Genomic DNA, 56,737 nt, shown 5'->3' with positions numbered 1-56,737 from the left:
GCACGACATCGACGTGATCCACTGGCTGGCCGGCGGATACACGCGGCGCGTCAACGCCCTGGGAGACCTGATGGTCTACGGCGACCTGCCGCGCCGCGAGGCCGGCACGCCGCGGCCGGAGGGCTGGCTGCGCGCCTTCGAGTGGCCGCCGGGCGCGCGCACGGACCTGCACCACATCGTGGACGTCGAGGACGTCTCGGTGATGAACATGCGGCTGGACAACGGCGTCGTCGCGGCGTACCAGCAGTGCCACTTCAGCCCCGACTACTGGCGCAACTACACGGTCATCGGCACCGAGGGCAGGCTGGAGAACTTCGGCGACCGGCCGGGCGACGAGGTCCGCGTCTGGAACACCGGGCCGAGCGACTACCGGACCGACGCCGACGCGATCCACAAGGTGCCCGACGCGGAGGGCGGCCACGGCGGTGCCGACGCACGGATCGTCGAGGAGTTCTGCCGCTTCGCCCGCGAAGGCGGCGCCACGGACACCTCGCCGGTGGCCGCCCGGATGAGCGTGGCCGCGGGGGTCATGGCGACGCGCTCGCTGCGTGAGGACGGCGCGGCGTACGAGGTGCCGCCGCTGGACCCGAAGCTGATCGCGTACTTCGGGAACGGGCAACTGCGGACGGAGGCCCCCCGGCAGGAAGCCCGGCGATGAGCTCGAAAGCCCGGCGATGAGCTCGACCCGCTCCGGGCCCCGCCGACATATGGCGGGGGCCCGGAGCGCGGCCTAGGAACCCCCGGGTTCCGGCTCGTGGAGGGTGATCGCCCCGGAGGGGCAGACACCGGCGGCCATCCGCGCGGCCGCGCGGTCGGCGGTGGGCGGTCCGGCGTCCAGCAGGATCACGAGGCCGTCGTCCGGATCCTGGTCGAAGACGTCGGGGGCGGTCATGGCGCACATGCCGGCGCCGATGCAGCGCTCACGGTCGACGCTCAGCCGCGGGGCGCTCATTTCTCGTCCCAGGCGACCGGGAGGCTCTTCACGCCGAAGATGTCCGCGGCCTCCGGGCGCAAGGCGACCTCCTCGGCCGGTACGGCGAGGCGCAGGGTGGGGAAACGGTCGAGCAGCGCACGGAACGCGACCCGCATCTCGACCCGGGCCAGCTGCTGCCCCAGACACTGGTGGATGCCGTGGCTGAAGGCCAGATGTCCGGCGGCCTGCCGGCGGATGTCGAGCGTGTGGGGCTCGGTGAACCGCTCGGGGTCGCGGTTGGCCGTGTGGTACGAGAGGACGACCGTCGTTCCGGCCGTGATGGTCCGGCCGCCCAGCTCGACGTCCTCCAGCGCCGTCCTGTGGAAGGTCTTGGCCACGCTCAGATACCGCAGCAGTTCCTCCACGGCGCCGTCGGTGAGCGTGGGATCGGCGCGCAGCGCGGCGAGCTGATCAGGGTTCCGCAGCAGCGCGAAGGTGCCGAGGGACAGCATGTTCGCGGTGGTGTCGAAGCCGGCCGCCAGGAGGATGAGGCTGATTCCCTTCAGCTCCTCGTCCGACAGGTCGCTGTCGGTGAGTTCGCTGAGAACGTCGTCGGTGGGGGCGGCGCGCTTGGCGGCCACCAGTCGTGCGAGGTACTCCTGGGTCGCGGTGTAGGCCGCGATCAGCTCCTCGTCGCCGACCTCCCCGCCCATGAACGTGTCGATCTGCTCCTGGAAGGACGCCCGGTCCTCGTAGGGCACGCCCAGGATCTCGCAGATGACGATGGTGGGGATGGGCTTGGCGAACGCGGTCACCAGGTCCGTCGGCGGTCCGGCCTCCTCCATGGCGTCCAGGCAGTCGGCGGTGATCTGCTCGATCCGCTCGGTGAGCATCCGCATCCGCCGGACGGTGAACTTGCCCACCAGGGGCTTCCGGTAGCGGCCGTGCTCCGGTTCGTCCATGAGCAGGAACTCGCCGGGCGGCGCCGGAGGGAGCGCGAAGTCGACCACGTTCATGAGGTCCTTGCGGGAGCTGAACCGCGGGTCCGCCAGGACGGACCGCACCATGTCGTATCCGGTGATCATCCAGCCCGGTTTGCCGCCGGGATGGGTGTAGAGGCTGATCGGGCCGTGTCGGCGGGCGTCGAGCAGCTCGGCCGGCGGGTCGAAGGGGCAACCGGCCTGACGCTCCGTCGGCAGCGTCGTGACGGTGTGGAGGGAGTCGCTCATGGTCCGTCCTCGTCTCGCGATATGACGTGTTTGAAGTCGATCGAAAGCTACGTTGCATTCATGAGAGCGTCAATCGTGTGTGCGCGTAATTCCAGCTCAGAGCAGGGGAATTGATGCAATGGGCTGCGGCCGAACGCAATGAGCGTTGCAATGGCGGAAGGCGAAGGCAATGCCGGGGCAGCCGCAAGGACGCGTGACCGTCAGGAACGCGTGAAGAGAGGGCGCTCCGGCGCAAGGATTCCGCCAGGGGAGGCCGAAAGCGCTCCGCGCGGGGCCACGCTGAGCGGACATCAGTCCGAAGGAGCGGCCCGCATGACCACCCCGACCACGGAGAAGGACGCCGTACCCGGCGCCGAAGAACCTCCCGATACCGGCGCACGGCACAAGCTGACCGCCGTCACCGGGCTCGCCGCGCTGTCCCTGGACGCGATGGCGTCGGTGGCGTACGGGCCCGAGGCCATCGTCCTGGTGCTGGCGACGGCCGGTGGACACGGGCTCGGGTTCACCCTGCCGGTCACCCTCGCCATCGCCGGACTGCTCGCGGTGCTGGTGGCCTCGTACCGGCAGGTGATCAAGGCGTTCCCGGACGGTGGCGGCTCGTACGCCGTGGCCAAGGCCCACCTCGGCCGCCGCACCGGCCTGGTCGCGGCCGCCTCCCTGGTCCTCGACTACGTCCTGAACGTGGCCGTCGCCGTGACCGCCGGTGTGGCCGCCCTGACCTCCGCCTTCCCCGGGCTGTACGGGGACCGGCTGGTGATCTGCCTGGCCGTCCTCGCGCTCGTCACGGCCGTGAACCTCCGCGGGATCGTGGACTCGGCCCGCGCGTTCATCGTGCCCACCGCCGTGTTCGTCGGTGCGATCCTGGTGCTGATCGTCGTCGGCCTGTTCCGTGACGCCCCCGTCTCCACGACCACGTCCGCCGGCCACGCCTCGGTCCTCGCCGACGACGCCACCACCGTGGGAGCACTGCTGCTCCTGAAGGCGTTCGCCTCCGGCTGCTCGGCGCTCACCGGCGTGGAGGCGATAGCGAACGCCGTACCGTCCTTCCGCGCTCCCGCCGCCCGCCGGGCCATGCGCGCCGAGGTGGCGCTCGGCGCGCTGCTCGGCGTGATGCTGATCGGGCTGTCGGTGCTGATCTCGCGCTTCGGGCTCCAGCCGGTCGAGGGCGTCACCGTCCTCGCCCAGCTCGCCGATGCCTCGCTGGGGCACAACTGGGCCTTCTACGTGGTGCAGTTCGCCACCGTCGTGCTCCTCGCGCTCTCCGCGAACACCTCCTTCGGCGGACTGCCGGTGCTGCTGAAGCTGCTCGCCCGCGACGACTACGTGCCGCACGTCTTCGGGCTGAAGGCGGACCGGCAGGTGCACCGGCACGGAGTCGTGTGGCTGGCCGTGGTCTCGGCGGCGCTCCTGGTGTTCTCCGGCGGCGACACCAACACCCTCGTCCCGCTCTTCGCCATCGGCGTGTTCGTCGGCTTCACCATCGCCCAGACGGGCATGGTGCTGCACTGGCGACGGGAGCGCGGAGCCGGATGGGCTGCCAAGGCCCTGCTCAACGGCCTCGGTGCCGTGCTCACCGGCGTCTCCGCGATCGTGGTCACCCTCACGAAGTTCCACGACGGGGCCTGGCTGATCGTGATCGCGCTGCCGCTGCTCGTCCTCGCTTTCGAGGCGGTCCACCGCGCCTACGTCCGGATCGGGGAGCGCCTGGGCGTCGGCCGGGTGCCCGAGCCGCCGCGTCGAGAACGCTCCCTGGTGCTCGTACCCGTCTCCTCGCTGACCAGGCTCACCAGCGAGGCCCTGACCGCGGCCGTCTCGCTCGGCGACGAGGTGCGGGCGGTGACGGTGTGCCATCCCGACCGGGAGGACCGGGAGGCGACCGAGGCGTTGCGGCGCGACTGGGCCCTGTGGAACTCCGGTGTGGAGCTCGTCCGCCTGCGCGACGAACGCCGTGCGCTCGGCCGCCCGATCGCCGCGTACGTCCGGGACCTGACACGGACCAGCCCGGACACCAGGGTCACCGTGCTGATCGCCGAGACCGAGCCGGAGCGCCTCTGGCAGCGACTGCTGCAGAACCAGCGCGGCGCCGTCGTCGCCCACGCCGTCCGCCGCGACACGGACGCGGTGATCTGCCGCCTCCGCTTCCGCCTCGGCGACCGCTAGCCCACCGCGTCGATCCGCCGGGTACCTGACGTCCGCGCGGCCCGACACCGGATCCGCGTGCGGCGCGCGACGACGCCCTGAGCAGGGGATCCGTGGCTTTCGGGGCGCCGCGTAGGGGATGCGTCAAGAGGGGCGTCACGAGCGTCAAGGCGGCGTCAACGGCGACGGCGATGGCTGGAAAAGGCGGTTTCCTCATCTCGTCAGAGAATCCGCTCTTCCTTCTTCACCGGGAGTTCACGATGGCCGACGTGGCCTTCGTCGTCACCACGATCGCGGTCTTCGCGCTGGTGGCCTTCATCGCCAAGGGGGTGGCGAAGCTGTGAGTGCCGAGAACATCGTCGGTCTGCTCGTCGCCGTCGCCCTGCTGGGATACCTCGTCCTCGCGTTGGTCAAGCCGGAGAGGTTCTGAGCCGGATATGAGTCCTGTTCTGGCTGGGGCCCTCCAGCTTCTGGCGCTCGTCGTCGCCCTCGGCCTGTCGTACCGGCCGCTGGGTGACCACATGGCGCGCGTCTACTCCTCCGACAAGCACCTGCGGGTCGAGAAGTGGATCTACAAGGGCATCGGTGCCGACCCGAACGCCGAGATGCGCTGGCCCGCCTATCTGCGCGGCGTCCTCGCCTTCTCGGCGGTGGGCGTCCTCTTCCTCTACCTGCTCCAGCGGGTGCAGGGGTCGCTGCCCGGTTCGCTCGGCTTCTCGTCGATCGACCCCGACCAGGCGTTCAACACGGCCGCCTCCTTCGTGGCCAACACCAACTGGCAGTCGTACTACGGCGAGCAGGCCATGGGCCACGTCGTGCAGACCGGCGGCCTCGCGGTGCAGAACTTCGTCTCGGCCGCGGTGGGTATCGCGGTGGCGGTGGCGCTCGTGCGCGGTTTCGCCCGGTCTCGCACCGGTGAGCTGGGCAATTTCTGGTCCGACATGGTCCGCGGAGTCGTCCGTGTCCTGCTGCCGATCTCGGTCGTCGGCGCGCTCGTCCTGGTCGCCTGCGGGGCGATCCAGAACTTCGCCGGGATCCACGAGGTCGGCCAGTTCATGGGCGGCACCCAGCAGTGGAACGGCGGTGCGGTCGCCTCCCAGGAGGTCATCAAGGAACTGGGCACGAACGGCGGCGGCTACTTCAACGCCAACAGCGCCCACCCCTTCGAGAACCCCAACGGGCTGTCGAACCTCTTCGAGATCTTCCTGATCCTCGTCATCCCGTTCGCGCTGACCCGCACCTTCGGCCGGATGGTCGGCTCGCTCAAGCAGGGCTACGCGATCCTGGCGACGATGGCCACCATCTGGCTCGTCTTCACCGGTCTGATGCTGTGGACCGAGTTCGCGGGCAGGGGTCCGGCCTTCGACCTCGCCGGCGGCGCCATGGAGGGCAAGGAGACCCGGTTCGGCATCGGCGCCTCGGCGATCTTCTCGGTCGCCACGACACTGACGTCGACCGGTGCGGTCAACTCGTTCCACTCGTCGAACACCGGCTTCGGCGGCGGCATCAACCTCCTGGGCATGCAGCTCGGCGAGATCGCTCCCGGCGGTGTCGGGTCCGGCCTGTACGGGATGCTGATCATGGCGATCATCGCGGTGTTCCTCGCCGGTCTGATGGTCGGCCGCACTCCCGAGTACCTGGGCAAGAAGATCGGCACGCGAGAGATCACGTTCGCGGCCTGCTACATCCTCGTCACACCCGCGCTGGTGCTCGGATTCACGGCGGCGTCGTTCGTCCTGGACACCCCGGCGAACTCGATGACCAACTCCGGCGCGCACGGCTTCTCCGAGATCCTCTACGCCTACACCTCCGGCGCCAACAACAACGGCTCCGCCTTCGCCGGCCTGAACGCCGACACGCAGTGGTTCAACTCGACGATCGGCATCGCGATGCTGCTCGGCCGGTTCCTCCCGATGGTGTTCGTGCTCGCGCTGGCCGGGTCGCTGGCGGAGCAGAAGCCCGTCCCCGAGACCGCGGGCACCCTGCGGACCGAGAAGCCGCTGTTCACGGGCCTCCTGGTCGGCACGATCATGATCATCACCGGTCTCACCTACTTCCCGGCGCTCGCGCTCGGACCGCTCGCCGAGGGGCTCGCGGCATGAACATCGACGTAAAGAAGCAGCAGGACACCATGTCCCCCACGACCTCTCCCGCAACGGCTCCGCACACCGACGTCCCCGTGGGCCGAAAGCCCACGTCGGGACGGGTCGGCGGCGGGCTCTTCGACCCCAAGCAGCTGATCGCCTCCTTCCCGGACGCCCTCAGGAAGCTTGACCCACGCGTGATGATCAAGTCGCCCGTGATGTTCGTGGTGCTGGTGGGTTCGGTGGTCACCACCGTCCTGGCCGTCAAGGACGCCGGCGACTGGTTCGGCTGGGCGATCGCGGCCTGGCTCTGGCTCACCACGATCTTCGCCAACCTGGCCGAGGCGGTCGCCGAGGGCCGCGGCAAGGCGCAGGCCGACACCCTGCGCAAGGCGAAGACCGACACGGTCGCGCGCCGCGTGATCGGGAAGAACGAGGAGCGCGTCCCGGGCACGGAGCTGCGCATCGGGGACCTGGTGGTCTGCGAGGCCGGCGACATCATCCCCGGCGACGGGGACGTCGTCGAGGGTGTCGCGTCCGTCGACGAGTCCGCCATCACCGGTGAGTCGGCCCCGGTCATCCGCGAGTCCGGCGGCGACCGCTCGGCCGTGACCGGCGGCACGAAGGTGCTGTCGGACCGGATCGTCATCAAGATCACGACCAAGCCCGGCGAGACCTTCATCGACCGGATGATCAACCTGGTCGAGGGCGCGGCCCGGCAGAAGACCCCGAACGAGATCGCCCTCAACATCCTGCTGGCGTCCCTCACCATCGTCTTCCTGCTCGCCGTCGTCACGCTCAAGCCGTTCGCGATCTACGCCGGGGCCGACGAGCAGACGTCCCTCATCGTGCTCACCGCCCTGCTGGTCTGCCTCATCCCGACGACCATCGGCGCGCTGCTCTCGGCGATCGGCATCGCCGGCATGGACCGGCTCGTGCAGCGCAACGTGCTCGCGATGTCCGGCCGCGCGGTCGAGGCGGCGGGCGACGTCTCCACCCTGCTCCTGGACAAGACGGGCACCATCACGCTCGGCAACCGCCAGGCGGCGGAGTTCGTCCCGGTCAAGGGCGCCACGGAGGCCGAACTGGCCGACGCCGCCCAGCTGTCGTCGCTGGCCGACGAGACCCCCGAGGGCCGCTCCATCGTCGTCCTCGCCAAGGAGAGGTACGGTCTGCGCGAGCGCCACCAGGGCGAGCTGTCCCACGCCGACTGGATCGCCTTCACCGCCCAGACACGGATGTCGGGCGTGGACGTGGACGGCCGCAAGGTCCGCAAGGGCGCGACCGGTTCGGTCGTCGCCTGGGTGGAGGAGCGGGGCGGCACCGTCTCCGACGACGCCCAGGCGCTCAACGACCGGATCTCCCAGGCCGGCGGCACCCCGCTGCTCGTCGCCGTCGAGGACGCCGAGGGCGCCCGCGTCCTGGGCGTCATCCACCTGAAGGACGTCGTCAAGGAGGGCATGCGCGAGCGGTTCGACGAGCTGCGCCGCATGGGCATCAAGACCGTCATGATCACGGGTGACAACCCGCTGACCGCGAAGGCCATCGCCGAGGAGGCGGGTGTCGACGACTTCCTCGCCGAGGCCACCCCCGAGGACAAGATGGCCCTCATCAAGCGCGAGCAGGCGGGCGGCAAGCTCGTCGCGATGACCGGCGACGGCACGAACGACGCGCCCGCGCTCGCCCAGGCGGACGTCGGTGTGGCCATGAACACCGGCACCTCGGCCGCCAAGGAGGCCGGGAACATGGTGGACCTGGACTCCAACCCGACCAAGCTCATCGAGATCGTCGAGATCGGCAAGCAGCTCCTGATCACCCGGGGCGCCCTGACGACCTTCTCCATCGCCAACGACGTCGCGAAGTACTTCGCGATCATCCCCGCGATGTTCGCGGTGGCCCACCCGTCGCTGGACAAGCTCAACATCATGGGCCTGGCCTCGCCGGAGTCCGCGATCCTCTCCGCCGTCGTCTTCAACGCGCTGATCATCGTCGCGCTGGTCCCGCTCGCCCTCAAGGGCGTCCGCTACCGGCCCGGTAGCGCCGACTCGATGCTGCGCAGGAACCTCGGGGTCTACGGCCTCGGCGGCCTGATCGCCCCGTTCATCGGCATCAAGATCATCGACATGCTCATCTCCCTCATCCCCGGAATCGGCTGACGATCATGAACAACTCGGTAGGAAACACCAGCCGCGTCCTGTGGGCCGGGCTCCGGGCACTCCTCGTTCTCACCGTCGTCTGCGGCGTGCTCTACCCGCTCGCCGTCACCGGCATCGCGCAGCTGGCCTTCCCCGGCAAGGCCGACGGCTCGGAGGTCGAGGACGCGAGCGGGAAGGTCGTCGGCTCGGAACTCATCGGCCAGCGCTACGACCTGCCGCTCAAGGACGGCGAGGAGACCCCCGCGCCGGACCTGAAGTGGTTCCAGCCCCGCCCCTCCAACGGTCTCGGCACCAACTCCGTCAACACCCAGTACTCGATCATCCTGTCCGGTGCGACCAACCGGTCCGGTGACAACGAGGACCTGATCCAGTGGGTCAAGGACGCCAAGGCCGCGGTGGTGAAGGACAACTCGACGGCCGGCCACCAGGTCGGGCCCGAGGACGTCCCGGCGGACGCCGTCACCTCCTCCGGCTCCGGCCTGGACCCGCACATCTCCCCGGAGTACGCGAAGCTCCAGGTCCACCGGATCGCGGAGCGGAACACGCTGGACGTCGCGGCCGTCGAGAAGCTCGTCGCCGACCACACCGACGACCGGATCCTCGGCTTCATCGGCGAGCCCCGGGTCAACGTCCTCCAGCTCAACATCGCCCTCAAGGAACTGGCGGCCAAGGGCTGATGGCCTTGCCCGAACGACAGCGGAGCCGGCGCGGCCATGGACGGTCCATGGCCGCGCCGGCTTCGGCCGGCGGGACGCCACCCAGTCCTACGCGGCACTCGGCCAGACCGTCGGCCTGTCCGTGGGCGCCGCGCACGAGCGGGTGCGGAAGCTGCGCGAGCGAGGCGTCGTCCGGCGGACCACCGTCGACGTGGACCCGGCCGCCGTCGGCGGCGCCGTCCTCGCCTACGTGATGGTCGACTCGACGTCCTGGATGGGGGATTCGGCGCAGGACTTCGCCGCGCTCCCCGAGATTCTGGAGGCGCACGTCATCGCGGGCAGCGCCTCGGTGCTGGTGAAGGTCAGGACGGCGACGACCGAGCAACTGCAGGACGTGCTGCGCCGGATCTACGCCATCGACGGGGTCAGCGGCACGCAGGCCACCGTGGTCCTGGAGACCTTCTTCGAGCGGCCGCTCTCACCCCTCACCGGCGACCTCGGGTGACGCGGCGATCTCCTCGCGCCACGGCGTCCGCACGGCTCGAAGCCCCGGGCACCGTCGTCTTCGACGACATGCGCCGGCCGCCGGAGCTGCTCGCCGGGTGCGTGAGGTGACTCCGGGGGAGTCGCGGTGGCTTTCGCCGCCCTCGTCCTCACCATCAGCCGGCACCACCCGAGCGGGGACGTCGGCGGCCCGGGTGTGAGTCCTCCAACACCCGGCGGCGGCTGACCGGACATGCTGATCCCTGTAGTCTCCCGGCAACGCCCTTGACCCGCAGAAGCCGGCAGGGAGCAGACGAACCGGGAGTGCCTCATGCTTCGCACGATGTTCAAGTCCAAGATCTGACTATTTGGCGTTGCCGCAGGTCAGGGGCATCATGTGCCCCCCTCAGGTCAGCAAACGGTCAGCATGCGTCCGCATGGTTTCCGTGCTTGCTGACCTTCGACCTACAGTGCGGCGCCTGAGCATGATTCTTGGGCTGGATCGGATGGTTCGCGACATGGCCCGACAGCTCGCCCGCGGCATGGGGTCCTTCTTCAAGGACTGCGGCTGCCCGAAGCCCACCCGCTGCCCTCACCCGTACTCGATCCGTTTCCGCGACGCGCTCGGCAAGCAGCGCGAGGAATCCGGCTACGCCACGCAGGACGACGCGATCGAACGCCTCACGCAGCTGTACGCGGAGAAGAAGACCACGGCGCCCTCGGTGGCGGCGGCCCGCCGTGAACTGGGCCAGCAGACGGTCGAGGAGTACGCGAAGCAGTGGCGGCCCCGGCAGCGCAGGATGACGGACTACTCCACGGGTGAGCATGTCGACAGCTCGATCAACGTGCACATCGTCCCGCGCCTGGGATCGCGGAAGCTGAACTCGGTCACGTCGATGGTGATTGAGCGGTTCCTGGACGAGATGGAGAACGACGGGGTCGGCCGAGGCAACCAGGTGAACATATTCCGGGTCCTCAAGACCATCCTTCGGGACGCGTATGCCAAGGGGGCCATGGCGGACGACCCGGTGAAGGGGGTTCAGGAACCCGAATACGTGCGCGGAACGGTTGCCATTCCCTCCCTCGCCTACGTGACGAAAGCGCTGGCCGTCGCCGACGAGGACCTGGCGCTGGAGATTGTCATGATGGCGGGGTGCGGCCTGCGGAATGGGGAGGCGCGAGCGGTGAACGTCCACAACGTCGTGGCCCAGGACGTCTACCGGGTGCGGGAGCAGATCCATTCCAACACGCTGAGGCCGGCGAAGCTGAAGCACCGCAAGGTGGGGGACTTCCGGGAGGTGCCTTTGCCACGGTCGGTCCGGGAGGCGATCGAGCGGTACGAGGAGAAGCACGGCACCACGAAGGACGGCTACCTCCTGTGCGGCCCGGGTGGCTACTTCACCGAAGGCATGGAGCGGCGGCGGGTGAGGAAGCTCTTCGCGGACCTCCCGCCGGAGGAGGGGGTCGGGATGTACGGCTTCCGGCACTACTTCGCCTCGAACGCTCTCGGCAGCGGCATCCCCATCACTGACGTGGCGGAGTGGATGGGTCACAAGTCCATCGAGGAGACGTACCGGACCTACCGGCACCTGATGCCGGGCAGCATCACCAAGGCCGCCCGGATCCTGGACGCCGGCCTCTGGGCAGCAGCCTGATTTTCGGCTTTGAGCTAACAGCAGGTTCTTCGTGTGCTGGTGGTACACGCCTCACATGGCCCCTGACCTGCGGAAACGGTCACGATTCGGCCAAGCTGCAGGCGGCTGGTCCGCGTATGGCCCGGATCTTGGTCGGCCTCGTCCCTGGCCCCGAAGAGCGACCGCCATGCGGGAGCAGGTCGCACCGAAGGACGACAACCGCTCAGCCCCGCCCCCTTATGGCCACGATGAACCGAGAGTTGTGATCCCTACACCCCCGCTCGGGCGGGGACCACTGGTCCCTGAGGGGCTGGCCACTCGCCGCCATCGGAACACCCCCGCCCTGATGTGCGTTCTGGACCGGCCCCTGGCAAGTTCAGCCGACGCCCGGCTTACGGGATGACCCACAGCTGGGCGTGGCTCCTGAAAGAGCGTCTGCGCCTGCGGCGGGATGAGTCGGCTGCGTCGTGGCTCCGGCGGGGACGGGGCTGGGGTGCGGAGCGGCGTTCCTTATCTCCAGTATCCGTTTGGCGAACGCGGGATATGTGCTGGCCCAGACCGGCGGCGGCCCCTTTCCGGGCTCCGCGACAGGGCACCGATGTTCCCCTCGCTTGCGGGGTGTGGAGGTCGGGAGAGCCCTGCGGCCTGGGAGGCTGAGCCCTCGGCCTCGGCGTCGCCATTCTCCCCAGATTCTCCCCAGGGGGCCTTTGGGGGTGCCGCTCATGCTTTGCTCGCGCTAAGTTGATCAAGGGTCTGGGGTGGGTGGCTACAGCCAGTCCTTCTTCTTGAAGACCACGTACAGGCTCACGCACACCACCGCCATCAGCAGCACCGCGAACGGGTACCCGCCCGCCCAGTGGAGCTCCGGCATGTTGTCGAAGTTCATGCCGTAGATCGTGCCCACCAGCGTGGGGGCGAAGAGGATGGCGGCCCAGGCCGAGATCTTCTTGAAGGCCTCGTCCTCAACGCGCTGACCTGCGCAGATGGCCGTACGGGGGCTCTGACCTGCGGCTTTGCTCGTTTCTGGGGATCTCATGATGACGCTGTTTCACGCGGTCGGTTCTCCCCAGCGGCTCCCCAACGGACCGACGTTCTCCCCAGATTCTTTCCAGTGGGCACCGCTTACAGAGAGGTAACACCGCTGGTGAGGGACCTGATCCGAACCAGACAAGGGGCTGCAGACCGTAGCGGAAGACGGGCAGGGTCGCAGATGCCTCGCGCCCGCCTCCTGTTGGAAGGGTTGCGGGAGCGCGTGAGGCTTTCGGTTCCGGCGAGCGCTTCCCTGCCTACGCCGAGTAGCCTGACGTGGGGGGCCGTCCGTCGGGAGGCCGTCATGACAGGACCCGGGGCAGGAGAGCAGCAGGTCGGCACTCCGTTCAGCCCGGGGGCCATGGCCACAGCAGTGCTGGACCAGCGGGGCGACGTCATCGGTTGGGACGCCGCGGCCCAGGAACTCTACGGATATCTGGCGGACGATGTCCTCGGAAAGCCGGCCCGCAGGTTCTTCGTCCCCGTGGACGGACGCCCTCTCCTCGACCCGGACGTCCCCGTCGAGTCCTGGGGCGAGAAGCGGGCCTTGCGTAAACGCGGTGGGGGCGTCGTCGAGGTGGTGCTGTACGTCCTGCGGCTGGGGTCCGGCGAGGCTCGCCCGGCGACTGCGGCCTGGGGCATCCTGTCCGTCGCGGCCGAGCGGATGGATCGCTGGGTGACCGACCAGGCCATGCTGGCCGGGCTGTCCACTCAGTCGCCGATCTCGCTGACCGTGATCGGCTCGGACGGTCGCGTGAAGTGGGTCAACCCCGCCATGCAAGACCGGTTCGGCCTCTATCGCGATGACTGGTTCGGCGCACGGGCGCGGGACATCCTCCCCGAGGGCGAGATCATCTCCCCGGACTTCCGAGGACGGTCGTTCGAATCGGTGATCGATCAGGTCTATCGCACCGGCGAACCCGTCATCGACCTCCACTTCCGAAGCCCCCTGCCGGGTGACGCCGTCCATCTGCACGTCTGGTCCTGCTCCTACTTCCGCCTGCAGGACGCCGCCGGTCACCACCTGGGCGTATGCGAATCGGCCTTCGACATCACCGAGCGCTACGAGGCCCAACAACGCCTTGAGCTGCTGAGCCGCTCCAGCAGCATCGGGACGACACTGGACGGGATCCGGACGTGCGAGGAATTCGTCGCCGTGGCCGTCCCCGATCTCACGGACGCGGCATGGGTCGACCTGGCGGAGCCCGTGCTCACCGGAGAGGAACCTGGTCCCTGGGGCGTCTCGAAACCGTTGCGGCGGGTCACCCGCAGAGATACCACGGGTGACAAAGGCGCACCGACGGAGGACCTTCCCCCCGACGACAGGCAGTTGGTCCTTCCTCTGGCGGCCGGAGAGATGAGGCTCGGGGTTGTCACCCTTCTGCGCACCGCGGCGAGGGGCCCCTTCAATGATGCAGACCGTGCCCTTGCCACCGAACTGGTCGCCCACACGGCGGTGTGCATAGACAACGGGCGGCGTTACGCCCAAGAGCATGCCACCGCCCTGCTGTTCCAGCGCAATCTGCTCCCGCAGGAGCTGCCGGAGCTCACTGCCGTGGAGACCGCCCACCATTACGTCCCCAGCAAGGGGCCCACGGGGGTCGGCGGCGACTGGTACGACGTGATCACGCTGTCCGGCGCCCGCGTCGGGCTCGTCGTGGGCGACGTGGTGGGCCATGGGCTGCATGCCGCGGTGACGATGGGACGACTGCGGACGACCGTGCGAGCCCTGGCCGCTCTCGACCTCGCACCGGACGAACTCCTCAGCCGGGTCGACGACCTGGTCGGGCAGGCGCGTATCGGAAGTGATCCGAAAGAGGCGAACGGCATGGACCCGGCGGTGGGCGCGAGATGCCTGTACCTGGTGTACGACGCCGTCCACGGACGGTGTGCCGTGGCCAGCGCCGGTCATCTGCCCCCGGTCCTCGTCGCCCCAGGCGGCCCCGCCACGCCCCTGGACATCCCCGTCGGCCTGCCCCTGGGCATCGGGGGCATGCCCTTCGAATCCGCGGAGTTCGAGATCGCCGAAAGCAGTCTGCTGGCCCTGTTCACGGACGGACTGGTGACGGGCGCCCAGCACGACCCCGATGCCGGAGTCGCCGAGCTGTGCCGAACCCTGACCGAGTCCTCCGGTCTTCGCCCGGCCGGGATCCGGGGCCGGATCATCGCGTCCGGGCTCCCGGCCGACGCGCGCGACGACGCCGCGCTCCTCCTGGTCCGCGTCCACGCCCTGGCCGAGGACGACATGGCCAGCTGGCGCATAGCCCCGGACCCGGCGAAGGTGGCGGAGGCCCGTGCGGCCACGAATGCCCAACTGGCCCACTGGGGCCTCGACGCCGTCGGCTTTGTCGTCGAGCTGATCGTCAGCGAGCTCGTCACCAACGCGATCCGGTACGGGGCCCCGCCGGTGGACCTGCGGCTCCTGCGGGACAAGGACCGCACGCTGATCTGCGAGGTGTCGGACGGCCGCGAGACCTCACCACACCTGCGGCGGGCACGGCCGGATGAGGAGGGCGGCCGCGGCCTGTTCCTGGTCGCCCAGCTCGCCGATCAGTGGGGGACGCGCTACACGCGCGAAGGAAAGACGATCTGGGCCGAGGTCCCGATCGGGACGGACGCCGGCGGCCTCGACGCCTTCGGCGACGTACTCGGCGTCTGAAACGAATCAGAGACAGTCACTGTTTCGGATCAGTACCTTCCAGCGTCCGGACAAACGGGAGGTCGAGCAGGACCCAGAAGCGGTCCGCCTCTGGCGCGAGGAGACCTGGCCAGCGACCGGGGCGAGAGCGGAGAACGGTGAAGTCCTCTTCGTTGACCAGCTCGGGATCTTCTCGGACCAGGTCACCGGCCGCACCTGGGGCACAAAGGCGCCACTCCGGTCGTCCGCCGCACCGGGAACCGGTTCTCCGCGAACGCGATGTCCGCGATCAGCACCCGTGGCCGGATGCACTCCATGGTCTTCACCGAGTCGCTCGACGCGAAGGTCATGTGCCGCTTCCTCGCCCGCATCGTCGGGCACTTCGACCACAAGGTTCACCTGATCGTCGACCGGCACTCGGTCCACCGCTCGAAGACCGTCCGGATCTGGCTCGCAGGCCACAAGGCCCAGTTCGAGCTGCACTTCCTGCCCTCGTACTCACCCGAACTGAACCCGGACGAGCTGGTCAACGGCGACCTCCAACTCAGCCTGCCCCACACTCACCGGGCCAGGAACCAGACCGAACTCGCCGCCGAAACCCTCAGGTTCTTCCACAGACGCCGTCGTCAGCCCCACATCGTCCGCGGCTACTTTCGGCGGCCCCCACGTCCGCTAAGTCCTGGACGAGAACCCCGTGAAGGTCGGATCGCGGGTGAGTATCGGCGCATCATTTGGCCATGCTCGCGCACGTCTTCCAGGCCGCCACAGCACATCAGGCCGTGGAAAGGGGGCGGAACAGGTGAGACGGCCGGGTCATCGGGCTCACAGTGGCGGAGGTCCGGCGATTCCTGGCAGCTTGTCGTGCCCGGCCCCCGCAGCTGAGAGGCCGCCGAGGCAGACGGCATGCGCTGAGCTGGTCGAACTGGCGCCGTCGACGCCGAGCAGTCGCCCGCCGCTGTTACTGCCAGCGGCGCTGTCGCACGATCCAGAGGCGGTCTCGGTGAGACCGCTCCCGCACGTTCGAAGTCCCGCTACAATCCCGCCACCCGGCGAAGAGACCAGGTCAGACAGCGAAATCCTGCTGGAGTACTAGGCGGTCACGCGGACCTGTAGGGGAGCGCGGAAGGAGAGCAGGCCGAGGATCGGCGGTTGCTCGGCCGTCGGGGCGATGCGGGCGTCCGGGAGGCGGCGGGCAGCCGCGCGGAGGGCGAGGGCGGCTTCCATCCGGGCCAACGAGGCGCCCGGGCAGCGGTGCCGGCCCACGCCGAAGGACAGGTGGTGGCGGGCGTTCTCGCGGTGCGGGCACATCTGGTCCGGGGCGTCGAATACCTCCGGGTCCGAGCCGCTGCCCATGAGCATCAGCAGCAGCTGTGCCCCTGCGGGGACGTCCACGCCGCCGAGCGTCACGGGCTCGGCGGCCACCCGGCGCCATGTGGTCACCGGCGGTTCGCGACGCAGTACTTCCTCCACCCACACCTCGGCCAGACCCGGATCGCCGCCCGCGCCCGCGCGTGACCACAGCCCCGGCTCGGCCAGGGCCCGATGCAGCGTGGTGGAGATGAGCTGCCCGGTGGTGGACTGGCCGGCGATGAAGACGAAGAAGCACGCGCCGACCGCGGTCCCGACGTCCACCGGCCTGCCGTCATGCAGGCGGTGGCGGGTCAGCGCATCAACGAAGCTGCCGGACCGCGCAGAGGCGGCGCTCACGGTCGCGGTGAGCCACTGGTGGAACTCGCCGACCAGAATGGCCAGTTCCAGCTGCCGCTCGAGGGTGGGCCTGCCCCAGAACAGCTCCAGCGAGGCGTCGCTCCACCGGACCAGGGTGAGGGGGTCGACACCGTCGATGCCGAGGAGCTCCATCAGCACTCGGCAGGGAAGGATCTGGGCATAGGCCTCGAACAGGTCACAGGAGCCTGTCGCGTCGAGGCGCCGCTGAGCGGCGTCGAGGAGTTCGTCGGCTATGCGCTCGATGACGGGGATGGCCGCGGCGACGCGCTGGGCGTTGAAGAACCGGGTGACCACGCGCCGCAAACCGTGGTGACTGTCGGTGCCGTTGTTGGCGAGCGCGGGCGGGAGCCTGAAGCCAGCCCGGGCCAGTACCCGCAGCACGCCCACGGGCAGCGGGGTGACGGCGGCCTGCGCGTTGTCGGGGCGGAACGCCGCCGGGTCCAGCAAGACACGCCGGATGTCGTCGTAGCGGCTGACCAGCCACAGCCCGGTGCCCGGGTCCTGGTACACGGGGGCGTCGGTCCGCAGTGCGTCCAGCCAGGGGTGGGGATCGCGGACGAACCCGTCCCCGAACAGGTCGAGCCGGGACACCGCGGCGGATACGGGCAGGTCAAGGGCCGGGGGAGTCACGTCCGGACGCTAACACGTACGTGGTCCGGCACCGGGGTGTGCCCGGCCCCGCCATCCTGCCGACACGTCAGGGAAGTCGGCGATCGGTCGGCGTGAGCTCTGCGACACCTGGGACTGCTGACCGGGCATGTGAACCGTTGTCGGCTACGAAAACCGCCCTTGACCTGCAAAGGCAGGCAGGGAGCAGACAATCTGGGAGTTGCTTCGTGCCGCGTACCGAGTTCAAGTCGAAGAGCTAGCTGTCTGGCGTCGCAGTAGTTCAGGGTCATCATGTGCCTTCGGGTCAGCAAACGGTCAGCACGCGTCATCGCCGTGCCGATGCCCTTCGGGCACCCGGGGCGGGTACCCGAAGGGGAGGGCTTGGTCCGTGACACGGCGCGGAACATCGATGAGGTGACGGCTCAGAGCTTCAGGTGGTCGGCGAGCTCGCGGTAATCGCTCATCCAGAGGCCGGGGTTGCCGCTCGGGTACTGCGACCGGAAGCCGATGAGGCTCTGTACTCGGGGTGACAGGGTTCGGGCCGTCTCCATGGAGACGAGGAAGGGATACGCCTCCTCGCCGGTGAGGATGCTCGGTGACAGCCCGATGCTGAGCGCGCGGCGGTAGAAGTCGTCGGTCACGTTGGCACCGCCGCCGTGCGCTGTCTTGCCGCTGAACAGCAGGACGTCGCCGGCTTTCATGATCGCCGGAATCGTCTGTGCCGGGGTGCCGCGGTCCTCGTAGTCCGGCCAGTGGTTGCTGCCCGGGATCACCCGGGTGGCCCCGTTCTCCTCGGTGAACTCGGTCAGGGCGAAGAAGAAGTTGACGCCGGTCTCCGGCCCGCTCGGACCCATGCCGATGAACGGGTACCAGTTCTCCAGGTCGCGGTGCAGGGGCTGCGCCCTGTTGCCGGGGCCGATCTCGATGACTTGCCCGGTGACCATCCAGTAGCTGCCGCACTCCTCGAGGAAGATGGCATCGGCAAGGCCGTGGAGGAGGTCGTGGTCGATGATCTCCTTGCGGAAGACCTCACTGTGGGTGATCAGGTTGGTCAGTCGCTTGGTGTTGGAACCGAAGAATTCCTTGACCGCCTCGTTGCCGACCGTTGCTCCGGGACGGATACCGGCAAGGGCGGGCTCGACCTCCGCGTTGAAACGCGCGACCTGGTCTGAGGTGAGGAAGCCTTCGACGATGACCCCGCCGTCCTCGCGCATGATGCCGAGGATCTCCTCGATCGGTGTGTTGCTGCCGACCCTGTGCAGGCACGCGGTGGTGGCTTCAGGCATGGGCACAATCCGTTTCACTTGACTGCCCGCCGCGGAAGTGTTCCGCGTCCGGTTGCCGTCGGATGACGGCTGAGTGACGTCGCTCTCAGGCTGGCCTCGATCGGTACGGGGATCCATGTCGCTGCGCACCCCTGTGACGCTGCGGACAGTGCAGAGTGCACCGTGGGCTTTCATGGGGCCGAACACTCCTCCGGCGCGGCCGCTCCGGCCGATCGGCGCCCTTCTGTAGGAAGCCGGTGTCTCACGGATCAGGGTCGGCACACCGGCGGATGTCGTGGAGGGCCGGTCACCGGCGAGATGGGGACGGCATCCGCCAGGCTCAGGAGCCCTATCCACGGGGATCCGCCGGATGTGCAGTGTGCACCGGACGTACGGCGTCAACGGTCCACATTGCCGCTGGGCCCGTGCGCGTTCTGCTTGCAGTGTTGCGCCTCACATCGTCGGTGCCACGAACCCGGCGGAAGTCCACCACTCACAGGCAGGAAGATCGACATGACCGGATGGAACTGGGCCGCGGCACTGTGTGCCGCTCCCCCGAGCCGGCTCCTGGCCGGCGCGCCCTCCGTCGCAGGAGGCCTCCTATGAGCGGCATCCGGAGCACGGGCGCCGCGGCAGAGGTCGAAACCCCGCACCTCGAAGCCGGGCACCTCGGTCGCGGCACGCTCGTGTCGCTCTCCCTGGCATCGTTTTTTCCGGCGGTCGGCATCGCCCTCGTTCCGACGTTGGTCCTCACCGCGACCGGGAACGCCTCGGCCTGGCACGCGACGCTGCTCGCCGCCGTCTGCGTCGTGCTGATCGGACGCCCGATCATCGTGTTCGCACGCCGATTCGTCGCGACCGGCTCGCTGTACTCCTACGTCTCCGAAGTCTTCGGGCCGTGGGCGCGTTACCTGACCGGAGCGGCCATGGTGAGCGGCTTCGTCTGCGGGGTCGGCGGGCTTGCCATGCTCGTCGGCCTCTTCGTGGGCAGCTTCGTGCACGGTCGTCAGGCCGACCCGACGGACCTGTCGCCCCTGGAGTTCCCCACCCAGGTCGTCATCTTCGCGCTCGCCTTCCTGATCGCGTCCGCCATCGCGTACCGCGGGCTGGACAGTTCGGTGCGTATCGTGGTTGGCCTGGCTGTGCTCTCCATCCCCCTGGTCCTCGTCATCACCATTGCCAGCGCGCGGCACACCGGTCTTCAGCTCGCCACGCAGTTCGACTTCGCCCAGTTCAGCATGGGCTCCACGCTTCGTGGCGTGGCCATCGGCATCGCCTTCCTCGTGGGCTTCGAGAGCAGCGCGGCACTGGCAGCCGAGACGCGTGATCCCCGGCGCAATGTTCCCGTCGCCATCATGGCCGTGCCCGTCGTGCTGGGCGCTGTCTACACCGTCGCGACGATTCTGCAGGTTCCCGGTCTCCTGCAGGCCGGCGGCCAACTGGCCGCGGGGGCATCACCACCCGCGGCTCTGGCCGTGCAGGCAGGTCTGGGAACGACCGTGGGCGCGGCCACCGACCTCGTGCTGGCAGCCGCGTGTTTCTCCTCGCTCATCGCCTTCGTCAACTACGGCACCCGATTCGCGCTGGCCATGGCCGAGGACGGACTCCTTCCCGCATTCCTGACGCGCATCCACCCGAAGTTCCACAGCCCCCATGTGGCCGTCGTGTCGCTCGCCGTCGCCTGTTTCACGTTCATCTCGGCCGCCGTGTTCCTGATCGGAGACGTGGCATCCGCCTACAACGCCCTCACCACCTTGCTGGTGTACATCTGGGCCCTGCCGTACGTGCTGATTGCCGCGGGTGCCATCGTGCTGACGCGCCGGACCGGAGAGCTCCGGCCGGGCCTGTGGATCTCCGCCGTTCTCGGCGGGGCCGCCATGGCCTGGACCTATGCGAACGGCTGGATAAACCCTCCTGCGGCCCCGGCGGACTCCATGGCATGGATCGCTGTGGTCACTGTCGTCGTCGTCCTCGCTCTGATCGCGCTGAGCTCTCTTCGCCGCCGAGGTGCGCGGCAACCCGCGGCAGCTGAGGGCTGACCTGCTGGTGATGGCCCGGAAGGGGCGGTGGGTGCCTGGGCACCCACCGCCCCTTCCGGGCGTCCGGCTCCGGTGTGTGCTCCGGCTCGGCGCGGACGGGAAAGCGTGCGAAGGGGCCACGGGCAGTGGCTTACCCGTGGCCCCTTCGTGCGGAAAGGCGATTTCACCGCCGCCCGGTGACTAGCGGGAGGCCGGGACGTCGGCCGCCTCTGCGGTGGCCAGGGCGGCGACCTCGGCCGCCGCCCGTTCCCCGGCGATGACGGCACCCTCCAGCGAGCCGGCCCACCTGGGCGAGGTTTCCGAACCGGCGAAGTGCAGACGCCCGGCCGGCTCGGCGTAGCCCGGCCCGCTGGTGGTGAGGAGCCCCGGCGGCCAGGTCGGGACGCATCCCGTCGTCCAGCGCTCCTCCGTCCAGTTCATCTCGTGGTACTCGTCAGGATGGAGGGCCTCCTCTCCGAACGCCCGCGCCAAGCCCGCGAGGACCGCCTCACGACGCCGGACCGGGTCGGTCGGCATTGGGTCGGGCAGATCCGCACTCCTCCCGCCGTCGCCCCGCGCGAATCCGACGAGGACTCCCTGCTGCTCCCCGGGGGGAGTGTCGTCGAACGTCAGCATCAAAGGGGCGCTGTCGCTCATGGTCGCGCCGCTGAGGCCCTGACGACGCCAGAAAGGCTCCGGATAGACCACATGGACCTTGTAGGCGTGCAGCATCGACATACGCTCGCCCATGGTCCGTTGGGGCAGCGGGAGCTGGGGATCCACGCTGATGGCCGCGCGGTCGGAAGGGCTCATCGCGATCACCACGCGTCGAGCGTGATGGGTCCGGCCGGGTGTGTCGACCTCGACGTGGTCGTCGTACTGCCGGATCGCAAGAGTCGGGGAATCGAGGACGACGCGGTCTCCCAGTTCGGCGGCGATCCTCAGGCTCAGCTCGGCCGACCCCCCGGTGAACGAGCGTTCGTCGCCGCCGGAGAGAGACGCGAGGAGCGTTTCCACGCCGCCGATCGCGCGCAGATGGCGGAGGACGAAGAGCAGGGACATGTCGCCGGCCGTACCGCCGAGGGTCAGCGTGGCGATGATGGCCCACAGCGTGCGCGCCGTAGCCGACTTGGTGCTGCGGTTCACCCATGACGCGAAGGTGAGGGCGTCCAGTTCGGCCGCCTCCGGCGTCCCCAGCGCCTCGTCTCCCGGATACCGCTTGCCCAGGCGGTCCAGACGGAGCAAGGACCGCGCGAAGTCCGCCGAACCCAGTGGGTCGGCGGTCCACGGCATCGATCCGCTGAACTTGATCACGCGACCGCGGCGCTCCAACACCGCCTTTCCGTGCTCGTTGTGGGGCCAGGTCGACACGCCGAGCTCTTCTCCCAGCGCGATCAGCCGCTTGTACTCGGGACCGACCAGCTGGCCGCCTTCCTCCACGTACCGGCCGTTCCCGAGCCGGTGGAGCTTCGTACGCCCACCGACCCTGTCGCGGGCCTCGAGGACGCGCAGGGAGGAGATGCCCGCCTGGACGAGACGGCGTGCCGAGACGAGCCCGGACAGGCCGGCCCCCACCACGATCACGTCGACCGTCGAGTTCTCAGGTTCCATGTATTCCTCGCTCTCCCCGGATCTTGTGCTTCAGTTCACCTTCGCGACCGGCTTCACAACCGCTCTACGCCAACCCCCACCTGGTGCGGTCCGCCGGCGGTGCACTGTTCACCAGGCTCTGGGGAGGGCCCTTCGCTGCGGTCGCCGGGAATTCGAGGGCATCGGCCGGCACGCCATCCAAGAGCACGGGGTGGGTCCCCGACCCGTACTGCGGTCGGGGACCCACCCCGTGCGTGAGCAAGCGGCCTTCTCGGCGCCGGCGACATGCTGTGAACAGCTATTCCCTTGGGGCCTCGGCCTTCGGTTCGGCTTCCCTCCCCGTCAGGATCAGGTGTTCGACGTGCGGCGAATGGTGTTCGGAGCTCCCTTGTCCGTTCCGGCTGCCCAGCCACCCGAGCAGGAATGCCGCCGGTACGGAAATCAGGCCGGTGGTCTGGAGCGGATACCAGTTGAAGTCCGCGTCCGGGAACAGTGCGAACGAGTTACCGGAGATCGGGGGCGAGGCGATGGTGAGGGTGAGGCAGATCAGCAGCCCGCCGTAGACGGACCACAACAGCCCTCGACGATTGAACTTGCGCCAGAACAGGGAGTACACCAGCCCGGGAAAGACCGCCGACGCGGAAAGGTTCACCACGATGATGATCAGGAAGTCGATGGGGAACTCGTGCAGGGCGGCGGACATCGTCAGTGCCAGGACACAGAGGGCGATGATGACCGGACGAAGCAGCCGCGCTTCCTTGGTCTCGGCGTCGATGCGCCTGCCGTGTGCCAGTCCGTCGTGCACGGTGGAGACGGCAGCGGCGAAAGTCGCACTCGTCACGGTCGAGAGCACCGCGAGGAAAATGACACACGCCATCACGGTGATGAGGACGACCCGTACTGCCGAGCCGTAGGGAAACAGGTCCGCGGCCATGAGGATCACGGCGGACTGCCCGTTGCCATCGATCGCCGTGACGTCCAGGCCTTCCAGCATGGCCGCCGTCGCGAAACCCGCCGCGATCAGCAGGAAGACGATCACACCTCCCAGCCCCGCCGCGATGCTCATGGAGCGTCGCGCCGAGCGCCCGGAGCGGGACGCGGCCACACGCAGGACCAACGGGGGCAGCACGGCCATGCCGAGAACCTCGACGATGTTGTCGCCGAACCTGTCGAGCCCTGCGGCGCTCGTCGTGTAGACCCACATGCCGGGGTCCATGTAACTGTCCGGATCACTGCTCCCGCGCGCCGCAGACGCGAGAAGGCGTTCAGGGTTCCATCCGAATCTGGCGAGGGCCAGCAGCGTGATCGCCGCAAGCACCAGGATGGTCAGGGGCACCTTGACGACCTGGATGACGCTGACGCCGCGCAGATCGGCCACCGAGGCGAAGCAGGCGACGAGGACGCCCATCAGCACGGTGCACACCACCTGGGCCCCGGGCGTCGACATGCCGATCAGCAGAGCCGCGCTGAGGCCGGCGGCGCGCAGCTGGATCAGGAGCACGGGGATCGCGATGACCAGGGTCACCACGGCCGCGGCGATGCGGGGCGCCGCCCCTGACACCCGCAGGGAGAAGAGACCGCCCAGCGTGTAACGACCGCTGTTCCGGATCCTCTGCGCCAGCAGCAGCATCACCCCCATCGACATCATGATCTGGATCCCGAAGGAGATCCCGTCGTAGCCGTACAGGGTGACGGTCGCGGGGATCGTCAGCAGCGTGGCGATCGAGAGCCACTCGCCCGCCAGGGCGACTCCGTTGAAGACCGGGGAGAGAGAACGGTCGGCGATGTAGAGCCTTTCCGGATGATCCTCCTGACCGGCGGAGAGCGTGAAGAGCCACAGCATCGACAATCCGATGCACACCAGGAAGGCGATGATCACAGGGCCTCTGGTATCGGAACCGATCGGGGTGATCACGCCCTCACCGCTGAACGTGTCCGAGATGAAAGTCGGCAAGGTCATCGCTTCACCGCCAGGGCCCATGAGCGGGAGATGCGACCGGCATCTCGGACTGATCCATGCCGAGCCTCAGAGAATTCTCGACAGGATCGCACAGGCGCGTGGCGCACGTTTCGTACCACCAGGCCGTGCCGATGAACAGGACGACCTGGAGGATGGCGAACAGGATGCCCAGGGTGAATCGCCCGTGAAGCGACACGCCGGGTATGTCTGTGAACGAGCCCAGGGTGCTGATGCCGAAGGGAACCGCATTGACGAGGAAAAAGGAGCGTTGCGTGCTGCGGATGACACCGCGGAGACTTTCATGGTGTCGCAGGGAGGGGCCGTCCGAGTAGTGCGACCTCGGAGGGGACTGGGGATGCACGGATACCTCCGGCGAGTACGGGCGGGTGGCTGCGGCGTGCGGCATCGACGCGGCGGGGGACCGGGCAGCGGGCTCGTCACCGCAGCGTGGATCAGGTGAGGGCGGGAATCTCTTCGGGCACGTCCCGCACGTGGGAGTCCCGGACGACCTGCACGCTGGGCAGGTCGTCCGGGACCGCTCTCAGGCGATGCGTGTCCGCGACGTCGAAGCCCCCGGTGGCGCCGGCGCTCCCACAGAGGAGCTCATGCGGGTCCGAGGCCGGACGTACCGGCGCAGGACACTGGAGGTCCTCTCCGTCGACGCCGCGGTGGGTGGCCGGACTCGCTCTACGGACGTGGTGATCAGGCGGTGATCTCCTCGACCACGACCTCCACGACCTCGGCCGGGCGCTCGCCGTCGGAGCCGTGGCGCGCATACCGGGCCAGGTCGTCGAAGAAGGTGCGGGCGTCGATGACCTCGGGGCCGTGGACGCCCGGCCGGTCGACCTCACCTCGCGCCGCCATCAGCGTCGCCACGGCCAGGGGGATGCCGGTCATGGTGGCCATGCTGTCGTCGGGTACGACGAGGGGCCTGGCGCCGACCCGTACACGCTTGCCGTTCTTTGTGCCCTCGGCGACGGCGAAAAGCACGGGCAGGGACGGCGCGGGACCCGCCGCGGATCCCATGGTGTTCGGTTCGAGGACCAGGGCCCGGCTCGCCTCGGCCACATCGAGCTCACCGGAGCGGACCCGGTCCGCCGTGCGGATCACCGCCTCCATCAGCCGCGGACGGGACGACATGAGGTTGAGGGACTCCCGCACGCCGTCGCGGTACCGGGGAAGGGTCAGCGGCTCGGGATGACCGCAGACCCAGACCGGGGACTCGCCCCGTCCCGGGTAGCTGATCGAGCGCTCCTCGAGCGGCTGGGCGTCGGCGAGGCCGCCGTCGCGCCATGCCTTGATCGTCGCGGTGCAGTTGTGGATCCAGTGCTCCACCGCCGCGGAGGACCGCACGTCGGTGTCGACCTCCGCACGCTGGAAGCCGGAGGCGCGCCAGGAGGTGTAGATCGTCTCCACCGCCTCGCACTCGTCCATGGCCAGGACACCGAGGAGGTTGCTGATGCCGGGGCTCGCGCCGACTCCGATCACCGCCGTGATGCCGGCCTCGCGCGCGTCGGTGTCGAGATCGAGCATCTCGAGAGTCGGCTCGAAGTCGTCACAGATGTCGAGGTAGTGCGTCCGTGCCGCGATCGCGGCACGCAGAACGAGCGGACCGAACTGGTAGAACGGCCCTGCCGTGTTGAGTACGAAGTCGACATCGGCGAGTGCGCCGGCGAGCCCGTCCGCGTCGTAGATGTCCAGCGCGAGCGGCTTCGCCCGAGGGCCGAGCTCGTCGGCCAGTGCCTTGGCGGCCTGTTCGTTCCTGTCGGCGATGAGGACCTCGGCGATCTCCTCGGCGCTGGCCAGCACTCGGCAGGCGTGGGCGCCCATCTCTCCCGCGCCGCCCGTGACGAGGACTCGCTTTCCTGTGCGGTGTTCAGCAGCCATCGTGGGTCTCACTCTCCTGTTTTGTCGGCGGAAGTCGGGCCCTGGGGACGGTCGGGAGACGCGTGCTCGATGTCGGCGTCGAGTGCAGCACGCTCTCTCGCGGTGAGCGGCCGTGAGCGGCGAGCCTCGACGTCCCAGGCCACGAGCGTCGCCTCGGAGCGGTTGCGGACGGTGCCGGCGGCGTCGAGGAGCAGCTCCGCAAGGTCGAAACTCGAGCGGCCCACGCGCACCGGCCGCATGACGACCTGCAGCGGGCCGTCCTCCTCGAGGATCTCCCTGAGGTACTCCATCCGGTGCGAGGCCACGACGTACGCGGGCGCACGGGTCCGCCAACGGTCGCGGAGGTACTCCATCCGCGCTTGTTCGAAGGCCTTGGGGTAGACGGCGGCGGTCAGGTGGCCCAGGTAGTCGAAGTCGTACGTCCACGGGTGCACCGTCGTTGTCCAGCTCATGGCGTGCTCCAGGTCAATGCGATCTCCAGGGTCTTGACATCGGATGCGCGACAACCGTTTTATATCAAGCGTCTCAAATAAGAAACCCCTCCCGCCCGATGAAGGGACCACCCCGTGAATGACGTCGGCAGGTGTCGGCCGCCCGCGGTCGACCGTGTCAGCCCGGTTGACGATTTGTTGCGTGCGGTCGCCCAGGACGCCGACCGCACGCTGCTGCGGTCCCGCAGCGAGGTTCTCTCCGTGGGGGACCTGGCCGACCGGGCGCGCCGCGTGGCTGTGGCGCTCGGGCGACGCGGCGTCTCGGCGGGGGACCGCGTGGCGCTGGTCAGCGGCAACTCGATCGAGCGGGTCGTGTGGATGTTCGGCATCTGGTGGCTCGGTGCGGTCGAGGTATCGGTCAACGTCGAGCTGCGCGGCCCGATGCTGGCCCATGTCCTGACCGACTCCGACCCCAGCCTGATCGCCTGTCAGGACGAACTCCTCGAGCAGGTCCGCGACGCGGCGGTCGGGGACGTCCTGCCGATGAGCACGCTGGTGGCGGAGCCGGTCGACCACGTGGCCGGGGACGAACTCGACGCGGCGCAGCGCGGATTCGGTCCCGGCGAACTCGCGACCATCCTCTACACGTCGGGGACGACCGGTCCGGCCAAAGGCGTGATGCTCCCGCGTGCCTACTTCTCCAACCTCGCCGAGGTATGGATCGACCGGATCGGCCTCAGTGCCGATGACATCGGCTACTTCCCGCTGCCGTTCTTCCACGTGGACGGTCACGTCCAGCTCACGGCATGCTTGCAGTCGGGCGGCTCGATGGCCTTCCGCGAGCGGTTCTCCGTCTCGGAGTACTTCACCGACGTCAGCCGGTTCGGAGCGACCTGGGCGACGGGGGTGGGATCGATGCTCTCGATGCTGGCCCAGGCGCAGTTGCCCGAGCCGGCCTCGCACCACCTCACCCGGCTGGTCGGGGCGCCGGTCCCGCAGATCGCCTACGAGACGTTCGAGGACCGGCTCGGCATCCCGGTTCTCACGCTTTTCGGCCAGACCGAGTGCGACGGCATTGCGATGGACAGCGTCGAGCAGCGACGCCGTGGCGCGGCGGGACGGACGCACGAAGCGATCGAGGTGCGGGTGGTCGACGACAACGACCGACCGGTTCCCGTGGGCGAGACGGGCGAGATCCTCTACCGTCCGCGCGGACCGCACCTCACGGCCCTGGGGTACTGGAGCCGACCCGAGGCGACGGTCGAGGCGTGGCGCAACCTGTGGTTCCACACCGGCGACTCCGGCCATCTCGACGCCGACGGCTTCCTCTACTTCGACGGGCGCCGGACGGACAGCTTCCGCCGACGCGGCGAGAACATCTCGGTATGGGAGCTGGAGCACAGCCTGAACCTGGCCGCCGGCGTACGGGAGTGCGTGGCCATCGCCGTCCGTGACGAGCACGGCGGCGAGGACGAGATCAAGGTCTTCGTGGTCCCGGAAGGGGAGTCCCTGGTGCTCGAGGAGTTCATCGAACACTGCCGCAAGGTGCTTCCCCGGTTCGCCGTGCCGCGCTACCTGACGGTGACCGACGGCTCCGAGTTCGTCCGCAGCGCCGGGACCGGTGTGGTCCAGAAACACCTGCTCTCCCGCGACATCACGTCGCCCGACGTCATGGAAGTGCCCCGATGAACACACCCGGTGGATTCAACTGGCCGGACGCCCTGTCCGAGTTCGACGAACGCCGTGCCCGGGCCCGCCGGCTCGGCGGCGAGCGGCGGGTGGCACGCCAGAAGGAACAGGGCCGCTACACGATTCGCGAGCGGATCGACGCCATCTCCGACAGCTTCAGCGAGATCGGCGAGTTCGCCGTCTTCGAGGAGTACGACGCGCTCGGCAACAGGATCGGCACCCTTCCCGCGAGCTACGTCTGTGGGCTGGCGCGCGTGGACGGCCGACCCGTGGCCCTGGGAGGGGAGGACTTCACGGTACGTGCAGGTGCCCCGCAGTCGTACCTCGACCGCATGAAGGGCGGGATGGGAGGTTTCGTCGAGGACCTCGCCCACGAGTACAAGATTCCGCTCATGATGTTCGTGGAAGGCATCGGCGGAGACGTCGCCGCCCAGGAGGACAAGGGACACGCCTACCTCACCAGTTCCATGAGCTGGACCCGCTCGTTCGAACTCCTCGACGAGGTGCCGGTCCTGACCATGGTGAGCGGCGCCGCCGTCGGAGCCAGCGCGGCGCGGGCCGTGGCCAGCCACTTCTCGGTGATGACCAAAGACTCCGTGATCTTCGCCGGTGGGCCTCCGCTGGTGAAGCGCGCACTGGGCATCGACATCGACAAGCACGAGCTGGGCGGTGGACCCGCCGCGACCGGCTGCGGTGCCGTCGACAACCTGGCGCAGGACGAGGACGACGCGATGGCCCAGATGCGCGCGGTGCTGGGCTACCTGCCGCAGAACGTCTGGCAGCTCCCGCAGCGCACGGCCTGCGACGATCCCGTCGACCGTCGTGCACCGGAGCTCCTCGACATCATCCCCGAGAATCGCCGGCAGGCCTATCGTGCGACCAAGGTGATCAAGGCCGTGGTCGACGAGGGCTCGTTCTTCGAGATCGGCTCCAGGTGGGGCAAGAGCCTGGTCACCGGTCTCGCCCGGATCGACGGGATGCCGATCGGCGTCCTCGCGAGCAATCCGCAGCACCTCGGTGGGGCGATGGACGCCGCCGCGTCCGAGAAGCAGGTGCGGCTGATGAATCTCTGCAACACCTTCCACCTCCCGGTCCTCTACTTCGTCGACGTCCCCGGATTCATGGTCGGTCCGCAGGCGGAGCGGGCCAACGTCATGCGATGGGGAGTCCGCGCGATCCGGTCGATCGTCGAGGCGACGGTGCCGATCATCACGGTGCAGGTGCGCAAGGCGTACGGCCTGGCCGTCTCCGCGACCGCCAACCCGGACCGGCTCGGGCTGCGCCTCGCGTGGCCCAGCGGCGAGTGGGGCGACCTTCCGATCGAAGGAGGCGTGGAGGCCGCCTACCGGCGCGAGATCGAGGCGGCGGAGGATCCCGACCGGATGCGGGCGGAGATCGAGGCCCGTATGCGCTCTCTCGTCGATCCCTGGCGGACCGTCGAGGCGTTCGGCGTGGAGCACATGATCGACCCGCGGGAGACCCGCGAGGTCGTGGCCTCGTTCCTCGACGCCGGCCAGGGAGCGCTCGCCGCTGCCGTGAGCCCGACGGGTCAGGACAGGCGCCGCCGCCGATGAGCACCACCAGGTGCGGCGTGACCACCCCCAGCAAGGAGGAGAACAATCATGAGTGAGATAGCGGCCGACTGTGCGGCGACGGTGTGGAAGGTCGTCGCCGCACCGGGGGACCAGGTCAGGGAGGGCGACGTGCTGCTCATCCTCGAGTCGATGAAGATGGAGATCCCGATCGAGGCCGAGGACGACGGCGTCGTGGCGGAGATCCACGTCGGCGTGGGAGCTGTCGTCGCCGACGGCGACCTCCTCGTGACGCTGGAGGGCTGAGCTCATGTTCGACAAGGTCCTCGTGGCGAACCGAGGCGAGATCGCCGTACGTGTCATCAAGAGCCTGCGGCGTCTCGGCATCGCGAGCGTCGCCGTCCACTCCGACGTCGATGCCGACAGCCTGCACGTACGGATGGCCGACGAGAGCGTGCCCATCGGCGCTGCCCCGGTGGCGGAGAGCTACCTGAGGTTCGATCGCATCATCGAGGCGGCCCTCGCCACCGGTGCCCAGGCGATCCATCCCGGCTACGGCCTGCTGTCCGAGAACCCGGAGTTCGCCCGCGCGTGCACGGCGGCCGGGCTGGTGTTCATCGGTCCGAGCCCCGAGTCGATGGAGATGATGTCGTCGAAGATCCAGGCCCGAGTGACGATGACAGAGGCCGGTGTACCGGTCGTTCCGGGGGGCACCGACCCGATCCATCCCGGACCCGAGGCCTTCGCGACGGCGGAGGCGATCGGCTATCCCGTCGCCGCCAAGGCGGCGAGCGGCGGGGGCGGAAAGGGGTTCCGCGTGGCCCGCGGACCCGACGAGCTCGCCGCCGCGGTCGAGGGGGCGTCGGGTGAGGGAGAGCGCTTCTTCGGAGATCCCACCGTCTACCTGGAGCGCTACCTCGACGACCCCCGTCATGTCGAAGTGCAGATCATCGCCGACACGCAGGGCAACGTCGTTCATTTGTTCGAGCGGGACTGCTCGGTGCAGCGCCGGCACCAGAAGCTGGTCGAGGAGGCGCCCTGTCCGCTGCTCACGGACGCCCAGCGCGCACGCCTAGGGGAGATCGCGGTGCGGGCGGCGCGGGCTGCCGGCTACCACTCCCTCGGCACGGTCGAGGGACTGCTCGTCGGTGAGGACTTCTACTTCCTCGAGATGAACACCCGCATCCAGGTCGAGCATCCCGTGACCGAACTCGTCACCGGTCTCGACCTGGTGGAGGAGCAGATCCGCATCGCCGCCGGCGAACCGCTGGGCTTCGGGCAGTCCGACGTGCGGGTCGACGGCCACGCGATCGAGTGCCGGATCAACGCCGAATCGGCCGCCAAGAACTTCCGCCCCGCCCCGGGCCGGATCGAGCGGTTCGTCGCACCTGTCGGAGACGGAGTACGGGTCGACACCGGTGTGGCCGACGGAGACGCCGTCCACCCCTACTACGACCCGATGATCGCCAAGGTGATCACCTGGGGCGAGGACCGTCAAGCGGCCACCGAGGCGATGCGCAAGGCCCTCGACGACATCGTGGTCACGGGCCTGCCGACGCTGATCCCGTTCCATCGCGCACTCCTCGCGAGTGAGGAGTGGGAACGCGCCAGCACCTGCCGAGAGCTGATCGGGGACCGGGCCTGGTTGAAGTCCACCGACGCCTGGGCCGACGGTTCCGGGTGACCTGTGCAAAGTGCACCACCCGGCATCCGCGGACGCGCCAAGAGTGCGTGGCGCGGGCACGAGCCGTTGCCGAATCATGTGGCTACCGGGTCGGTGGATCGACCCGGCGGATCGAGCTCAGGAGCCACTCCATGGCCGACGCCAGCGTCCTTGCAGCCGCCCGGTCGCGGCGGCCGGCTGGTTCTGCCCGGAGGGACTCGCGGAACGCGGCTCGTCGGGGCTCAGTGATCCACCGCGTCGAGCGTGCTCATCGCGAGCGCGGATTCGACCCACATCCGGACCGGGGGCGAGGCGGTGGGATCGTCGCCCTGCCAGAGGTTCGAACCGAGCACCGCATAGCTGGCGTAGCCGTCGATGAGTGCCACCAGGTGGTCACCGATCGCCCGCGCCCGGGACATGGGCAGGTCGCGGAAGACCAGCGCCGCGCGCACGTGGGTCTCGACCGTCGAGCGCCACGACCGGAGGTAGTTGATCATCTCCTGCCCCAGTTTCTCCGGGGAACTCGCCGCCTCCGCGTAGAAGAACAGGGTGATCCGGCCGAAAGCCACCGACGGCCCGTCGAGCGGTATCTGCGCGGTGAGTACGCGAACCAGTCGCTCGACCGGGTCGAGCCCGGTGTCGTCCGCGATCGTGGCCAGCCGGCGGCCGGAGAGCCAGAACGCATGCCGGAAGGCCAGTCGCAACAGGTCGTCCCGACCGCCGACGTAGTGATTCAGTACGCCGGTTGACCAGCCGCTACGGTCCGCGACCTCCCGCAGGGTGACGCCCGAAACGCCGTCCTCGGCGACGATCGCGAGGACGGCGTCAGCGATCTCAGCACGCCGTTGGCGGTGGTCGACGATCTTCGGCATGACGCTATTTAAACACAACCGATTGAGTTAAATACCGACTCTGCAAGGAGCGCGCTCATGACCACGACCGGCTCGTCCGCCAGGCGCGACGACATCGATGCACTGATCATCGGCGCGGGCCCATCCGGTGTCACCGCGGCCCGGCTGCTGGCCGAGAGCGGGTTCCGCGTGACCGTTCTTGAGCAGGGCGACTGGCCCGACGTCGCCGACTACCCCAGCGACAAGCCCGAACGGGACCTACTCATCGCCGGCCCCTGGAACCCCAACCCCAACCACCGTCACCGGCGGAGCGACTACCCCGTCAACGACTCCGACTCCGACGTGCACCCGTTGATGTTCAACGGGGTCGGCGGCAGCAGCGTCCTGTTCTGGGCGGAGTGGCCCCGGATGATCCCGTCCGACTTCCGGGTCCGCACCCTGGACGGCATCGCCGACGACTGGCCCCTGACCTACGAGGACCTGCAGCCCTACTACGAGGCCGTCGACGAGATGATCGGGGTCTCGGGACTGGGCGGCAACGTCGCCTACCCGTCGGGCTACGTGCCTCCCCAACCGCCGCTCCCCATCGGACGCATCGGCCGGCTCGCTGCCGAAGGCATGAACAAGCTGGGCATCGGCTGGTGGCCCGGCACCTCGGCGATCCTGTCGCAGAGCACCGGCTCCCGCGGGGCATGCGCGCGTTGGGGGACGTGTGGGACCGGCTGTCCCGAGGGGGCGAAGGCCTCCTTCGACGTGGCCATGTGGCCCGGTGCGCTGGCGGCGGGTGTCAACCTGGTGACCGGGGCTCGGGTCAGGGAGATCACCGTCTCCGACCAGGGTCTTGCGACCGGCGCCACCTGGATCGACCGCGAGGGAGTCGAGAGGCACACCTCCGCGCCGGTGGTGATCGTGTGCGCCAACGGGGTGGGCACGCCCCGCCTGCTGCAGCTGTCCACCTCTCCGCTGTTCCCGGACGGGCTCGCGAACTCCTCCGGCTACGTCGGGCGCAATCTGATGATGCACCCGGTGGCGACGGTACTGGGAGAGTACGAGCAGGAACTCGAGCCGTGGCTCGGGCCGGAGAGCCATCCGGTCTGGTCCATGCACTTCGCGGAGACGGACCTCAGTCGCGGTTTCCGCCGTGGCGCCAAGTGGACGGCTGTCGTGCTGCAGGGGCCGGTGGGCCTGCTCCAGCGGTTCGCGGAGCTGCCGCTCGCCGAGCGGAGCGGTCCGGCCGGGCACGCCCTCGTCGAACGCCTGCACGGCCGATCGTTCGAGATCTCAGCCTCGATCGAGGATCTGCCCGACCTCGACAACAGGGTGACCCTCGACCCGGACCTCGTCGACAGCGACGGGATCCCGGCACCGAAGATCCACTACAGGATGTCGGACGAGAGCAGGCGTGCTCTCGACTGGAACCTGGACCGCATCGTCGAGGTTCACGAGGCCGCCGGCGCCCTCTCCACCAAGCGCGTGGACTTCGCGGGCGCGACCGGGTGGCACCTGCTCGGCACCGCCCGCTGCGGCAACGATCCTGCCACGTCGGTGGTCGACGGCTACGGGCGGTCCCACGACGTCCCCAACCTCTACATCTTCGACGGCAGCGTCTTCGTGACGTCCTCCGCGGTGAATCCGACGCCGACGATCACGGCCTTCGCCCTCCGCGCCACCGAGCACCTGATCGAGACCGCTGCTTCCCAAAGGACTCCGCTGTGATCGCTTTTCCCGACGACCGCACCCGTTCCGGAGCGGCGAGCCTCGCCGACCTCTGGTTCCCCGGGAGCGCGCGGTCGCCCCGGATGACCGCCCTGCCCGGCTACGAAGCCCTCCTGAGGCGCGCCCTCCAGGCTGATCCGGAGCTGTCCGAGGCGTTCCTCCAGGCCGCCGACCTGGCTGCCGAGAGTGATGAGCTCACAGCCGACGTGGTCACGGGCTGGCCGGTCGAGCTCGCCGAGGCGGCCTTCTACTTCCTCAGCAGCACCTACTACATGGCGCCCGAGGCACGGCAGGCGGTCGGCTATCCCGGCCAGGCCCGTACGCCCTCCGCGGAGGCCACGCCGGACCAGTTGGTCGACGACGCCCTGCTCGCACCCGTGCTCGCACTCGGCCCGACCTACATCCCCACCCCCAGCACCGACTGAAGGAACAGCACATGACCCCTGAGCAGATCCTGGCGGATGCGCAGCGGCGCATCGACGAGCTGGCGCCGGCCCACCACATCGGCGGAACCTTCGTCGCGAGCACGGGCTCGGAGACGATCGAGGTGACGAATCCCGGCACCGGCACACGGCTGGGGGCCGCGGCCAGTGGTACCGCGGCCGATGTCGACACCGCGGTCGCGGCGGCCCGCAGGGCACTGCCCGGCTGGGCACGACTGACACCCGGCGCCCGAGCCGAGCTGCTGTTCCGGTTCGCGGACGCCGTCGACGAGCACGCCGAACTGCTGGCAGGGCTCGAGGCACTCAACGTCGGCAAGTCCTACGCCTATGCGGCGTACGAGGTCCCCCTCATCTCCGACTGCTTCCGGTTCATGGCCGGCGCCGCGCGTACCGCCCAGGCGCCGGCGCCCGGCCAGTACGCCGAGGGCCATCTGTCCTACATCCGGCGCGAACCCGTCGGAGTGATCGGCGCGATCACGCCGTGGAACTTCCCCCTCCTGATGGCCGCCTGGAAGATCGCTCCGATACTCGCGGCGGGCAACACCCTCGTGCTCAAGCCGTCCGTGCTCACCCCCCTCAGCACCCTGATCCTCGCCGACCTCGCGTCGGGCATCCTGCCGGACGGCGTGCTCAACGTCGTCACGGGCAAAGGCACCACCGTCGGTCACGCGATGAGCCACCACGACGGCATCGACATGATGGCACTGACCGGCGGCGTCGGCTCGGGACGGCAGGTGGCGGAAGGCGCGGCGGCCACGGTCAAGCGACTCCACCTCGAACTCGGCGGCAAGGCCCCCGTGGTGGTGTTCCCGGACGCAGACCTGGACCTCCTCGTGTCGACCCTGGTGGCGACCGGATACGGCAACGCGGGCCAGGACTGCGGCGCGGCGACGCGGGTGATCTGTCACGAGGACGTGCGGGACCGGCTCATCGAAGCCCTCGCAACGGCCGCGGGGGACCTCCGCAGCGGAAACGCCGGGTCGGGCGAGGAGTTCGAGCTCGGCCCCTTGATCAGCGCAGCCCATCGCGACCGGGTCGCCGCCATGGTGGAACGGGCACGCAAGGACGGCGCCCGGGTCGTCCTCGGTGGCGAGGTGCCCGAGGGCCCCGGCTTCTTCTACCCGGCGACGATCCTCGCCGACGTCGCCTCCGGTTCGGAGATGTCGCGCGAGGAGGTGTTCGGGCCGGTGATCTCGGTGGAGACCTACTCCACCGATGCCGAGGCGCTGGCCAAGGCCAACAACGTCGAGTACGGCCTCGCGGCATCCGTGTGGACCAAGGACCAGGCCCGGGCCCTTCGCTTCACCGAAGACCTGGCCTTCGGCTCGGTCTGGGTCAACACCCACCTCAACTTCACCAACGAGATGCCGTGGGCCGGTTTCGGGAAGTCCGGCTATGGCCGTGACAACTCCACGTACGCCCTCGACGACTACACCCGTACCAAGCACGTGATGCTCCCGATCGGGGAAGCGCTCGACGCCTGATCACGGCTCTCACGGGGGCCTGGTGCACTCTGCACCAGGCCCCGCTCCAGAACACCACGGATGTGCGTGGCCTCGGCCGACCGCACTGGCACAGCATGACGAAGCGGGCCGAGGGACCGGCCCGTGCTGAACGAAACGAGGAGTCTTCCATGGCCGGTACCAATGCCCCTCCCGAGTCCGCCGACATCGTCATCATCGGAGCCGGCGTCTCCGGCGTGGGATCGGCGTGCTACCTCCGCAACGCCTTCCCGGACAAGAAGATCGTCGTCCTCGAAGGGCGCGGCCGCATCGGTGGCACCTGGGACCTCTTCCGCTATCCCGGTGTCCGTTCCGACTCCGAACTCCACACCTACGGATATGAGTTCAAGCCCTGGACTCATGAGCACGCGGTCGCGGACGGGCACCTGATCCGCGAGTACCTCGAGGAGACCGCTGTCGAGAACCACGTCGACGGCCTGATCCGCTACCACCATCGGGTCGTGTCGGCCGACTGGTCCAGCGCCGAGGGCGCGTGGACCCTCCAGGTCCAGGTCGCCGTGCCGGGCGAGAAGCCGAGAAACGTGCTGATCAAGACCGGTTGGGTCTACGGTGCCACCGGCTACTACCGGTACGACGAGGGCTACACGCCCCGCTTCGAAGGCCGCGACGACTTCGCCGGCGACATCCTGCACCCGCAGTTCTGGCCCGAGGACTACGACTACGCGGACAAGAAGGTCGTGGTCATCGGAAGCGGAGCCACCGCGATCACCATGGTTCCGGCGATGACGACGGGCCCGGGCGCGGCCCGACACGTCACGATGCTGCAGCGCACCCCCACCTACGTCATGACGCTCCCGCGTGTGGACAAGGTGGCCCAGTTTCTCTACCGAAGCCTCGGCCTGGAGCGCGGATACGCCGCCACCCGGCTCAAGAACATGTGGCGGGACCTCGCCTTCGTTGCGTACATGCTCAAGTTCCCGGACTCGGGGCGCAAGCTGATGCGCAACCTCACCCGGAAGGCGCTGCCCGAGGGCTACGCCGTCGACACCCATTTCAACCCGCCGTACAAGCCCTGGGAGCAACGGCTCTGTATGACGCCCGACGGCGACTTCTTCGAGGCGATCGCCGAGGACAGGGCCTCCATCGTGACCGACCGAATCGAACGCTTCACCAGGAACGGCATCCTGCTGGCCTCGGGCCGGGAGATCCCCGCGGACGTGATCGTCACCGCCACCGGGCTCAACCTGCGCATGTTCGGCGGGATCCCGCAGACGGTCGACGGGCAGGAACTCACCATCGGCGACTGCGTCACCTACCGCGGAATGCTGCTGTCCGGCCTGCCGAACTGGTCCTTCGCCTTCGGATACACGAAGTACTCGTCGTGGACCCTCAAGGTCGGTCTGACCGCGCAGTACGTCATCCGCCTGATCCGGCACATGGAGGCTCACGGATACAGCAAGGTGCTGCCGGTGGCCGAGCAGGGGATGGCGACCGAGCCGCTCCTCGACCTCAACGCGGGCTACGTGATGCGCAACGCGGACACCTTGCCCAAGCAGGGGGCCGAGCTGCCGTGGCGGATGCTCACGTCGTACCAGGCGGACAAGAAGCTCCTCAAGGGTCCCGTCCATGACCACCACCTGCGGTTCAGCTACGGCGGCGACCAGCAGGGCCGTGGGCGGGCAGCGGTCGCCACCCCGTCCGGGGGCAAGGAGAACGCGCGATGAGCGCCTCACCCGCCGCGACCGGCATCTCGGTCGGGGAGTGGATACAGCGACAGCTCGGGATAGGGATGGGCAGGCTCCCCGCATCACTGCTGAAGCGTCTCGTCGACGTGCCAGCGAACGCGGACGGGGAGCAGATGGCCCCTGAGATCGCGATGCTCATGTCCGGCGCTGCGAAGGCCCCCGACTTCAGTGACCTCAGCCCCGCCGAGGCACGTGCCGCCGAGCTGAAGGGCGCCAGGATCTTCGGCGAACGGCCCCTGCCGATGGGACACGTGGAGGAGCTCGAGCTGCCAGGAGGCCTCGCCGCGACCCGGTACCGGGCCGGCACCTCCTCCGCAGGGCTGGTGGTGTACTTCCACGGCGGAGGGTTCGTCCTCAGCAACAGGGCCGTCTATGACGCCCCCTTGCGGTTCCTCGCCCACCACACGGGCATGGACGTCCTGTCCGTCGAGTACCGCCTCGCGCCGGAGAACCCGTACCCCGCACCGCACGACGACGCGATGGTCGCCTGGGAGTACGCCCTGACCCATGCCGCCCGATGGGGCATCCCGCTCGACCGCATCGCCGTCGCGGGCGACAGCGCCGGAGCGAACATCGCCGCGGTCCTCACTCAAAGGCTGCGCGGTCACGAGCGGCAACCCGCTCTTCAGGTGCTCATCTACCCGGTCACCGACCTGGCGGGTGCCCGGCCCTCGAACCGGGAGTTCGCGGATTCGCCGGCACTGACCGCCAAGCAGATCGCATGGTTCCTCGACCAGTACGCGCCGCCGGGCGTCGACCGCACCGACCCGTGCGTATCGCCCCTGCTCGCCGACGACCTGACCGGCCTGCCGCCGGCTCTCGTGACGGTCGCGGGCTTCGACCCGCTCCGCGACGACGGCCTGGCCTACGCCGCCAGGCTGACCGAAAGCGGTATCCCCACCGAGCTGATCAGGGAGCCGGGGCTCGTGCACGGATACCTCACGCTCACCGCGCTCAGCACGACGAGCCGGGACGCGGTCAAGCGCCTCGCGTCGGCCGTCGTGCGGGCGATGGCCTGAACCCACCGACCAGCTCCGGGCCGGGCGACGGCACCGCACCCGACGTCCGGCCCGGCCACCACATCGCCGTCAGGAGCCGCCATGCTGAACCTCTCCGTCCTCCTCGAGGACTCCGCCCGGAACCACCCGGACAGGAACGCGCTGGTGCTGGGCGAGCACCACATGACGTACGCGGAAGTCGACGCCGCGGCGAACCAAGTCGCGAACCTCCTGGTCGAGCGCGGCATCAAGCGGGGCGACAAGATAGCCCTGAGCTGCACGAACAGGCCTGAGTTCGCCGTCGTCTACTACGGCGTCCTCAAGGCGGGAGCGGTCGTCGTACCGTTGAACGTCCTGCTCAAGCAGCGTGAGATCGCCTACCACCTCGCGGACGCCGGTGCGATCGCCTACTTCTGCTTCGAGGGCACGGAGGAGCTTCCGATCGGGCACGAGGGCCGTCGGGCGTTCCACGACCTGGACTCCGTCGACCACTTCTTCCTGATCACTTCCGACCCGGACGCGCCCGCTCCGACCGAGGGTGTGGAGACGCTGAGCGCCGCCCTCGCAGACATGCCGCGGACGTTCGAGTCCGTGGCCACCGAGGCGACCGACACCGCCGTCATCCTCTACACCTCCGGTACGACGGGTCAGGCGAAGGGCGCCGAACTGTCGCACGCGAACACGATGTTCAACGTGCTGACCGTCAACCGGATGCTCCAGAACCGGCCGGCCGCCGACAGCCACGTGGTGTGCCTGCCGCTGTTCCACACCTTCGGTGCCACCGTGCAGATGCACGCCGGCTTCTCGACCGCGGCCACGCTCCACCTGGTGCCCCGCTTCGACCCGGCCCGCGTCGTCCAGCTGATGGCCGAGGAAGAGATCACCTTCTTCGCGGGCGTGCCGACGATGTGGTGGGGACTGTTGCGGGAACTCACCGAAGACATCGATGTCGCCCGCATCGCCGGGAACCTGCGCATCGGCATGTCCGGTGGAGCCTCTCTGCCGGTCGAGATCCTCAAAGAGGTCGACGACCGTCTCGGTGTGAGGATCATCGAGGGATACGGGCTGTCCGAGACCTCGCCGCTCGCGACCATCGGCGACCCGGACGCCCCGCCGCGACCCGGCTCGATCGGCCGGCCGATCTGGGGCGTCGAGCTGAAGCTGCTCGGCCGGGACGGGACCGAGGTCACACGTCCGGGCGAGATCGGCGAGATCGCCGTCCGCGGGCACAACGTGATGAAGGGATACCACGGGCGGCCCGAGGCGACCGCGGAAGCCCTCCGCGACGGATGGCTGCACACCGGTGACCTCGCCCGTAGGGATGAGGACGGCTGGTACTACATCGTCGACCGGTCCAAGGACATGATCATCCGAGGCGGCTTCAACGTGTACCCACGGGAGGTCGAGGAGGTCCTGATGACCCACCCGGCAGTCTCCCTCGCGGCCGTCGTCGGCGTTCCGCACGAGAGCCACGGTGAAGAGGTCAAGGCGTTCGTGATCCTCCACGGAGGCGTCGAGATGACGCCGGCCGAGCTCGTGGAGTGGAGCAGAGAGCAGATGGCCGGCTACAAGTACCCGCGGATCGTAGAGGTCGTCGACTCCCTTCCGACGACCGCCACCGGCAAGATCCTCAAGCGGCAGCTGCGATGAAGCGCGCGCCCAGGTACGACGTCGCCGTACTCGGCTGCGGGTTGATGGGATCGGCACTGGCACGGCGGTTCGCCTCCAGTGGCCTCGCCGTGACGGCCTGGAACCGTACGTCGCGCGGGGCCGAGGAGCTTGCCGCGGACGGCGTCAGGCCGTCCGCGACTGTCGGAGAGGCGGTGGGAGAGGCCGGACTGGTGATCGTCTGCATGTCGGACACCGGGGCGGCCCGCAACGCACTCGCAACGGTGCCGAGCCTCGTGGACGTGACGGTCGTCAACCTCAGCGACGGAACCCGGGACGACGTCGCGGAGCTGGCGCACCGGCTTGGCGAGCAAGGAGCCTCATGCCTTGACGGGGCGACCTTCTGCTATCCCGAGCAGATCGGCGAGCAGAGTGCGATGCTGGTCTTCTCTGGCCCCTCCCGAGCCTGGACGGAGCACAAGTCCACCCTGATGCTGCTGGGTGGCCGTGCACGGCACGTGTCCGAGGACATCACGGGAGCGAAGGCGTTGTACCTGGGAAGCGGCGCCTTCTTCGTGACCGCGCTCACCGGCTTCGTCGAGTCGACGGCCTGTCTGCTGCGCCGCGGTCACACGCTCGAGGAGATCCGGGAAACCACGCTGTACGGCCTCGAACTGCTGGGGCACGCCACACAGGCGGTGGCCTCCTCGATCGCGTCCGGACGCCACGAAACGGACCAGGCAACCGTCCACGTCTTCGCCGATGGAGCCCGAAAGGTCCTCGGGGAGCTGGAGAGCGCCGGCATCGACTCGTCGGTGATGGCAGCGGTGGCGGGGAAGCTCGACGCCACGGAGAGCGCCGGCATGGGGCACCTCGGATACTCCGCGCAGTCACTGCTCTAGGGGGGGGCGAGGCGGGTCGAGCCGCCGTCACTCGTTTCCCTGCAGCTCGACCAGTGCCAGCGCCGCGTCGACGGCGGCAGGGTTGTCTGCGAGCGGGCGCGGAAGCAGTTCGTCCACCCGGTCGAGGCGGCGGTCGATCGTGTTGCGGTGCGCAAACAACCGGTCGGCCGCCTTGGAGGTGTTGAACTGCTCGGCGATGAAGACGCGAACGGTCTCGTGCAACACCCGATCGGCGGTCGCCAGCCCGCCGAGCGTGTCCGTGACGAACTCCCGCGCCTCGGCGAGGTCCTTTGTGAGCAGTGAGATGAGCTGCACGTCCTCGAATCGGACGGCTCGACACTCGGACCGAAGACGGGCGAGCAGCCCCTGGGCGGCGGCTGCGTCGAGATGACTGCGGCGAAAGCCGCGCACATCGCGCGCCGGGCGTCCCAGGACGATGCGCACACTCGGAAGGTCTGTCATGAGCCGATCAAGGTCCACTCGGGAGGGCGTGGAGCTCACCGGCATCCACACCCAGAGGGTCGCCGTCCCCGCGGCGAGGGTCAGGCGGCGCCCGGCACCTGCTGCGCGCATCACCCGTTCGGCTGCCTCTTCGAGGCCGGCGACCTGGTCGTGAGAGTCGCCCCAGATGATCGCCGCCAAGTGGTGTCCGGTGAGGGCGTAGCTGAGCTGGGCCTCGGCCCGCGGACGCGTGATCGGCGCGCCTCGGAGCAGCAACTGGACGGTTGCCAGTCGCTCCCTCTCGGGTCCTTCGGCGAGCTCGGTCCGCGCCTCTTCGATGTACGACGCGACGGCGGCCATCGAGTCGTCGATGAAGGTCGCCAGGGAGTTGCCCGACACCTCGACGAGCTCGCGTAGCTCGTCCTTGTCGTCGGTGGTGTCGAAACAGAACCGCAGCCACTGCGACCAGCCGACTTGCTGGGCGGCTCGCCACGGCTCGACGTCGTTCACGTCCAATCCGCGAAGTGCGAGGTCGCGTGCGTAGTGCCTGGAGTCGGGGATCAACTTCGGCTCGACCCTGCAGCCGGGATCGTCGATGTTGGCGACGAGCCAGTGGGCCAGGGTGGAGGCCGTGAAGAGCTGGTCCGTCCTGGCCAGGAGCGGGTCCTCGGCGAGGGCGCCCTCGCGCAGGCTCCGCTGGCCCGCGGCCCACATCTCATGGGCGATCTCAGTCGAGTGCTCCTGCATCCTGGTTGCTGCGGTACGGAAAAGCTCGCGCACCCGTTGCTGCCGCTGCTCGCCCTCCGCGTTCACCACTGCCTCCCGAACCTTCGCCGAACGACCGGCAAACCCTCTTCGAAGACCAGCCTATGGGGAGATGCGGCGGCCGTCGCGAGTGCAGATTGCACCAGGCCGCCGCCTGGCGTGGTGGTGCTTGGTGTAGGCGGCGGTCTCTTCCGGCGAGCAGGGTGTGCCTCACGCCACCCGCTCGGGCGGTTCCCCCCCGGACGGCCCGCACGTCGTGTCCGTGAAGGAGAAACATGCCCACCTCCAAGCTCGCTCTCTACACGCAGAAGATCCGCGAGATCTGTACCGCCGTCGCTGCGCGCGACCTCGACAAGGTCCTCGGATACTTCGACGACGAGTGCGTCGTCGTCAACGGGGTGGACGGTACTGTGGGTGACAAGTCGGCCCTTCTCCCCGGGTTCGAGGCGATGTTCGCGGCCTTCCCCGACTGGACCCCGCGGGTGGCCACGTCGTTCGTGGAGGGCGACACCGTGGGCGTTCTCTACGAGTGCACGGGGACCGCCGGCGGGTCCGGTCCGACGGTCACGTGGATCGGCACCGGCTACGCCACGTTCGACCCCGAGACGCTGAAGATCGTTCGCGACGTCTACTACATGGACGAGGCAGCCGTGGAGCAGAAGGTCAGCGACGCCGGGGTGGTCGGCTGACCACTCGGGTGGTCGTTGGCCTCTATGGGAGCTCTCGTCTCGGCGGATGGGCCCGGGGACCCGTCGGCTGACGCCGATGCAGCCCATGACGTGCTCGAACCAGGCACAGCCGTGTGATCCCCGTCTAGGCAGACAAGCACGGCCGACTGCGTCGAAGGAGCCAGGGCTTCAGGCCACAGGCCGTCGACGGCACATCGCAGAGACCTCCCTCCGGCCAGCCGTCTGATCCGAACAGAACCGCCTGGACCTGCCCGCGTCGCGAACAGGCCGGAAGGTGCATTGTTCACACCTCTCCTCTCCATGGTGATGAGGAGCTGCCTGGATCGCCGCAGGAAACTCAGCCAGCCTGGGCAGCGCTGCCGAAGCCGTCGCTGCGTCCTGGGCGGCGATGAGGCTCTCGTCGGCACCTCGCGCGACGATGCACGGCTTTCCGCGTCGCCGGCAGTCGACCACGCGTGAGCTGCGTCCCGGCGCGCGGGGTATTCCTGGTGCCGGCCGCTGACGCCCTGAGTTCCGCTGCCGAGAGTGGCGGGTGACCAACCGCTTAGTATCTCTGGAGTAAGCATGCCTGAAGCAGTCATCGTCGCCACCTCACGATCCCCCATAGGCCGCGCCGGCAAAGGCTCCCTCAAGGACATGCGTCCCGATGAACTCGCCGCGCAGATGGTGCGGGCCGCGCTGGCCAAGGTGCCTGAGCTGGACCCTGCCGAGGTCGTCGACCTGATCCTCGGCGTGGGCCAGCCGGCGGGGGAGTCGGGCAACAACCTCGGCCGCGCTGTCGCCGTGCTGGCCGGCATGGACGGTCTCCCGGGTGTCACCGTGAACCGGTACTGCTCGAGCAGCCTGCAGACCACGCGTATGGCGTTCCACGCCATCAAATCGGGCGAAGGGCACGCTTACATCTCCGCCGGCGTCGAAACGGTGAGTCGCTACGCGAACGGCTTCGCGGACAACCCCGAGGGGCAGAGCCCGGCCTTCGCGGAGGCGCAGGTGCGCACCGAGAAACGAACGAGCGGAGGCGCAGAGCCCTGGGTGGACCCGCGGACGGCCGGGGCGCTGCCGGACCTCTACATCGCGATGGGCCAGACCGCGGAGAACGTCGCCCAGACCATCGGCATGTCGCGCCAGGAGCAGGACGCGTTCGCCGTCCGCAGCCAGAATCTGGCATGCCGCCGGATCGAAGAGGGCTTCTGGGTCCGCGAGATCACGCCGGTGACCCTGCCTGACGGTTCCGTCGTCTCGACCGATGACGGGCCGCGCCTCGGCACCACGCTCGAAGGCGTCAGCGGGCTCAAGTCGGTCTTCCGCCCCGACGGCACTGTGACCGCCGGCAACGCCTGCCCGCTCAACGACGGCGCCGCCGCCCTGGTGATCATGAGCGACGTCCGGGCCAGGGAGCTGGGCCTCACCCCGCTCGCCCGGATCGTCTCCACGGCCGTCACCGGCCTCTCCCCAGAGATCATGGGCCTCGGCCCGGTCGAGGCCATCCCGGCCGCCCTGCGCAACGCGGGCATGGGCCTGGACGACATCGACCTGTTCGAGATCAACGAGGCGTTCGCCGTCCAGTCGCTCGGCTCCGCCCAGCTGCTCGGCATCCCGCTGGAGAAGCTCAACGTCAACGGCGGCGCGATCGCCGTCGGCCACCCCTTCGGCATGACCGGTGCCCGCATCACCGCCACCCTCATCAACTCCCTGCAGTGGCACGACAAGCAGTTCGGCGTCGAGTCCATGTGCGTCGGCGGCGGCATGGGCATGGCCATGGTCATCGAGCGGCTGAGCTGAGAGGAGCGGACATGAGCAAGCGTTTCGAGGGCAGGACGGCGATCGTCACCGGTGCGAGCCGCGGCATCGGGCTGGGCATCGCCGAGCGACTGGTCGCCGACGGCGCCCGTGTCGTCATCACCGCACGCAACCGGGAAGCCCTGGACGAAGCGGTCGCCCACCTCGGGGGACCCGACGTGGCGCTGGCCGTTGCGGGCCGTGCCGACGACGGCGACCACCAGGCCGACGTGATCCGACAGACGATCGAGACCTTCGGCAGCGTCGACTTCCTGGTCAACAACACCGGGATCAATCCGGTGTACGGACCGCTCGTCGAGCTCGACCTCGCGGCGGCGCGGAAGATCGTCGAGGTCAACTGCATCGCCGCCGTGTCGTGGGTGCAGCAGGTCCACCGGGCCTGGATGAAGGAGCACGGCGGTGCGATCGTCAACGTCTCCTCGCTCTCAAGTGTCCGCACGGCGCCGGGGATCGGCTTCTACGGTGCGAGCAAGGCGATGCTGAACTCGCTCACCGAGCTCATGGCGGTCGAGCTCGGCCCGGACGTCCGGGTCAACGGCGTCGCGCCGGCGGTGGTGAAGACGAGGTTCGCGACCAAGCTCTACGAAGGACGCGAGGAAGAGGCCGCTGCGGCGTACCCCCTCAAGCGGCTCGGTGAGCCCGAGGACATCGGCAGCGTGGTGGCCTTCCTGCTCTCCGGCGAGGCCGCCTGGCTCACGGGTCAGACCGTACTCGTCGACGGCGGGGTCAGCCTCGCCGGCGTCGTGGAGTGACGCGGTGCGCGAGATCGACGCGGTCCTGTTCGACTACGGAGGTGTGCTCACCGGTCCGGTGAAGCACTCGATCGCCGCCTGGCTCGTCACGGACGCGATCGCACCGGAGTCATTCTCGCGCACGCTGCGGGCGTGGCTGTCCCGCGACGCCGGGGACGGTACGCCGATTCACCGGCTGGAGACCGGGGAGCTCCCGGTCGAGGATTTCGAGACACTGCTCGCCGCCGAACTGCGAACCACCGACGGGCGTCCCGTGACCCCGTCCGGGATCCTCGGACGGATCTTCGCAGGCATGCAGCCAGACTCCGCGATGCTTGGGCTGGCCGAGGAGCTGCGCTCGTACGGCGTGCGGGTCGGCCTGCTCTCCAACAGCTGGGGCAACACCTATCCGCGCCGGAGGCTCGATGCGCTCCTCGACGCGGTCGTGATCTCCGGCGAGGTGGGGCTGCGCAAGCCCCACGCCGCCATCTATGAGCTGGCCCTGGGCCGGCTCGGTGTACCCGCCGACCGGGTGCTTTTCATCGACGATGCCGAGCCCAACGTGCTCGGTGCGCGAAGCGCGGGGCTGCACGCCCTACTGCACGTCGACGCCTGGTCGACCCGCGCCGCGCTCGCCGGACTGGTGCCGGACCTCAACCGTCACTCGACAGGAGTCATCGCATGACCACACCGACCACGCCACGGACCGCGATAGTGACCGGGGCCGCCCGCGGGATCGGCGCCGGCGTCGCGCTGCGCCTCGCCGCCGACGGGTTCGCCGTCGCCGTGCTCGACCTCGACGAGGCTGCCTGCAAGGCGGTCGTCGAGGAGATCGAGACGGCGGGTGGCCGCGGCCTCGCGGTCGGCGTCGACGTCGCCGACGAAGCCGCCGTCCAGGCCGCTGTCGAACGCATCGCAGCACAGCTGGGCGAGCCGACCGTCCTGGTCAACAACGCCGGGATCATCCGCGACAACATGCTGTTCAAGATGAGCGTCGACGAGTGGGACGCGGTGATGAACGTGCACCTGCGCGGCTCGTTCCTGCTGACACGTGCGGTCCAGGGCTACATGACCAAGGCCGGCTGGGGCCGGATCGTGAACCTGTCCAGCACCTCCGCGCTGGGCAACCGCGGCCAGGCGAACTACTCCGCGGCCAAGGCAGGCGTGCAGGGCTTCACCAAGACGCTCGCCCTCGAGCTCGGCAAGTTCGGCGTCACCGCCAACGCGATCGCCCCCGGGTTCATCGAGACCGACATGACCAAGGCCACCGCGGAGCGCATGGGCTACCCCTTCGAGGACTTCAAGGCCGCCATCGTCAAGAACATCCCGGTCGGCCGCGGCGGCCTCCCGGCCGACATCGCGCACGCGGTCTCGTTCTTCGCCGGCGAGGGTACCGGCTTCGTCTCCGGCCAGGTGCTGTACGTCGCCGGAGGGCCGCAGGCATGAAGGTCTTCAACGGCATCGCCGAGCTCGAGAAGGCCGTCGGCACGCACCTCGGCCACTCGGACTGGCACACCATCACCCAGGACCAGATCGACACGTTCGCCGCGGCGACGGGCGACCACCAGTGGATCCACGTCGACCCCGAGAACGCCGCCCAGGGGCCGTTCGGCTCGACCATCGCGCACGGCTTCCTCACCCTGAGCCTGGTACCGATGCTCACCTGGCAGGTGTACACGGTCGAGAGCGTCCAGATGGGCGTCAACTACGGCGCCGACAAGCTCCGCTTCCCCTCGCCGGTGCCGGTCGGCTCACGCGTCCGTGCCGGAGTCGAACTGACGGCGGTCACGCCGAACGCACTCGGCTACCAGGTCGCCACACGAGTGACGATCGAGCGTGACGGCGGCGACAAGCCGGCGTGCGTCGTCGACATGCTTGTCGTGGTGGTGGCGTGATGGTGACGACCGACATGCCCCCCGGCCTCGACCTCGATGCACTCGGAGCATGGTTCGCGGCCGAGATCCCGGACGCCGGTGACCAACTGCAGGCGACGCTGATCGCCGGCGGAAAGTCCAACCTCACCTACGTTGTGACCGACGGCGCGCAGGAGTGGATCGTCCGGCGACCGCCGCTCGGACACGTCCTGGCCACGGCCCACGACATGACCCGCGAGTACCGCGTGATGTCGGCGCTTCAGGACACCGGCGTGCCGGTCCCGCGGACGTACTCCCTGTGCGGGGCCGCCTCGGTCCTGGGGGCCGACTTCTACGTCATGGAGCGGTGCTCCGGCACGCCGTACCGGCGCGCCGCCGAGCTGACGCCGCTTGGTCCGGAACGCACCCGTGCCATCTCCGAGCGGCTGGTGGACACGCTCGCCACGCTGCACGCGGTCGACCCGGCGTCGGTCGGGCTGGGCGACTTCGGCCGGCCCCAGGGCTTCCTCGCACGCCAGGTCGGCCGCTGGAAGAAGCAGCTGGACGCGTCGTGGTCCCGTGACCTGCCGGCAGCCGACGAGCTTCACAGGTTGCTGTCCGTGAACGTTCCGGCCGAGTCCGCCGTCGGCATCGTGCACGGCGACTACCGGCTCGACAACGTGCTCGTCGACGAAGCCGATCAGGTGACCGCCGTCCTCGACTGGGAGATGGCCACTCTGGGCGACCCGCTGACCGACCTGGCACTGATGCTCGTCTACTTCCGCCTCGGGGCCGCAGGCATCAGCGACTTGAGCGACGTCTCCACGGCACCGGGCTTCCTCGACGAGCGCCAGGTGATCGAGCAGTACTCGCGCGGCAGTGACCGCGATCTCTCCGGATTCGGCTTCTACCTCGGCCTCGCCGCGTTCAAGCTCGCCGCGATCCTCGAGGGCATCCACTACCGCCATCTGAACGGACAGACCGTCGGGGCGGGCTTCGACCGCATCGGCGACGCGATCGACCCGCTGCTGGACGCGGGCCTCAGCGCAGTGAAGGGGTACCGCTGATGGACTTCCAGTACGACGCGCGGACCCAAGAGCTGCGCGAGAACCTCCTGGACTTCATGGACAGCCAGGTCCATCCGGCCGAGCCCGTCTTCCACGAGCAGCTGGCGGCGCTCGACGACCCATGGGCCTGGGACTCGGTCCCGGTCCTGAAGGAGTTGAGGGACGCGGCCCGCGCGCGGGGGCTGTGGAACCTCTTCCTCCCTGGCAAGGACGGCGCCGGACTGACGAACCTTCAGTACGCCCCGCTGGCGGAGATCTCCGGTCGCAGCCTGCATCTCGCGCCGCCGGCGATGAACTGCGCGGCGCCGGACACCGGGAACATGGAGGTGCTGCACATGTTCGGCACCCCCGAGCAGAAGGAGCGTTGGCTGCGGCCACTGCTGAACGGCGAGATCCGGTCGGCGTTCGCGATGACGGAGCCGAACGTCGCCTCCTCCGACGCGACCAATATCAGCACCTCGATCGTCCGCGAGGGTGACCACTACGTGCTCAACGGCCGCAAGTGGTGGATCACCGGCGCGATGAACCCCAACGCCCAGATCTTCATCGTCATGGGCAAGACCGACCCCGGCGCTGACCGGCACCGTCAGCAGTCGATGATCCTCGTCGAGCGGAACACCCCCGGTGTCGAGATCCACCGCGGCATGCACGTCCTCGGGTACGACGATCACGAGCACGGCGGGCACGCCGAGCTCTCCTTCACCGACGTACGGGTCCCTGCGGCTCACCTGATCGGCGGCGAGGGCGACGGCTTCGGCATCGCCCAGGCGCGCCTCGGCCCCGGCCGTATCCACCACTGCATGCGCTCGATCGGGATCGCCGAGCGGGCCATCGAGCTGATGTGCGCCCGCGCCGAAGAGCGCGTCGCGTTCGGCAAGCCGCTCGCCGACCAGGGCGTGATCCGCGAGTGGATCGCCGAGTCCCGGGTGCGCGTGGAGCAGCTCCGGCTCCTTGTGCTCAAGACCGCCTGGCTGATGGACACCGTCGGCAACAAGGGGGCGCACACCGAGATCCAGGCCATCAAGATCGCCACCCCGACCACGGTGCAGTGGATCCTCGACAAGGCGATCCAGGTCCACGGCGCGGGCGGGCTGTCTCAGGACTTCCCGCTCGCCATCATGTACGCCGGCATCCGCACGCTGCGTTTCGCCGACGGTCCGGACGAGGTCCACAAGAGTGCCCTCGCGAAGAGCGAGCTCCGACGCCAGGAAGCACGGCGGAAAGCACAGGCATGAGCGCGTGATCCGACAGGTGGCGGCCTTCGCCAGGGGCGGAGGCGGGCGGGTAGTTGGTCGCCGCGCCGGTTGTAGTGGCTGACGGTTGTCCGGTTCTGGTGGAGGGCTCGCCAGTGGTGCTGCTCCAGGTAGTACGCGGGCTCGTGGTGGCCGACGAGGGCGGTGGCGGCGAGCACGCCAGCAAGCGCTGGAAAGGCCAAGCGGATCAGCGGCAGGCGCTCGTCTCCTCCTTCTGCCCGGCTTCTTCCTGCTCTTCACCCTGTTCGGGGGCGGTGCCGGAGCCTGTGTGGTCCTCGGGCGCGAGTGTCTGCCCGGGGCGGGGTGCTGGGCGCGTTGGACGGTCACGAAGGCCAGGCGAGCATCACGCAGGTGACGTGACGGTGCCAGGAGTTCCATCGGCGGACCTGGCGCTGGCCCAGCCCGGTGATCTGTTTCGCCTGCGCGTTGTACTCCTCGATCTTTCAGCACACTCCGGCCCGGCACACGGCTTCCCGCAGCGTGGCCTTGCGGCGGTGCTACACGAGGAAGTATTTGTCGCCGCCTCCTGAACGGCGGGCTGGTATGGCTTGCCGGGTGGGCCGGCCGCCGGCAGCGTGACTTGTACCCCCAGCACGTAGTGCAGGGCACGCTCATGCAGGAAGGTGCACAGGGCGAGTCCCTTGCCGTAGTAGGCGTCGGCGGCGAAGGTGATCTCCTCAGGCCCCCTGGCGTTCCGGGGGCGCTCCACGTCCCCGGCCCGGACGGCGGGCAGCTACAGGCGCCGGTCGATGAAAGTGCGCGGCCCCGGCCGCGCAGGATCCGGTGCGGGGTGGCGTGCCCGGCCTGCTCGGCCATCGTCCAGCCGCAGCCGCACCAGCGGCCTGGACCCCACGCCCGGCCGCCAGATTTTCTTACCGGCGTGCGGGACTGCGCCTCGTGAAAGTCACGATGATCGCGCCGAAGGTCAAGGCGGTAATGGCGTACGAGAGCCAGAGCTGCGGCCGAGCCGTGCCGCGCAGCTCCGCCTGCACCGAGCGGTGCGCGTAACCAGGCGCACCGTGATGCGCCCGGACGGCGATGAGAGTGCAGACGGGGCTTGCCGCGGTCGCCACGGCCACGGCTCAGAAGACGGCGCGCCAGCTGGCTTGATGGCTCAGACGGTTCCCGCGGGGACGCCGACGATGGTGGCGAGGGTGAGGCTCTTCGCGCTCTCGGGCACGAGAATGACAGCGGCGGCGACGAGGCCCCAGAATCCGGCGTAGGCAAGGGCGCTGACGACGCGGGTCGCGAACAGGAGGCCGTAACCGGGTGCGAGCGTGCCCGCGATGTGCGCGACCACGAGCATGGCCTGAAGCCAGACGAGGGCGGTACGGCGGTGAAGGTTAGAGTCGCAACGGCGAGCAGGTGCGCGCCGACGACCACGCCCATGGCGAAGGCCGAGATGAACAGGCTGGCGTGAGGAACCGAAACCCTGAGGTCGGCGGTCATATCGAGAAGCAGCCTTGAGGGCACTCCGCAGGTGTCCTCGCACCGGATCCACCGGTAGCGAGCGCGAGACCCGAAGGACCCGGCATGTCCGCTGAACGCCGAAGGTCCCGGCGAGGGTGGACACGAAGTCCCAGCGGTGGGTGTTCACTTCATGTCCGGCGCGAAATACGCTGCCGCCCCGGTGCAGGATTTCCGGCTCGAGCTCCCATTCCTACTCCGCTGTACGCAGCCGGCCGATCTCCACGCGCAGCCGGGCCAGCCCCTCATCCTGGCCTTCCGCGGTCTGGTCCCCTCGGCCGTGATGGCGGCCCGCCCTTTCGTCGGCCTGGCGCACCCAGCTCCGCAGCGTCTCGCCGATCCCCCCGACATCCGCCGCCACCGGCGCATACGTGCGCTTCCCACCCGCCGCGCGATACAGCGTGACCGCATCGTTCCTGAACTCCACCGGAAACGGAGACTTCCGTCCCTCCAGGACACCCTTCCTCGGATCGACATGATCCATTGTCAGAGTGTCCACACCGCCGGGGGCACCTCAATCGTGTGGTGTGTCCTGTTGTCAGTCACTTTGCGGTAACTTATTGATCACTACGCGATGGTGAGGGTGTGCCGGGCGTATCGGCTGCGCTCTCCCTGGACACCACGATCGCGCCGGGTGTTACAGCGCCAACATGCGCACGATGCGTGGGGCCGTCGATCGGAGCAGGCCAGCGGCCAGGAGGCCGCCGAGCCCGACGAGTAGCAGGTACGGAACCATAGGCATCGTGGTGAAGAGAATGCCGAGGATGCCCGAGATGGCAGCACCCCCACCTATCATCAGCACCGCGAGAGCCGTCAGCCGGCTCCGGAACACCCGGGGCGCGATCCGGGTGACGAGGGAGAACGTGGTGGGGTTGACGAACACCTCGGAGACGCCCACCAGGGCCATCGTCACCAGCACGAGGAACGGTGAGACGGTCTTCCCCTCTCCGGTGGCGACCGGCAGGAGGATCAGGAAGGCTACGGACACGATGACCAGCCCTACGGCGATCTTCGTGGCCGCGCCGAACCGGTCGAAAAGCCCGCGCTTCCAGGTCCGGGCGATCAGAGGCGTCAGCGCGGGGCCGAAGAACCCCACCGAGGCGATCAGCCACGCGGCCGGGATGTCCCACCCGCCCAGCCGAAGGTCGACCCGTGCATCGATGAATATCGCCATCGTGGTGAAGATCTGCAGCAGGACGCCGTAGTAAAGAACCGCCGCGATCCAGAGCGGGATGAACGCCCGGACCCTGACGCGTTCCACATCGGTGGTCTCGCGCGAGGTGAGCACGAACCGGAACAACAGGGCGGCGCACACCACGATGAATCCGCCGGCGTAGTACGTCAGATGTTCGGTGGGGAGCACACCGGTTGCGATTGCGGCCCCCACCAGCGTCGCCGCCGCGACACTGATCACCGCTGGCAGTATCAGCTTCGAGCGCCCGATCGGGTTGGCCACCATCGCCGACTCCGCCGGCATCCGCGAGTAACAGGTGAGGTATTGGACCAGGCCCAGCGCCATGCCCACCGCGGCCACCGCGAACGAGACGTGGAACCCCGCGACGGACTGCGTCCATCCGGTGGCGAAGGGGCCGAGCAGGCCACCCAGGTTGATCGCCGCGAGGAAATAGCCGTAACCCGAGTCCCGCAGCTTCTGATCCTCCGGCAGCAGGTGCCCGACGGTCGCGGTGATGTTGGTCTTGAGCGCACCGGTGCCGACGGCGATCAGAACCAGACCCACCGACAGTCCGGGCACCCCGGGGATGATCCCGAGGGCGATGTGGCCGGCCATGATCGTGGCGGCGCCGATCAGGACCATCGTGCGCGGCGCTATCACGCGGTCCCCGAGCCATCCGCCCGCGAACTGCATGATGTAGACGAAGGCGCCATATGCACCCACGACACCCATCGCGGTGGGTGTGGCGATACCGAGGCCACCGTCGGTGAGCGAGTAGAACAGGTAGAAGCTCAGGATCGCCTGCAGGCCGTAGAAGCTGAACCGCTCCCACACCTCGGTGCCCGCGAGGCTCCAGAACTGGCGCGGCAACCGGAGCGAACTCGACTGCGACGATGACGTCGCCGCGGAGTCGGATTCTCTCGGTTCCTCAGAGGTCTCCTGCGTCATTTCTCTCCTTCTTACACTGGGGTCTGCTGGTCACCGGCGATCTCCACCCGGTGTTCCATCGCACGCAGCGCGAACACGGGGATGGCCAACGTCGGGTTGAGCGAGGACGAGGTACGAAGGCACTGCCTTCGAAGACGAACAGGTTCGGCACGTCGTGCCAGCGCACGAAGCCGTCCACCACCGAGGTCGTCGGATCGTCGCTGCAGCGGGCTGTGCCAAGTAGGTGCCGGCTGGGACGTTCGCCGCGCATCCCGATCTGCGCCCCCCGGGTCGGGGGCCTCTCGTCGGCGGCGAAGTCGCGATGACCACGATCGGTCGCCTGGTGGGGCCCGGGCTAGGTGAATTCGGCGCAGGATCGGCGCCGGGACGGTGCAAGGTGCCACGCCGCCGCCGCTCGCGCAGGCTTGATCGTGCGAGCCTGCACTGAGTGCGAGGCGCGAAAACGGCAGGTTGTCTCACGTGGTGATGGTGTGGGCTACCGCATGATGTCTCTATTTGGCGTTGCCGCAGGTCAGGGGCATCATGTGCCCCCTCCGGTCAGCAAATGGTCAGCACGCGTCCCAACCGTGTCCCCGCTTGCTGACCTTCGACCCGCAGTGGGCGCCTGAGCATAATTCTTGGGCTGGATCGGATGGTTCGTCACATGGCCCGACAGCTCGCCCGCGGCATGGGTTCCTTCTTCCAGGACTGCGGCTGCGCCAAGCCCACCCGCTGCCCGCACCCGTACTCGATCCGTTTCCGGGACGCGCTCGGCAAGCAGCGCGAGGAATCTGGATACGACACGCAGGACGACGCGATCGAACGCCTCACGTAGCTCTACGCGGAGAAGAAGACCACGACACCGTCCGCCGTCCGTGGCGGCGGCCCGCCGCGAACTGGGCCAGCAGACGGTGGAGGAGTACACGAAGCAGTGACGGCCTCGGCAGCGCAGGATGACGGAGTACTCCACGGGCGAGCACATCGACAGCTCGATCAACGTGCACATCGTCCCCCGCCTGGGATCGCGCAAGCTGAACTCGGTCACGCCGATCGTGGTCGAGCGGTTCCTGGACGAGATGGAGAGTGACGGGGTTGGCCGAGGGAACCAGGTGAACATATTCCGGGTCCTCAAGACCATCTTGCGGGACGCGTACACCAAGGGGGCCATGGCGGACGACCCGGTGAAGGGGGTTCAGGGACCGGAATACGTGCGCGAGCAGGTGACGATCCCGTCGCTTGACTACGTGAAAAGGGCGCTGCTTGTCGCCGACGAGGACCTGGCGCTGGAGATCGTCATGATGGCGGGATGCGGCCTGCGAAACGGCGAGGCGCGGGCGGTGAACGTCAACAACGTCGTGGCGCAGGACGCCTACCGGGTGCGCGAGCAGATCCACTCCAACACGCTGAGGCCGGCGAAGCTGAAGCACCGCAAGGTGGGTGAGTTCCGGGAGGTGCCCCTGCCACGGTCGGTCCGGGAGGCGATCGAGCGCTACGAGGAGAAGCACGGCACCACGAAGGACGGCTACCTGCTGCGCGGCCCGGGCGGCTACTTCACTGAAGGCATGGAGCGGCGCAGGGTGAAGAAGCTCTTCGTGGACCTCCCGCCGGAGGAAGGGGTCGGGATGTACGGCTTCCGGCACTACTTCGCCTCGAACGCTCTCGGTGGTGGCATCCCCATCACCGACGTGGCGGAGTGGATGAGTCACAAGTCCATCGAGGAGACGTACCGGACCTACCGGCACCTGATGCCGGGCAGCATCACCAAGGCTGCTCGGATCCTGGACGCCGGCCTCTGGGCAGCGGCCTGAGGTGTTCCCCTTCCCGGACGGGGCGGCGGGCCGTGTACAGCCGGTACGACAGCGGCTGTCCGGCATCGAGGCAATCGATGGTCGAGACAGTCTCCACGGTGAGCCCGTGCGCGACGATGAGGTCCTCCCACAGCTGGGGTTTGAGGACCCACATGTGGACGGTGTGGTCCTCGGTGGTGCCGGGCAGTCGAAGGATCTCCGGGCGTGGTGCGACGGTGGACGAGGGGCCAGCCGAGTTGGTGTGCAGCGCGCTGAACAGCAGGCGGCCTCCGGGCCGGAGGGCATTGGATAGTGCGCGCAGGAGTCGGTTCGGGTCCATGAAGGGGACGCCGCCGATGGAGTAGATCAGGTCGTAGGGGTCGGCGCGTTGCAGGTGGGTGGCGGCATCCGCGCATATCAGTCGGAGGCCCGGCGTGGCCGGGTACCGGGCGAGGGCGCGCTGGTGCTGGGTGGGTGCGGCTTCGAGGGCGGTGACCTTGGCGCCCAGGGAAGCCAGGAAGGCGGCCTGCCGACCGAGGCCGCTGCCGAGGTCGAGCGCGCGCAACCCTTTCAGGCCTCCAAATACCTCGACTCCGGGCCCGGCGCCGGGGATGTCCCATGCCCACCCGTCCAGTTCCGGCAGATCGACATCGCGAGCCAGCTGGTGTGCGCCGTAGGTCGTCCGCACTTCCTTATTGCGCTGCTCGGCGTTCGTCATTCAGCGTCTCCGGCGGGTTGAGGCGGTCAGGGACGGAGGGCGTAGCAGCGAAGGACATCGAGATCGGCCGCTTGTACGCGGGACCACCCGGCCGAGAGCGTCTCGGCCTCCGATAGCGTGATGCCCAGGTCCTGGAGGCGGTGACTGTGCTGGCGGCGGCCGGCGATCTCGGTGACCACCCAGAAGGTTCCGCCGGGTGCGAGGAGTCGCCGGATGCGGTCGAGGAAGGCCGGCTTGTCGTCCATCCACCGGTAGACCAGGCGGCAGGTGATGACCGCGTACGCCGGCTCCGGCAGGGCCGTGAGGTCGCCGGTGGTGATGTCCAGACACTGCCACACCGGCCCGAGCCCGGGCCCCGGGCTCCGGGAGGCGGCGAGGGCGACGGCACTGGGCGAGCAGTCGATGCCCGTGGTGCGGTAGCCGAGACCATGGAGGTGGCGGGCCAGGGCCCCGTCGCCGCTCCCGACGTCGAGGGCGGCGCGTCCGCGACCGGGTCCGAGGTGCCTGGCCAGTAGCCGTGTCTCGGCGTCGTCGAGTTGCCGGTACCGCCGGCCCTGGGCCCACAACGGCTCCCAGTAGTCGACGGTGGAGGTCATCTCGGTCATAGGACTCCTTGGGGCGTGGGCGGCACAGTGCAATAACTGCCGCGACGGGAACCGAGTCAGTCATGGAAGCTGCCGGGAACGGAGGAACCGGCTGGCCCTGGCAAGGTCCTCTGGAGTGTCGACCGCCAGCCCGTCGTCCACGACGGAGAGCATCCGTACACGGTGCCCGTGTTCGACGAAGCGCAGCATCTCCACGCCCTCGGTTCGCTCCAGCGGCCCGTGCGGGAGTTGTCGGAACAGTCTGAGGGCGGTTCCGGTAAAGCCGTAGAGCCCGAGCTGCCGCAGGTATCTCGGTCGGTCGCCCCGCGGATAGGGGATGGGCTGGCGGGAGAACATCAGGGCGTTGCGATCTGCGTCGACGACGACCTTCACGACGTTGTGGTCCAGGACCGCGCCGGCGT

The 56,737-nt window shown here is 68.9% G+C and carries 48 protein-coding genes and 3 pseudogenes (2 of these 51 only partly in view); 33 read left to right on the top strand and 18 right to left on the bottom strand.

The genetic code is table 11. The annotated features are described in order from the left end of the window. Positions 1-658: the 3' portion of a Gfo/Idh/MocA family oxidoreductase gene (locus AB0D99_RS00810; protein WP_362355278.1), read on the top strand. It extends 548 nt beyond the left edge of the window; the window shows 658 of its 1,206 coding nt (coding positions 549-1,206); its start codon lies off the left edge, out of view; its stop codon occupies positions 656-658. Between the two features lie 72 nt (positions 659-730). Here the strand turns inward: AB0D99_RS00810 and AB0D99_RS00805 are convergent, their stop codons facing one another. Together AB0D99_RS00805 and AB0D99_RS00800 are read right to left on the bottom strand one after the other, a co-directional pair. Then, positions 731-952 (bottom strand): ferredoxin, encoded by a 222-nt coding sequence (locus AB0D99_RS00805; protein WP_362355275.1) that lies wholly within the window; start codon positions 950-952, stop codon positions 731-733. After that, positions 949-2,142: a cytochrome P450 gene (locus tag AB0D99_RS00800; RefSeq protein WP_362355272.1), complete on the bottom strand. Its 1,194-nt coding sequence runs from the start codon at positions 2,140-2,142 to the stop codon at positions 949-951. The genes AB0D99_RS00805 and AB0D99_RS00800 overlap by 4 nt, the downstream gene beginning before the upstream one ends. A gap of 312 nt (positions 2,143-2,454) precedes the next feature. Here AB0D99_RS00800 and AB0D99_RS00795 point away from each other — a divergent pair, with 312 nt between their 5' ends. The 8 genes and pseudogenes from AB0D99_RS00795 to AB0D99_RS00760 all read left to right on the top strand — a co-directional run bounded on the left by AB0D99_RS00795 (position 2,455) and on the right by AB0D99_RS00760 (position 11,315). Next, on the top strand, positions 2,455-4,302 hold the full coding sequence (locus tag AB0D99_RS00795) for an APC family permease (RefSeq protein ID WP_362355269.1): 1,848 nt from the start codon (positions 2,455-2,457) through the stop codon (positions 4,300-4,302). 170 nt (positions 4,303-4,472) lie between these two features. Then, positions 4,473-4,625 carry a hypothetical protein gene (locus AB0D99_RS00790; protein ID WP_362355266.1) on the top strand — a complete coding sequence of 51 codons (153 nt, stop codon included), beginning with the start codon at positions 4,473-4,475 and terminating at the stop codon, positions 4,623-4,625. Then, positions 4,622-4,711, top strand: a complete 90-nt coding sequence (gene kdpF, locus AB0D99_RS00785; RefSeq protein WP_345693099.1) for a K(+)-transporting ATPase subunit F — start codon at positions 4,622-4,624, stop codon at positions 4,709-4,711. The genes AB0D99_RS00790 and kdpF overlap by 4 nt, the downstream gene beginning before the upstream one ends. A gap of 7 nt (positions 4,712-4,718) precedes the next feature. After that, positions 4,719-6,383 carry a potassium-transporting ATPase subunit KdpA gene (kdpA, locus tag AB0D99_RS00780; RefSeq protein ID WP_362355262.1) on the top strand — a complete coding sequence of 555 codons (1,665 nt, stop codon included), beginning with the start codon at positions 4,719-4,721 and terminating at the stop codon, positions 6,381-6,383. Beyond that, entirely contained in the window at positions 6,380-8,521 is a 2,142-nt protein-coding gene (gene kdpB, locus AB0D99_RS00775) for a potassium-transporting ATPase subunit KdpB (protein ID WP_362355259.1), read from the top strand. Before kdpA ends, kdpB begins: the two co-directional genes overlap by 4 nt. 5 nt (positions 8,522-8,526) lie before the next feature. Beyond that, positions 8,527-9,198 (top strand): potassium-transporting ATPase subunit C, encoded by a 672-nt coding sequence (locus AB0D99_RS00770; RefSeq protein ID WP_362355257.1) that lies wholly within the window; start codon positions 8,527-8,529, stop codon positions 9,196-9,198. Positions 9,199-9,265: 67 nt separating this feature from the next. Beyond that, positions 9,266-9,682 (top strand): annotated as a pseudogene (locus tag AB0D99_RS00765) (Lrp/AsnC family transcriptional regulator); the annotation flags it as partial. A 496-nt stretch (positions 9,683-10,178) separates the two neighbouring features. Beyond that, positions 10,179-11,315: a tyrosine-type recombinase/integrase gene (locus tag AB0D99_RS00760; RefSeq protein ID WP_362355254.1), complete on the top strand. Its 1,137-nt coding sequence runs from the start codon at positions 10,179-10,181 to the stop codon at positions 11,313-11,315. Between the two features lie 745 nt (positions 11,316-12,060). Here the strand turns inward: AB0D99_RS00760 and AB0D99_RS00755 are convergent. Beyond that, positions 12,061-12,258 (bottom strand): annotated as a pseudogene (locus AB0D99_RS00755) (CorA family divalent cation transporter); the annotation flags it as partial. Positions 12,259-12,627: 369 nt separating this feature from the next. Here AB0D99_RS00755 and AB0D99_RS00750 point away from each other — a divergent pair. Then, entirely contained in the window at positions 12,628-14,982 is a 2,355-nt protein-coding gene (locus AB0D99_RS00750) for a SpoIIE family protein phosphatase (RefSeq protein ID WP_362355251.1), read from the top strand. A gap of 34 nt (positions 14,983-15,016) precedes the next feature. Then, positions 15,017-15,637, top strand: a pseudogene (locus AB0D99_RS00745) (IS630 family transposase); the annotation flags it as partial. Positions 15,638-16,050: 413 nt separating this feature from the next. Here the strand turns inward: AB0D99_RS00745 and AB0D99_RS00740 are convergent. Continuing rightward, entirely contained in the window at positions 16,051-17,319 is a 1,269-nt protein-coding gene (locus tag AB0D99_RS00740; RefSeq protein WP_362355247.1) for a cytochrome P450, read from the bottom strand. Positions 17,320-17,720: 401 nt separating this feature from the next. Next, the gene (locus AB0D99_RS00735) at positions 17,721-18,713 is read right to left on the bottom strand and encodes a phytanoyl-CoA dioxygenase family protein (protein ID WP_362355244.1); all 993 of its coding nucleotides are present in this window, start codon (positions 18,711-18,713) and stop codon (positions 17,721-17,723) included. Positions 18,714-19,165: 452 nt separating this feature from the next. On the opposite strand from AB0D99_RS00735, the gene AB0D99_RS00730 reads away from it, so the two are divergent. Then, positions 19,166-20,602, top strand: a complete 1,437-nt coding sequence (locus AB0D99_RS00730) for an APC family permease (RefSeq protein ID WP_362355241.1) — start codon at positions 19,166-19,168, stop codon at positions 20,600-20,602. Between the two features lie 180 nt (positions 20,603-20,782). On the opposite strand, the gene AB0D99_RS00725 is transcribed toward AB0D99_RS00730, so the two are convergent. From AB0D99_RS00725 to AB0D99_RS00710, 4 genes are all read right to left on the bottom strand, one after another. Next, the gene (locus AB0D99_RS00725; RefSeq protein ID WP_362355238.1) at positions 20,783-22,192 is read right to left on the bottom strand and encodes an FAD-dependent oxidoreductase; all 1,410 of its coding nucleotides are present in this window, start codon (positions 22,190-22,192) and stop codon (positions 20,783-20,785) included. 277 nt (positions 22,193-22,469) lie between these two features. After that, on the bottom strand, positions 22,470-24,086 hold the full coding sequence (locus tag AB0D99_RS00720) for a transporter (RefSeq protein ID WP_362355235.1): 1,617 nt from the start codon (positions 24,084-24,086) through the stop codon (positions 22,470-22,472). A gap of 747 nt (positions 24,087-24,833) precedes the next feature. Continuing rightward, entirely contained in the window at positions 24,834-26,018 is a 1,185-nt protein-coding gene (locus AB0D99_RS00715) for a saccharopine dehydrogenase NADP-binding domain-containing protein (RefSeq protein WP_362355232.1), read from the bottom strand. 8 nt (positions 26,019-26,026) lie between these two features. Continuing rightward, entirely contained in the window at positions 26,027-26,470 is a 444-nt protein-coding gene (locus AB0D99_RS00710) for an acyl-CoA thioesterase (RefSeq protein ID WP_362355229.1), read from the bottom strand. A 174-nt stretch (positions 26,471-26,644) separates the two neighbouring features. Here AB0D99_RS00710 and AB0D99_RS00705 point away from each other — a divergent pair, with 174 nt between their 5' ends. From AB0D99_RS00705 to AB0D99_RS00690, 4 genes are read left to right on the top strand one after another with little or no spacing between them, the layout of a single operon-like run. Further along, a complete protein-coding gene (locus tag AB0D99_RS00705; RefSeq protein ID WP_362355226.1) occupies positions 26,645-28,138 on the top strand; it encodes an AMP-binding protein in 1,494 nt (497 codons plus the stop codon). Beyond that, a complete protein-coding gene (locus tag AB0D99_RS00700; protein ID WP_362355223.1) occupies positions 28,135-29,712 on the top strand; it encodes a carboxyl transferase domain-containing protein in 1,578 nt (525 codons plus the stop codon). The genes AB0D99_RS00705 and AB0D99_RS00700 overlap by 4 nt, the downstream gene beginning before the upstream one ends. 48 nt (positions 29,713-29,760) lie before the next feature. Next, positions 29,761-29,976, top strand: a complete 216-nt coding sequence (locus AB0D99_RS00695; RefSeq protein ID WP_362355220.1) for a biotin/lipoyl-binding carrier protein — start codon at positions 29,761-29,763, stop codon at positions 29,974-29,976. A gap of 4 nt (positions 29,977-29,980) precedes the next feature. After that, positions 29,981-31,354 carry an acetyl-CoA carboxylase biotin carboxylase subunit gene (locus AB0D99_RS00690; RefSeq protein WP_362355217.1) on the top strand — a complete coding sequence of 458 codons (1,374 nt, stop codon included), beginning with the start codon at positions 29,981-29,983 and terminating at the stop codon, positions 31,352-31,354. Positions 31,355-31,575: 221 nt separating this feature from the next. On the opposite strand, the gene AB0D99_RS00685 is transcribed toward AB0D99_RS00690, so the two are convergent. Further along, complete coding sequence (locus AB0D99_RS00685; RefSeq protein ID WP_362355214.1) at positions 31,576-32,205, bottom strand: TetR family transcriptional regulator C-terminal domain-containing protein; 630 nt, start codon at positions 32,203-32,205, stop codon at positions 31,576-31,578. Positions 32,206-32,262: 57 nt separating this feature from the next. Between AB0D99_RS00685 and AB0D99_RS00680 the strand changes: the two genes are divergently transcribed. The 7 genes from AB0D99_RS00680 (at position 32,263) to AB0D99_RS00650 (ending at position 41,059) form a co-directional block, all read left to right on the top strand. Continuing rightward, positions 32,263-33,900: a GMC family oxidoreductase gene (locus tag AB0D99_RS00680; protein WP_362355211.1), complete on the top strand. Its 1,638-nt coding sequence runs from the start codon at positions 32,263-32,265 to the stop codon at positions 33,898-33,900. Continuing rightward, positions 33,897-34,325, top strand: coding sequence for a hypothetical protein (locus AB0D99_RS00675; RefSeq protein ID WP_362355208.1), 429 nt, complete (start codon positions 33,897-33,899; stop codon positions 34,323-34,325). Before AB0D99_RS00680 ends, AB0D99_RS00675 begins: the two co-directional genes overlap by 4 nt. An 11-nt stretch (positions 34,326-34,336) precedes the next feature. Continuing rightward, positions 34,337-35,827, top strand: a complete 1,491-nt coding sequence (locus tag AB0D99_RS00670) for an aminobutyraldehyde dehydrogenase (RefSeq protein WP_362355205.1) — start codon at positions 34,337-34,339, stop codon at positions 35,825-35,827. A 149-nt stretch (positions 35,828-35,976) separates the two neighbouring features. Further along, positions 35,977-37,530, top strand: coding sequence for an NAD(P)/FAD-dependent oxidoreductase (locus AB0D99_RS00665; protein ID WP_362355202.1), 1,554 nt, complete (start codon positions 35,977-35,979; stop codon positions 37,528-37,530). Further along, positions 37,527-38,570 (top strand): alpha/beta hydrolase, encoded by a 1,044-nt coding sequence (locus tag AB0D99_RS00660; protein WP_362355199.1) that lies wholly within the window; start codon positions 37,527-37,529, stop codon positions 38,568-38,570. Before AB0D99_RS00665 ends, AB0D99_RS00660 begins: the two co-directional genes overlap by 4 nt. 81 nt (positions 38,571-38,651) lie before the next feature. Beyond that, the gene (locus AB0D99_RS00655; protein WP_362355196.1) at positions 38,652-40,199 is read left to right on the top strand and encodes a long-chain fatty acid--CoA ligase; all 1,548 of its coding nucleotides are present in this window, start codon (positions 38,652-38,654) and stop codon (positions 40,197-40,199) included. After that, positions 40,196-41,059, top strand: a complete 864-nt coding sequence (locus AB0D99_RS00650; protein ID WP_362355193.1) for an NAD(P)-binding domain-containing protein — start codon at positions 40,196-40,198, stop codon at positions 41,057-41,059. The genes AB0D99_RS00655 and AB0D99_RS00650 overlap by 4 nt, the downstream gene beginning before the upstream one ends. Before the next feature lie 27 nt (positions 41,060-41,086). Here AB0D99_RS00650 and AB0D99_RS00645 read toward each other — a convergent pair whose 3' ends face one another. Beyond that, positions 41,087-42,316, bottom strand: coding sequence for a helix-turn-helix domain-containing protein (locus AB0D99_RS00645; RefSeq protein ID WP_362355190.1), 1,230 nt, complete (start codon positions 42,314-42,316; stop codon positions 41,087-41,089). 224 nt (positions 42,317-42,540) lie between these two features. On the opposite strand from AB0D99_RS00645, the gene AB0D99_RS00640 reads away from it, so the two are divergent. From AB0D99_RS00640 to AB0D99_RS00605, 8 genes are all read left to right on the top strand, one after another. Further along, complete coding sequence (locus AB0D99_RS00640; RefSeq protein WP_362355187.1) at positions 42,541-42,954, top strand: nuclear transport factor 2 family protein; 414 nt, start codon at positions 42,541-42,543, stop codon at positions 42,952-42,954. 564 nt (positions 42,955-43,518) lie between these two features. Further along, entirely contained in the window at positions 43,519-44,736 is a 1,218-nt protein-coding gene (locus tag AB0D99_RS00635; protein ID WP_362355185.1) for an acetyl-CoA C-acetyltransferase, read from the top strand. Between the two features lie 11 nt (positions 44,737-44,747). Further along, the gene (locus AB0D99_RS00630; RefSeq protein WP_362355182.1) at positions 44,748-45,506 is read left to right on the top strand and encodes an SDR family oxidoreductase; all 759 of its coding nucleotides are present in this window, start codon (positions 44,748-44,750) and stop codon (positions 45,504-45,506) included. Positions 45,507-45,510: 4 nt separating this feature from the next. Then, entirely contained in the window at positions 45,511-46,170 is a 660-nt protein-coding gene (locus tag AB0D99_RS00625) for an HAD family phosphatase (RefSeq protein ID WP_362355179.1), read from the top strand. Continuing rightward, complete coding sequence (gene fabG / locus AB0D99_RS00620) at positions 46,167-46,931, top strand: 3-oxoacyl-ACP reductase FabG (RefSeq protein ID WP_362355176.1); 765 nt, start codon at positions 46,167-46,169, stop codon at positions 46,929-46,931. The genes AB0D99_RS00625 and fabG overlap by 4 nt, the downstream gene beginning before the upstream one ends. Further along, positions 46,928-47,380 carry a MaoC family dehydratase gene (locus tag AB0D99_RS00615; RefSeq protein WP_362355173.1) on the top strand — a complete coding sequence of 151 codons (453 nt, stop codon included), beginning with the start codon at positions 46,928-46,930 and terminating at the stop codon, positions 47,378-47,380. Before fabG ends, AB0D99_RS00615 begins: the two co-directional genes overlap by 4 nt. Further along, the gene (locus AB0D99_RS00610) at positions 47,380-48,405 is read left to right on the top strand and encodes a phosphotransferase family protein (RefSeq protein WP_362355170.1); all 1,026 of its coding nucleotides are present in this window, start codon (positions 47,380-47,382) and stop codon (positions 48,403-48,405) included. The genes AB0D99_RS00615 and AB0D99_RS00610 overlap by 1 nt, the downstream gene beginning before the upstream one ends. Then, positions 48,405-49,640: an acyl-CoA dehydrogenase family protein gene (locus tag AB0D99_RS00605; protein ID WP_362355167.1), complete on the top strand. Its 1,236-nt coding sequence runs from the start codon at positions 48,405-48,407 to the stop codon at positions 49,638-49,640. The genes AB0D99_RS00610 and AB0D99_RS00605 overlap by 1 nt, the downstream gene beginning before the upstream one ends. Before the next feature lie 1,132 nt (positions 49,641-50,772). On the opposite strand, the gene AB0D99_RS00600 is transcribed toward AB0D99_RS00605, so the two are convergent. The 4 genes from AB0D99_RS00600 to AB0D99_RS00585 all read right to left on the bottom strand — a co-directional run bounded on the left by AB0D99_RS00600 (position 50,773) and on the right by AB0D99_RS00585 (position 53,497). Next, the gene (locus AB0D99_RS00600) at positions 50,773-50,964 is read right to left on the bottom strand and encodes a hypothetical protein (protein WP_362355164.1); all 192 of its coding nucleotides are present in this window, start codon (positions 50,962-50,964) and stop codon (positions 50,773-50,775) included. A gap of 354 nt (positions 50,965-51,318) precedes the next feature. After that, positions 51,319-51,609: a transposase gene (locus AB0D99_RS00595; protein WP_362355162.1), complete on the bottom strand. Its 291-nt coding sequence runs from the start codon at positions 51,607-51,609 to the stop codon at positions 51,319-51,321. Positions 51,610-51,762: 153 nt separating this feature from the next. Beyond that, positions 51,763-53,247, bottom strand: coding sequence for an oligopeptide:H+ symporter (locus tag AB0D99_RS00590; RefSeq protein ID WP_362355159.1), 1,485 nt, complete (start codon positions 53,245-53,247; stop codon positions 51,763-51,765). After that, a complete protein-coding gene (locus AB0D99_RS00585) occupies positions 53,228-53,497 on the bottom strand; it encodes a GMC oxidoreductase (protein ID WP_362355156.1) in 270 nt (89 codons plus the stop codon). The genes AB0D99_RS00590 and AB0D99_RS00585 overlap by 20 nt, the downstream gene beginning before the upstream one ends. A 393-nt stretch (positions 53,498-53,890) precedes the next feature. Here AB0D99_RS00585 and AB0D99_RS00580 point away from each other — a divergent pair, with 393 nt between their 5' ends. Next, on the top strand, positions 53,891-54,061 hold the full coding sequence (locus AB0D99_RS00580) for a hypothetical protein (protein ID WP_362355153.1): 171 nt from the start codon (positions 53,891-53,893) through the stop codon (positions 54,059-54,061). A 118-nt stretch (positions 54,062-54,179) separates the two neighbouring features. Then, positions 54,180-55,034 carry a tyrosine-type recombinase/integrase gene (locus tag AB0D99_RS00575; protein ID WP_362355150.1) on the top strand — a complete coding sequence of 285 codons (855 nt, stop codon included), beginning with the start codon at positions 54,180-54,182 and terminating at the stop codon, positions 55,032-55,034. Here the strand turns inward: AB0D99_RS00575 and AB0D99_RS00570 are convergent. The 3 genes in view from AB0D99_RS00570 to AB0D99_RS00560 are tightly spaced (at most 60 nt apart) and all read right to left on the bottom strand, a layout consistent with a single transcriptional unit that may run on beyond the window. Then, entirely contained in the window at positions 54,985-55,731 is a 747-nt protein-coding gene (locus AB0D99_RS00570) for a class I SAM-dependent methyltransferase (RefSeq protein ID WP_362355147.1), read from the bottom strand. The genes AB0D99_RS00575 and AB0D99_RS00570 overlap by 50 nt on opposite strands. A 26-nt stretch (positions 55,732-55,757) precedes the next feature. Next, positions 55,758-56,336, bottom strand: a complete 579-nt coding sequence (locus AB0D99_RS00565; protein WP_362355144.1) for a class I SAM-dependent methyltransferase — start codon at positions 56,334-56,336, stop codon at positions 55,758-55,760. A 60-nt stretch (positions 56,337-56,396) separates the two neighbouring features. Next, positions 56,397-56,737, bottom strand: the end of a protein-coding gene (locus AB0D99_RS00560) for a 3-deoxy-manno-octulosonate cytidylyltransferase (protein ID WP_362355141.1). Its footprint extends 424 nt past the window's final position; only the last 341 of its 765 coding nucleotides appear in the window; its start codon lies beyond the right edge, outside the window; it ends in the stop codon at positions 56,397-56,399.

It is taken from the genome of Streptomyces sp. NPDC047971 (assembly GCF_040653355.1).
GTDB lineage: Bacteria > Actinomycetota > Actinomycetes > Streptomycetales > Streptomycetaceae > Streptomyces.
The sequence above is the reverse complement of the archived record's forward strand: the minus strand, read 5'-3'. Positions and strand labels throughout refer to the sequence as shown.

What these genes read in the sequence shown, in the direction of transcription:
- AB0D99_RS00650 (WP_362355193.1), top strand. Translation starts at nt 40,196, where the DNA reads ATGAAGCGCGCGCCCAGGTACGACGTCGCCGTACTCGGCTGCGGGTTG.
- AB0D99_RS00670 (WP_362355205.1), top strand. Translation starts at nt 34,337, where the DNA reads ATGACCCCTGAGCAGATCCTGGCGGATGCGCAGCGGCGCATCGACGAG.
- AB0D99_RS00685 (WP_362355214.1), bottom strand. Translation starts at nt 32,205, where the DNA reads ATGCCGAAGATCGTCGACCACCGCCAACGGCGTGCTGAGATCGCTGAC.
- AB0D99_RS00695 (WP_362355220.1), top strand. Translation starts at nt 29,761, where the DNA reads ATGAGTGAGATAGCGGCCGACTGTGCGGCGACGGTGTGGAAGGTCGTC.
- kdpA (WP_362355262.1), top strand. Translation starts at nt 4,719, where the DNA reads ATGAGTCCTGTTCTGGCTGGGGCCCTCCAGCTTCTGGCGCTCGTCGTC.
- AB0D99_RS00660 (WP_362355199.1), top strand. Translation starts at nt 37,527, where the DNA reads ATGAGCGCCTCACCCGCCGCGACCGGCATCTCGGTCGGGGAGTGGATA.
- AB0D99_RS00655 (WP_362355196.1), top strand. Translation starts at nt 38,652, where the DNA reads ATGCTGAACCTCTCCGTCCTCCTCGAGGACTCCGCCCGGAACCACCCG.
- AB0D99_RS00635 (WP_362355185.1), top strand. Translation starts at nt 43,519, where the DNA reads ATGCCTGAAGCAGTCATCGTCGCCACCTCACGATCCCCCATAGGCCGC.
- AB0D99_RS00575 (WP_362355150.1), top strand. Translation starts at nt 54,180, where the DNA reads ATGACGGAGTACTCCACGGGCGAGCACATCGACAGCTCGATCAACGTG.
- AB0D99_RS00715 (WP_362355232.1), bottom strand. Translation starts at nt 26,018, where the DNA reads ATGGCTGCTGAACACCGCACAGGAAAGCGAGTCCTCGTCACGGGCGGC.
- AB0D99_RS00790 (WP_362355266.1), top strand. Translation starts at nt 4,473, where the DNA reads ATGGCTGGAAAAGGCGGTTTCCTCATCTCGTCAGAGAATCCGCTCTTC.
- AB0D99_RS00600 (WP_362355164.1), bottom strand. Translation starts at nt 50,964, where the DNA reads ATGCTCGTGGTCGCGCACATCGCGGGCACGCTCGCACCCGGTTACGGC.
- AB0D99_RS00795 (WP_362355269.1), top strand. Translation starts at nt 2,455, where the DNA reads ATGACCACCCCGACCACGGAGAAGGACGCCGTACCCGGCGCCGAAGAA.
- AB0D99_RS00710 (WP_362355229.1), bottom strand. Translation starts at nt 26,470, where the DNA reads ATGAGCTGGACAACGACGGTGCACCCGTGGACGTACGACTTCGACTAC.
- AB0D99_RS00585 (WP_362355156.1), bottom strand. Translation starts at nt 53,497, where the DNA reads ATGCGCGGCGAACGTCCCAGCCGGCACCTACTTGGCACAGCCCGCTGC.
- AB0D99_RS00615 (WP_362355173.1), top strand. Translation starts at nt 46,928, where the DNA reads ATGAAGGTCTTCAACGGCATCGCCGAGCTCGAGAAGGCCGTCGGCACG.
- AB0D99_RS00595 (WP_362355162.1), bottom strand. Translation starts at nt 51,609, where the DNA reads ATGGATCATGTCGATCCGAGGAAGGGTGTCCTGGAGGGACGGAAGTCT.
- fabG (WP_362355176.1), top strand. Translation starts at nt 46,167, where the DNA reads ATGACCACACCGACCACGCCACGGACCGCGATAGTGACCGGGGCCGCC.
- AB0D99_RS00640 (WP_362355187.1), top strand. Translation starts at nt 42,541, where the DNA reads ATGCCCACCTCCAAGCTCGCTCTCTACACGCAGAAGATCCGCGAGATC.
- AB0D99_RS00610 (WP_362355170.1), top strand. Translation starts at nt 47,380, where the DNA reads ATGGTGACGACCGACATGCCCCCCGGCCTCGACCTCGATGCACTCGGA.
- AB0D99_RS00725 (WP_362355238.1), bottom strand. Translation starts at nt 22,192, where the DNA reads ATGGAACCTGAGAACTCGACGGTCGACGTGATCGTGGTGGGGGCCGGC.
- AB0D99_RS00605 (WP_362355167.1), top strand. Translation starts at nt 48,405, where the DNA reads ATGGACTTCCAGTACGACGCGCGGACCCAAGAGCTGCGCGAGAACCTC.
- AB0D99_RS00590 (WP_362355159.1), bottom strand. Translation starts at nt 53,247, where the DNA reads ATGACGCAGGAGACCTCTGAGGAACCGAGAGAATCCGACTCCGCGGCG.
- AB0D99_RS00800 (WP_362355272.1), bottom strand. Translation starts at nt 2,142, where the DNA reads ATGAGCGACTCCCTCCACACCGTCACGACGCTGCCGACGGAGCGTCAG.
- kdpB (WP_362355259.1), top strand. Translation starts at nt 6,380, where the DNA reads ATGAACATCGACGTAAAGAAGCAGCAGGACACCATGTCCCCCACGACC.
- AB0D99_RS00730 (WP_362355241.1), top strand. Translation starts at nt 19,166, where the DNA reads ATGAGCGGCATCCGGAGCACGGGCGCCGCGGCAGAGGTCGAAACCCCG.
- AB0D99_RS00565 (WP_362355144.1), bottom strand. Translation starts at nt 56,336, where the DNA reads ATGACCGAGATGACCTCCACCGTCGACTACTGGGAGCCGTTGTGGGCC.
- AB0D99_RS00750 (WP_362355251.1), top strand. Translation starts at nt 12,628, where the DNA reads ATGACAGGACCCGGGGCAGGAGAGCAGCAGGTCGGCACTCCGTTCAGC.
- AB0D99_RS00690 (WP_362355217.1), top strand. Translation starts at nt 29,981, where the DNA reads ATGTTCGACAAGGTCCTCGTGGCGAACCGAGGCGAGATCGCCGTACGT.
- AB0D99_RS00580 (WP_362355153.1), top strand. Translation starts at nt 53,891, where the DNA reads ATGGCCCGACAGCTCGCCCGCGGCATGGGTTCCTTCTTCCAGGACTGC.
- AB0D99_RS00630 (WP_362355182.1), top strand. Translation starts at nt 44,748, where the DNA reads ATGAGCAAGCGTTTCGAGGGCAGGACGGCGATCGTCACCGGTGCGAGC.
- AB0D99_RS00770 (WP_362355257.1), top strand. Translation starts at nt 8,527, where the DNA reads ATGAACAACTCGGTAGGAAACACCAGCCGCGTCCTGTGGGCCGGGCTC.
- AB0D99_RS00570 (WP_362355147.1), bottom strand. Translation starts at nt 55,731, where the DNA reads ATGACGAACGCCGAGCAGCGCAATAAGGAAGTGCGGACGACCTACGGC.
- AB0D99_RS00680 (WP_362355211.1), top strand. Translation starts at nt 32,263, where the DNA reads ATGACCACGACCGGCTCGTCCGCCAGGCGCGACGACATCGATGCACTG.
- AB0D99_RS00760 (WP_362355254.1), top strand. Translation starts at nt 10,179, where the DNA reads ATGGCCCGACAGCTCGCCCGCGGCATGGGGTCCTTCTTCAAGGACTGC.
- AB0D99_RS00805 (WP_362355275.1), bottom strand. Translation starts at nt 952, where the DNA reads ATGAGCGCCCCGCGGCTGAGCGTCGACCGTGAGCGCTGCATCGGCGCC.
- AB0D99_RS00700 (WP_362355223.1), top strand. Translation starts at nt 28,135, where the DNA reads ATGAACACACCCGGTGGATTCAACTGGCCGGACGCCCTGTCCGAGTTC.
- AB0D99_RS00665 (WP_362355202.1), top strand. Translation starts at nt 35,977, where the DNA reads ATGGCCGGTACCAATGCCCCTCCCGAGTCCGCCGACATCGTCATCATC.